The sequence below is a fragment of the Streptomyces sp. AMJ-169 genome (assembly GCF_055597585.1).
In genome coordinates, this window is the sequence record NZ_JBVLTJ010000001.1 from 804,572 (window position 1) to 862,242 (window position 57,671).

The window sequence follows — 57,671 nt, forward strand, 5'->3', positions numbered from 1 at the left end:
CTTGGACTGGGTGCCGTAGACGCCGTCGGCGGCCTGGACGTCCTTCAGGCGCAGGCTGAGGGTGACCGTCGTGCCGCTGTCCCAGTAGGACTGGGGGCGGAAGTCGAGGCGGGTGTCGCTGAACCAGTGGCCGACGATCTCCACGGCCGGGTCCGAGGTGACCGTGATCGCCTTCTCGACGGCGGCCCGGTCGGTCACCGCGTGCGTGAAGTTCACCGACACGGGCATGCCGACGCCGGAGGTCGAACCGGCCTCGGGGGTGAAGACGCCCACGAAGGTCTCGCCGGGTGCCTTCGTCGTGAACGTCGACTTCTGCACGGCGGCGCCCTCGGCCTGCGCGGTCACCGTGTACGTCGTGCTGGACCAGGGGTTGCCGGCGGACGTCCAGGTGGTCCGGGCCGTGTCGAGGGCGCCGGCGAGGGCGGTGCCGTCGGCGGCGGTGACCCGCACGGAAGTGAGGGTGCCGCCCGCGACGGTCACCTTCACCGGGGCCGAGAAGTCGGCCTGCGCGGTGCCCGCCGCCGGGGAGACGGTGATCACGGGGGCCGCCTTCGCTGCGGCCTGCGTTTTCTCGGAGGCGCTCGCCGCACCCGAACTGCATCCGGTCAGCGCGACCGCCGGCACCGCCGCCCCCAGCGCGGCCAGCACCCCGCGCCGGGACCACGCCCGCGTCTGCTGCTCGGACCGGTTCGATATGTGCTCGACGCCCACGGCACGCCTTCCTGAGTTGTCCGCCCTTTATGCCCGCATCCTGCAACCGCTTCCTGGGACGTTCCTTTGAAGCGGCGCTCAGGTTTCTGAGATTTGGGTGAGGATCAGGAGGGCCGCCACCCCAGCGCCCGCGATATCCCCCGCGCCGCCAGCCGCACCGCCGGCGTCAGCAGCGCCACCTGCGCGCTGTGCGCGGGCACGACGACCGACACGGCCGCCACCACCTCACCCCCGGCCCCCCGGATCGGCGCGGCCACCGACAACGCGTCATCGGTCACCTGACGGTCACTCACCGCCACACCCGTACGCCGGACTTCGGCGAGCAGCCGCCGCAACTGGGCCGGATCGCGCACAGTATGGGGAGTGAAACCGGCCAACCACCCACCGCAGTACGCCTCTTGCAGCTCCAGCTCCCCGTGCGCGAGCAGTACGAGTCCGACCCCGGTGGCGTGCAGCGGCCAGCGCGCGCCGACCCGGATGTGGACGCCGACGGCGGACCGCCCGCTGAGCCACTCCGTGTACACCACGTCGTGGCCGTCGCGGACGGCGAGCTGCACGTTCTGGTGCGTGGCCTCGTACAGGTCCTCCAGATACGGCAGGGCCGCCTGGCGCAGGGCGAGGCCGCGCGGGGCGAGGGCGGCGACCTCCCACAGGCGCAGGCCCACGTGGTAGACCCCGTCCGCGTCCCGCTCCAGCGCGCCCCACGTGGTGAGGGCGGTGACGAGGCGGTGCGCGGTGGTCAGGGCCAGGCCGGCCCGCCGGCTGATGTCCGTGAGCGTCAGCGCCGGATGGTCCTGGTCGAACGCGGCGAGGACGGACAACAGCCGGTCGGGCGCGGTGCGTTGCCCGGTGCTCACCCCGCGGCACCCTCCCGCGCGGGCGCCGGGGTGCCGGCGGCGGGTTCCAGGGCGTCGTGCGACGTCTCGCGCAGCCGCCACACCGTGAGCGCGGTGATTGCCGCGCCGCCGCACAGCAGCAGCGACACCGGGGTGGAGTCGCCGCCGTTGGAGGCGAGGAGGCTGCTGGCGATGAGGGGGGAGAAGCCGGCGCCGATCAGGGTCGCGCCCTGGTAGCCGAGGGAGGCGCCGGTGTAGCGGACCTTCGTGCCGAACATCTCGGTGAGCAGGGCGCCCAGCGGGCCGTACATCGTGGACTGGGCGACGCCGTGGCCGAGGGCGAGGGCGAGGATCAGCAGGCCGGGGGAGCCGGAGTCGACGAGGGCGAGGACGGGGAAGGCGAGGGCGGCGCAGGCCACCGCGCCGGCGAGGACGACCGGGCGGCGCCCGACCCGGTCCGACAGCGCGGACGCGGCGGGCAGCACGAACAGCGCGACGCAGGAGGCGACGGTGACGGCGGTGAGGACCTGCGGCCGGGTGTAGCCCTCCCCGACGGCGTAGCTGATCATGAACCCGGTCAGCAGCGACTGCGCGGTGAACGCCCCGATGCCCACGCAGGCCGCCAGCAGCACCGGCTTCGGCCGCCGCAGCAGCTCCAGCACGGGCGGTTTCGCGGCGGGTTCGGCCGGCTGGAACAGCGGGCTCTCGGCGACCCGCAGCCGCACGAAGAGGCCCACGGCGAGCAGGACGACGCTCAGCAGGAACGGCACGCGCCAGCCCCAGGTGCGGAAGTCGTCGTCGGGCAGCGTGGCGACCAGCGTGACCACACCGGCCGACATCACCGAGCCGAGCGGCGCCCCGAGCTGGGTGGCGCTCGACCACAGGCCGCGCCTGTTGCCGCCGGTGTGCTCGGCGTGCTCGACGACCATCAGGGTCGCGCCGCCCCACTCACCGCCGATGGCGATCCCCTGGACGACGCGCAGCGCGACCAGCAGGACCGGCGCCCACACGCCGATCGCGTCGTACGTGGGCAGCACGCCGATGAGGAAGCTGCCGGTGCCCATCAGGGCCATTGTCAGCAGCATCATCGACTTGCGGCCGATCCGGTCGCCGAAGTGGCCGAAGAGCAGCCCGCCGAGCGGCCGGGCGAGATAGCCGGCGGCGAACGTGCCGAACGCGGCGACCGTCCCGACGGCCGGGTCGGCGTCGGGGAAGAACAGCTCGCCGAAGACGAGGGCGGCGACGGTGCCGTAGACGAGGAAGTCGTAGAACTCCACGGCGGTGCCGAGCAGCCCGGAGAGGGCCACGCGGCGTAACTGCCGGGAATCGGCGGAAGAGGGGGACGACTGCACGATCAGCTCCCTGGGGCCGGGCGGCTGTTGGGGGAAGGTGGCCCGGACAGTCCGTGAAGTTAGGCACTTCCTGTGCTGCCGTCAATCATTCGCACAACATTCAGCCGAGTCCGTCCCCCGCGATCCGCAGCAGCAGCCCGTGCAGTGTGTCCCGCTCGGCCGGACTCAGCGGCGCCGTCAGCTCGTTGCTGACCCGCAGGCCCGCCTCGTCGGTGTCGCGCAGGAAGGCCCGGCCGGGGCCGGTCAGGACGACGATGCGGCTGCGGCGGTCCTCCGGGGAGGGCCGGCGCTCGGCGAACCCGAGCCGCTCCAGATCGTCGACCAGGCCGACGATCGCACTCGGGTCGTAGCCGAGCCGCGCGCTCAACTCCCGTTGCAGGGAGCCGTTCTCGGCACCTGCGAGATAGCGCAGCACCGCGTAGTGGCGCAGCCTTACGCCCGACTCCTGGAGGAAGGAGTTGAAGAACTGGCCGGAGCGCAGGCCCAGCCGGTACAGGAGGTAGCCCGTGTCGGCGTGCAGGCCGCGCATCCATGGCTCGTCCGCGTCGATCGGGGCGGCGTTCTGCGCTGTGCTCGTTGCTGGGTCGGGCCGGCTGGCGATGGCGGACTCCTCGGTCGCGGATGGCTGAACTCCGTACAGATTCCAGCATGGCCCAGCCGTAGGGCGACGACAACTATTGACGACAACAATTATTGCTCTTAACTTCGATCTCGCTCCCCTGCTCTCTGTGTGAAGGGACCCCCTGTGTCCAGCATCGATCTCACCGGCAAGGCCGCCGTCGTCACCGGCGCCGGCCGGGGCCTCGGCCTCGCCTACGCCCGCGCCCTCGCCGCGCACGGCGCGTCCGTCGTCGTCAACGACGTCGACGAGGAGGCCGCAGACCGGGCCGTGAAGACGATCACCGAGGACGGCGGCAAGGCCGTCGCCGAGGTCGTGCCCGTCGGCACCGCCGAGGCCGCCGACCGGCTCGTCGGACGCGCCGTCGAGGCCTTCGGGCGGCTCGACGCGCTGGTCACCAACGCCGGCATCCTGCGCGACAAGGTGCTGTGGAAGATGACCGACGACGACTTCGACGCCGTCGTCAGCACGCATCTGCGCGGTACGTTCACCTGCGCCCGCGCCGCCGCCGTGCGGATGCGCGAGCAGGGCGAGGGCGGTTCGCTGATCCTCGTCGGCTCGCCCGCCGGGCAGCGCGGGAACTTCGGGCAGACCAACTACGCGGCGGCCAAGGCGGGCATCGTCGGCTTCGCCCGGACCTGGTCGATGGAGCTGGCCCGGGCCGGGATCACCGTCAACGCGATCGTGCCCGTCGCCGCGACCGCGATGACCGAGACCATCCCCGCCTTCGCGCCCTACATCGAGGCGATGAAGCAGGGCGAGCCGCTGCCGGACTTCCTGCGCAAGGGCGAGGGCTTCGGCACGCCCGAGGACTGCGCGGCGATCGTCCCGTTCCTCGCCTCGGAGGCGGCGCGCGGGATCACCGGGCAGGCCATCGGCATCGGCGGCGACAAGGTGACCCTGTGGTCGCATCCGCAGGAGGTGCGCGCCGCGTACGCCGACGGCGGCTGGAGCCCGCAGACGCTGGCCGCCGCGTGGGCCACGTCGGTCGGCGCCGAGCCGCAGACGGTCGGCATCCCCGCGCCGAAGCTGCCGGAGGCGTGAATGGATCTTGACAAGCTGGTCGCCATCGACGTCCACACCCACGCCGAGGTCTCCTCCAAGGGCCACTCCTCCCTCGACGACGACCTCCACGACGCGTCCTCCGCCTATTTCAAGGTCGAGGGCAAGCGCAAGCCGACCTTGGAGGAGACGGCGGCCTACTACCGCGAGCGGAACATGGCCGCCGTGATCTTCACGGTCGACGCCGAGTCCGCGACCGGCACCGCGCCCGTCCCCAACGAGGAGGTCGCCGAGGCCGCCGCCGCCAACGCCGACGTCCTGATCCCCTTCGCCTCCATCGACCCCTTCCGGGGCCGCGCGGGCGTCAAGCAGGCCCGGCGGCTGGTCGAGGAGTACGGGGTCAAGGGGTTCAAGTTCCACCCCAGCGTCCAGGGCTTCTTCCCCAACGACCGCTCGGTCGCGTACGGCCTGTACGAGGTGATCGAGGAGACCGGCTGCGTCGCCCTCTTCCACACCGGGCAGACCGGCATCGGCGCGGGCGTGCCCGGCGGGGGCGGCATCCGGCTGAAGTACTCCAACCCGCTGCACGTCGACGACGTCTCCGCCGACTTCCCCGAACTGAAGATCATCCTGGCGCATCCGTCGTTCCCCTGGCAGGACGAGGCGCTCGCGGTCGCCACCCACAAGCCGGGCGTGCACATCGACCTCTCGGGCTGGTCGCCGAAGTACTTCCCGCCCCAACTGGTGCAGTACGCCAACACGTTGCTCAAGGACAAGGTCCTCTTCGGCTCCGACTTCCCCGTCCTCACCCCCGACCGCTGGCTCGCCGACTTCGCGAAACTCCCGGTCAAGGACGAGGTCCGGCCGAGAATCCTGAAGGACAACGCGGCCCGGCTGCTCGGGCTGACCCGTACGACCTGACGCCGACCACTTCCCAAGAGGGGCCGCAGATGCGCAACGAGGGACTGGGGTCGTGGCCCGCACGCCGGGCCCGCAAGACCCCGCACCGTACCGCTCTGATCCACGCCGGTACCGCCGTCACCTACGCGCTGCTCCACGACCGCGTCACCCGCCTCGCGCACGCCCTGCGCGCCCGGGGCATCCGGCGCGGCGACCGCGTCGCCTACCTCGGCCCGAACCACCCCTCCTACCTGGAGACCCTGTTCGCGGCCGGCACCCTCGGCGCGGTCTTCGTCCCGCTCAACACCCGCCTCGCGGGCCCCGAGATCGCCTACCAGCTCGCCGACTCCGGCGCCAAGGCGCTGATCTACGCCCCCGCGCACACCGGCCTGGTCGCGGGGCTGCCCGGCGACACCGACGTCCGCGTGTACGTCGAGGTCGGCGCCGAGTACGAACAGGCCCTGGCGCAGGCTCAGTTCGAGCCGGTCGACGAACCCGTAGGGCCCGACGACACCTGCGTCATCATGTACACCTCGGGCACGACGGGCCGTCCCAAGGGCGCCATGCTCACCCATGGCAACCTCATCTGGAACGCCCTCAACGTCCTCGTCGACACCGATCTCATCGCCGACGAACGCGCCCTGGTCTCCGCCCCGTTGTTCCACACGGCCGGGCTGAACATGCTGACGCTGCCGGTGCTGCTGAAGGGCGGCACGTGCGTCCTGGTCGAGTCCTTCGACCCCGACGCCACCTTCGACCTCGTGCGCGAGCACCGCATCACCTTCATGTTCGGCGTGCCCACCATGTTCGACCTGATGGCCCGTCACCCTCACTGGCCCGACGCCGACTTGTCGTCGCTGCGGCTGCTCACCTGCGGCGGCTCGCCCGTGCCGACCCCGCTCATCGCGGCCTACCAGGAGCGCGGGCTGACCTTCCTCCAGGGGTACGGGATGACCGAGGCGGCGCCCGGGACGCTCTTCCTCGACGCCGAACACGCGGTCAGCAAAGGGGGTTCGGCCGGGGTGCCGCACTTCTTCAGCGACGTCCGCGTGGTCCGGCCCGACCTCACCCCGGTCGGCCCCGGGGAGACGGGCGAGGTCGTCGTGCGCGGCCCGCACGTCATGCCCGGGTACTGGGGGCTGCCCGAGGAGAGCGCGGCCTCCTTCACCGACGGCTGGTTCCGCAGCGGGGACGCGGCGCGGGTCGACGAGGACGGGTACGTGTTCATCGTCGACCGGCTCAAGGACATGATCATCTCCGGTGGGGAGAACGTGTACCCGGCCGAGGTGGAGGACCTGCTGCTGGCCCACCCGGACGTCGCGGAGTGCGCGGTGATCGGGGTGGCCGACGAGAAGTGGGGCGAGGTGCCGCGCGCGGTCGTCGTCCCCCGCGAAGGGGCCGCTCTCGACCCCCAGGAACTGCTCGCCGGGCTCGCCGGGCGGCTCGCCAAGTACAAGATCCCGAAGTCGGTGGTGCTCGCGGACGAACTCCCGCGCACCGCCTCCGGGAAGCTGCTGAAGTCCCGGGTGCGCAAGCGCTACGGGAACTGATCAACTCTCTTGAGGAGCACGACAGTTATGGGCATCACCGTCAACGGGCTCGACGAACTCCGCAAGCTCGCCGGCACCGACCTTGGCGCGAGCGGGTGGCTGGAGATCACGCAGGAGCGCGTCAACACCTTCGCCGACGCGACCGGCGACCACCAGTGGATCCACGTCGACCCGGAGAAGGCCGCCGCCGGACCCTTCGGCGCCCCGATCGCGCACGGCTATCTCACCCTCTCCCTGTTCATCCCGCTCTACACCGAGCTGCTGGACGTCCAGGGCGTCACCACGAAGGTCAACTACGGGCTGAACAAGGTGCGTTTCCCCGCGCCGGTGACCGTCGGCTCGCGCATCCGGCTCGTCGCGCGGCTCGCGGAGGTCGAGGACATCGCGGGCGGGGTGCAGATCGTCGTGGACGGGACGATCGAGATCGAGGGCGGGGCGAAGCCGGCGGCGGCGTTGCAGAGTGTGGTGCGGTTCTACGCCTGAACCGGTTGATGGCGGGCCCCTCTGACCGGCGCGGCCGGCGGGGGCAGCGGGAGCAGTCGCCCTGGCCTAAGGGGTCAGCTCTCCCCGGCCGGCCTGACCGGCACCAGCTGGATCAGCCGGCCCGCCGCCTCCTCCGCCGCCGGCGTCAGGCGTTCGTGCACCCGCCGGAACGTCTTCTCCGCCGTGTCGGCCGGCCAGTCGGCCGGGAGGTGGCGGACCGGGAGGCGGGGGTCGCGGCGCACGACGTGCAGCCACTCCGTCTGGAGCAGCAGCCGGGTGGCCAACGCGTCGTCCGGGGGCGGGAGTTCACTCTCCCAGCGCCGCCAGCGGGAGCTGAACGCCGTGTAGCGGGCCGCGAGTCCGGACAGCTCCCAGGTCTCCTCCAGCATCGCCGGGATGTCCATGCCGGTGTCGGCGTGCGCGCGGAACACCTTCACCCGGTCGGCGAGACCGAGTTCGCCGACCAGCGCCGAGACGTCCACCTCGCCGGGCGCGATCCACAGCCCGCTGAACAGCGGACCGAACCCCGCCCACACCAACTTCGCGCGCAGGTCGTGCCGTTGGCGCTGCCAGGACTCCGGGAGGGAGAAACCGAGCAGCGTCCAGGTGCCGTCCCAGTGCCGGTTGACCGCGCCGGTGTGCCAGATCCTGCGCTCGCCGTCGCGCAGGACGGACTCCGAGTGCGAGGTGAGCCCGAAGTACATGCGCCGGCCTTCACGTTGGCGGCGCAGCAGGCCCCGGTTGACCATCCGGGTGAGCGTCGACCGCGTCGCCTGCTCGCCGACCCCGGCCCGCCCGAAGACGTCGATCACACTGCCCGAGTACACGCACACCCCGCGCCCCAGCACCTGATCGCCCAGGAAGGTGAGCATCAGGGACTGGGGGCGCGGGGACTCTTCCGTGGTCACCGGGCTACGGTACGCCCGGTGACCGGAAGGGGATCGACCCTCAGCTCACGACGTCCACGAACACCGGGTTCGCGTAGAACCACGTGTCCTTCCACGGGTCCCCGTCGCCCGGCGTGTGCGGGATCGGCCCGTGCGGGTCGACGGACGCGCCCAGGTAGCCGGTCCCGTTCCGCTTGCCGTCGCTGCCGCGCAGCCGCAGATAGAACGACTCGTCCTCCACCTGCACCGGGATCCGCAGCGTGTACGTGCCCTTGAGCCCGGAGACGTCCTTGGTGCGGACGACCTTCGTGTCCGGCGCGCGCCAGGTGTCGCGGTCGGTGACGGGGCCGCGTACGGCGCCCCGGATGACGTCGACGTGCGCCAACTGGGGCAGGACGCCGTGGGGGTTGGGGCGGGAGGCGGTGGTGACGGTGATTTCGAGGGTCAGCCGCTCGCCCTTGCGCACGCGCAGCCGGCCGCCGAGGGTGACGCCCCGGCCGTCGCCGTGCTGCCGCTTGAGGCGGACCTCAAGGCCGTCGATCAGGTGCCCGTGGTCCGCCCAGACCCGGCCCTCGCGCAGTCCCGTCATGACTGCGCGGTAGCCGTAGCGGGTCACGCCGACGTGGGTGCGGCTGAACTGGCCGGGCCAGAAGTCGCTGCCCGGCTGGGGAGTCGTGGTGTCGACCGGGTCGGGCAGCTTGCCGGTGTTGTCGAAGTTCCGCCCGGCCGGCCAGTCGCCGTTCTTCCACGTGTCGAAGACGACGCGGTGCGCGTCGGAGTTGCTGGTGACCGAGAACAGGCTGCCTTCGGCCAGCATCGAGTCCCAGAGCCCGCCGACGGTCGCGGTCGCCCAGTCGAAACCGCCGTACGTCAGATACGCCTCTTTCGGGTACCCCGCGTAGGAGTTGGCCGACGGAGCGTTCTCGTACTCGCCGCGGATCGAGTTGGCGCCCCGCCAGCCGGGGATCGCCGCGCCCTGGGCGCCGGGCGCGCCCTCCATGCCGATCATGATGTCGCGGGCGGCGTCGCGCCAGGCGCGCAGCTCGTGCGGGGAGTCGATGCCGAGCCGCAGCGGGTGGTTGGCGAGGACGAGGACGTCGTCGACGTATCCCGAACGGCGCTGCTCCGCCAGCCACTTGATGGCGTTGACGGCGTGCGCCTCGTTGCGGGCGGTGTTGGCGTTGTCCGGGGCGCCGTCGGTGTAGCCGAGGAGCTTGCCGTCGTAGGCGCTCTCGAACCGGGTCAGGACGTCGACCTCGTGGGGGCCGGGCGGGGTGAGCACCGTGCCGTGCTCGGCGGCCGGGATGTACCACTCCAGGCCCTGGAAGATCAGCTGGCGCGGGTTTTCTTTGCGGGCCTTCGCGATCTCGGCGTGCTCCAGCGGGGCGCCGTACTGGGCGTGGCCGAAGTTGGAGTGCTCGGTGAAGACCATCCAGTCCAGGCCGAACTCGGCTGCCTTGGCGGCGAGTTGGGAGAAGGTGTACTTCGCGTCGTGGCTGTACACGGAGTGCACGTGGTGGTCGCCGACGAGGTAGGCCAGGCGCGGGTCCTCGCCGCCGTGGCCGCGGCCCGGGGTGGCGGATGCGGGGGCGGCGAAGGCCGCGGGGACGGCGAACGCCGCCCCGAACAGGCCCGCGCTGCGCAGGAGTCCGCGTCTGGAGACGCCCTGCGGATCGAGTGCGGCGGGCGCGACGGCGGGGTCGGCCCAGGTGGGGAGCTGCTGCTCGGTCATCTCAAGTCTTCCTGGAAACTCAGTGGTTCATGAACGACGTGACGGGCAGCGCCCGTTCGGTGATCCGGACGTCCCCGAGGCGCGCGTGGAGGATCTGGTCGATCTTCCCGGCGTACTCGTAACCGCCCAGCAGCCAGGGGAGTCCGACCGAGGTGACGCCGGTCGAGACGGGCTTCGGGTTGCGCACGACCGGGCAGCCCTCGACGTACAGCGTCGTGTGCTTGCCGTCGTTGACGACCGCGACGTGCCACCAGGTCTCCAGAGGCGTCTGCTGGCCCCAGTTGGTGGCGATGCCCTCCTGGTTCAGCGGGCGCATCGCCCACTGCGGCTCGCGGTCGTTGGACAGCGACATGGTGGCCAGCGGCTCGTCCGGGTCGTCGCCGGTCTTGCCGGCCGCGCCGCCCGTGCCGGTGCGGCTGACGATGCCGGACCAGGCGTGGTGCGAGGGGTCCCAGTCGGCCGGGAGGCGGTAGAACGCCTCGATGGTGTAGCCGTCGCGCAGGGTGTTCTTGTTCAGCGGCGCCGAGTCCACCGTCTTCAAGTAGGCGCCCTTCAAAGGCGACTTGAAGCCCTGGAACTCCAGGCTGCCGTGGCCGGGCTGGTCGGGGTGGTGGTCGGCGGACCAGCCGAGCGCGCCGCCGCCGACGCTCACCAGCGACAGGTCGTTGCCGTGCCCCGACAGGTCCCGCACGGTCCCGCCGGACACCGCCGCGTCGAACCGCCAGTACGCGACCGTGCCGCGCACCAGCATCTCCGAGACGGGCCGCGCCGCGCGCACCGGCGCCGGGTCGAAGCCCTCGAAGCGGGCCGCGAAGTCCAGGCCGATGCTGAACCGGTCGGCGTCACCGCCGAGTTCGACCTCCTGCCGCTCGAACTCGTTGAGCCCCTTCTTCGCCCGGCCGAGGATCCAGGGCGAGACCGTCTCGACGTCGATGACACCCCGGTCCAGGTCGAAGCGGTACAGCCGGATCATCGCCGCGCCGCCGAAGTACCGGTTCTGATAGTTCGTCAGGTGCAGGTGGACGTCGTTGCCCGCGCTGTTCTTGCGCACCGCGCGCCCGGCCGGCCAGTAGTGGCCGTTGAGGGTGAGGAAGATCTGGTCGTGGTCCTTGACCAGCTGGTCCCACAGCTGCTGCCCGTAGTCCGACAACTGGTCGTCCTGGACCACGAGTTCGTGCGTGGTGAGGATGACCGGCGTCTTCGGGTGCTTGGCCAGGACGTCCTTCGCCCACGCGTAGCCCTGGTCCGACAGCCGCCAGTCCAGCGCGAGGACCAGCCACTGCCGGCCGGCCGCCGTGAAGAGGTGGAAGGTGTTGTAGCCGTCCGGAGAGGCCCCGCCGTAGGAGGACTTGCCCGCGAACCGCTTCGGCCCGAACGTGTCCAGGTAGGCGGAGGCCCCGCGCTGGTCGGTCGTCGAGGACTTCACGTCGTGGTTGCCGGCCAGCACGCTGTAGCCGACGCCCTTGCGGTCGAGGAGGCCGAACGCCTCGCCGATCGCGGCGAACTCGGCGGCGGCCCCGTTCTGGGTGAGGTCGCCGAGGTGGGACAGGAAGACGATGTTCTCGTCCTTCCCGTGCTCCAGCAGGTACTTGAGGGACGCCTCCACGGGCGTCTTGTCGATGCTGGGCCCGTCGAAGAGGTACTGGGTGTCGGGCATCACCGCGAGGGTGAAGCGCCGGCTCTTGGTGTCGGGGTGCCAGCCGGCCTTGTGGGTGGCCGCCTCGGCGGTCGCCGTCGGCAGGGTCACGCCCGCGGTGGCGGCGGCGCCGAGCAGCGCCGTCGCCCGCAGGAAGCTACGCCGTCCGGCGCCCGCCTGGGGCGCCTCTTCGTCCGGCGTGTGGGCATGCGAAGTACACACGTGTGCTCCGTCGTACTCGGATTCGGAAGGTGTCTTGAAGGGGGATCTCCCGAGGCGCCTGAACCGCCCCGGAAGGTGGCTCCCGGAAGAAAGACACCTTCCGGAAACCGGGTGCTACAGAACGGCCAGGGTCCAGCTCCAGTGGTGGACACCCGGCCCGACCAGATAGCGGTCGAACGTGTCGGGCCCGCAGGACGCGGTCCCAAGTCCCCGGTGGGCCGCGTCGAGGTGCACGACGCACCCCGCGCGCGGGACCAGTTCGTCATGGTGCGCGACGGCCGTCAGGTCGTCGGCACCGTGCCGCGTGACGGACACCTGCCGGGGCTCGTCGAGGGTGACGGTGAGCCCGGTGGCGTCCGGCGCGGACAGCGTGAAGTGCCGTACGCCGTGCCGGCCGCCGCTCTCCTGCGGGCGCAGGTAGGGCGTGAACAGGGCGTCGACCGCGACCCGGTGGTGGCCGACCGGGGCGCCCGCCGCGCGGTCCGGGTAGGACTCCCAGGGGCCCTGTCCGAACCACTCCAGCAGATCGGGTCCCGGCGCCGTCTCGAAGACCGTGCCGACCCGCGCCACGTCGTGGAACTCCGCGGGCAGCTCGGCGCTCTCCTCGATCCGTACCCCGCCCGCGACCGGCGTGAGGACCTGCCGGTGCCGTACGACGGCGGCGCCCGGACCGGTGTACTCGGCGTCGACGACGACCCGCGCGCCGTCCCGCCGCACCGACACCAGCCGGCGCTCCAGCCGGTCCAGCCCCCACTTGCGCCAGCGCTCGGCGATCCCGCCCAGCTCGTCGTTGTCGGTGGGCGCCCGCCACAGCGACAGCACGGGCGGCGCCACCAGCAGCGGGTGGACGAGGAGCCCGTCGGCGTCGACTTCGACCGTCCCTTCGGAAGCCTCGGTGACAGCGCTGCCCTCGGCCTCCCGCAGCCGCACCTGCGGTGTGCAGATCTCCGTCCCCCGCGGCGCCCAGGGCGTGTCCTCGGCCGTCGTGACCCGCAGCGTCAGCCACGCCTCGCCGCCCTCCTCGGGCAGCTCGAACGGCATCGGCACGGCCGCGGAGGCGCCCGGCGCGAGCGGCGGCAGGCAGGCCGGGGCGAGGTAGGTGCCCTCGCCGGCGAGCGCGAGCCGCCATTCGCCGGTCAGCCAGTCCGTGCCGCGGAAGTGCTGCCGGCTGGTGACCGTCAGCCCGCCCGCCTCCGACAGCTCCAGCCGCAGCGGCGCCCCGATCTCGCGGTGCTCGTACATCACCGGCTTCGGGGTGCGGTCGGGGAAGACGACGCCGTCGGCGATGAACGCCCCGTCGTGGTCGGGTTCGCCGAAGTCACCGCCGTACGCCCAGCGGTGGCCGGCGCCGGCGACCCCGTCCTCGTACAGCCCGGCGCCCCCACGCCCGGCCGGTCGTCCGTCGCTCACACGCTGGAGGATCCCGTGGTCCCAGAACTCCCAGATGAACCCGCCCTGAAGTCCCGGAGTGGACTCGATGGCGGCCCAGTGGTCGGCCAGCGTGCCGTTGCTGTTGCCCATCGCGTGCGAGTACTCGCACTGGATGAGGGGCTTGGTCTGCTCGCCGGAGAGGGCGTGCGCGACGCAGTCCTCCAGCGGCGCGTACATCGGGCAGGCGATGTCGGAGGCGAGGTCGGCGCCCGCCCAGTCGAGCTTGGCCGCGCCCTCGTACTGGATGGGCCGGGTCGGGTCGTGCCGGCGCACCCAGCCGGCCGCCGCGTCGTGGTTGGCTCCGTAGTCCGACTCGTTGCCCAGCGACCAGATGATCACCGACGGGTGGTTCTTGTCCCGCAGCACCATCCGCGAGACCCGGTCCACGAACGCGTTCAGATAGCGCGGGTCGTCGGCGATCTCGTGGGCGTGGTCGTGCGACTCGATGTCCGCCTCGTCGACGACGTAGAACCCGAGTTCGTCGGCGAGGTCGTAGAAGGCGGGGTCGTTCGGGTAGTGCGAGGTGCGCACCGCGTTGAAGTTGAACCGCTTCAGCAGCGTCAGGTCGGCGCGCAGGTCGTCGTACGACACCGTGCGGCCGGTCAGCGGGTGGAAGTCGTGGCGGTTGACGCCCCGGATGTACACGCGCTCGCCGTTGACCAGCAGGTCGCGGCCGACGATCTCGACGTCGCGGAAGCCGACCCGGTGCCGGGAGACGTCCGCGAGGGAGCCGTCCGCGCGGTGCAGGCGGACCTCCAGGTCGTACAGGGCGGGGAGTTCGGCGCTCCAGGGCTGCACGCCGGGCAGGGCCGCGTTCAGGCGGACCTCGCCGAGGAAGTCGGAGACGCGGCCGTCCTCCTGGTTCAGCCGGTCCAGCTCGGCGTCCTGGGCGAGCTGGACGCCGTCGATGTCGCCGGTGACGTACCAGCCCTCGGGCAGCGGGCCCTCGGCGTGGCGGACCAGGCAGTCGACGCGCAGCGTGCCGTTCGCGGACGCGCGCACGCCGACGTCGGCGAGGTGCAGCGGATCGGTCGCGTGCAGCAGCACCGACCGGGTGATCCCGCCGTGCCACCACTGGTCCTGGTCCTCGATGTGCGAGGCGTCCGACCACTTGACGACCGTGAGCCGCACGACGGCCCGGCCGCCGGGGCGCACCAGGTCCGTCAGGTCGAACTCGGCGGCCAGGTGGGAGTCCTTGGAGACACCGACCGGACGGCCGTCGACGTGGACGAGAAGCACGCTCTCGGCGGCGCCCACCTGGAGCGTGATCCGCTTGCCGGTCCACTCCTCGGGGACGTCGACGACGCGTTCGTACACGCCCGTCGGGTTCGCGGCCGGGACGCCCGGGGGGACCTCGGGGAACGGCATGCGGATGTTGAGGTAGACCGGGAGGTCGTCGGTGTCCTGCATGGTCCACACGCCCGGCACGGTCTGCGAGGACCAGGTCTCGCCGAGCGGCGCCTCGGGGGCGGGCAGCAGCTGGAAGCGCCACTCGCCGTCCAGGGACACGGCGTTCTCGCGGCGGTCGACGGCGCTCATGGGCAGTCGCCCGAGGGAGGTCACCTCGGGCGACTGCCACGGACGCAGTCCGGACAACGGGTCGGACAAGGTCACTTGATGGCCCCCTTCGCGAGGTCGCCGATGATCTGACGGGCGCCGATCGCGAAGACGATCAGCAGCGGGACGAGGGCGAGGAGCGCGCCGGTCATGACCGTTCCGTAGTCGGTGGTGCCGTGGGTGCCGTTGAGCTGCGACAGCGCGACCTGGAGGGTGACGTTGTCGGGGTTGGTGAGGGCGATCAGCGGCCAGGCGTAGTCGTTCCACTGGCCCATGAAGGTGAAGATGCCGAGGAAGGCGAGGCCCGGCCGGACCACCGGGAGGGCCACGTGCCAGTACTGGCGCAGGAAGTTCGCCCCGTCGATCCGGGAGGCGTCGAGGAGTTCGTCGTGGATGGCGCCCTGCATGTACTGGCGCATCCAGAAGATGCCGAAGGCGTTCGCGGCGGCCGGCACGATCAGCGACGTCATCGAACCGATCCAGCCGAGCTTCGCCATGATGACGAACTGGGGGATCGCCGACAGCTGCGCCGGCACCATGAAGATGACCATCATCATGGCGAACAGCAGCTTGCGGCCCGGGAAGTGGAACTTCGCGAACACGAACGCGGCCAGCGAGTCGAAGAACAGCACGAGGAACGTGACGCTGACCGCGACCAGCAGCGAGTTCCACATCGACCCGAAGAAGTCGATCGCCTTGAAGAGGTTGCGGACGTTCTCCAGGAAGTGCGTGCCCGGCAGCAGCTTCGGCGGATAGGAGAAGATCTCGGAGGAGGTGTGGGTCGACATGATGACGGCCCAGTAGAACGGGAACGCCGACAGCAGCAGCCCGATGACCAGTACGGCGTGCAGCGCGATCCCGCGCCTGCGGGAGCCCTTGATGGATGTCATGGCGCGTGGCTCCTAGTCTTCGCCCCGGCGCTGCACCAGACGCCAGTTGACGATCGAGAAGAGGATGACGACGAGGAAGATGCCCCACGCCACGGCGGCGCCGTAGCCGAAGTCGTTGTTGTCGAAGGTCTGCTGGAAGAAGTACAGGACCATCGTCTGGCCCGCGTGCCCCGGACCGCCCGCGTACGTCGAGTCGTTGGCCGTGGACTGGAGCAGCACCTGCGGCTCGGAGAAGGACTGAAGGCCCGTGACCGTCGAGACGACCAGCACGAACAGCAGCACCGGCCGCATCATCGGCAGCGTGATCCGGAAGAACGTCTGGAACGGGTTCGCCCCGTCCATCCGCGCCGCCTCGTACAGCTCGCCCGGGATCGTCTGGAGCCCGGCCAGGAAGATGATCGCGTTGTAGCCCGTCCACTGCCAGGTCATCAGCGTCGCGATGGCGATCTTGATGCCCCACGGTGTGTTCAGCCACGCCACCTGATCGAGCCCGACCGCCTGCAACAGGGCGTTCATCAGGCCGAAGTTGGTGGAGAACACCGAACCGAAGATGATCGCGATGGCGACCACCGACGTCACGTTCGGCAGGAAGTAGGCGAACCGGTAGATGTTCTTGAACCGCACGGCCGAGTTCAGCATCACGGCCGTGACCATCGCCAGGAAGATCATCGGGAAGGTCGCGAGCGCCCAGATGATGATCGTGGTCCCGATGGAGTGCCAGAAGTCCGTGTCCCCCAGCAGATAGCGGTACTGCGCGAGCCCCGCCCACTCCATCTTGCCGAGCCCGTCCCAGCGGTGGAACGAGACGTACAGCGAGAACCCGACCGGGATCAGCCCGAAGCACAGGAACAGCAGATAGAACGGGGAGATCGCGGCGTACAGGTGCCAGTACTTGCGCCAGCCCGTGCGCGGCCGGCTGACCGCCGCCGTGTCGAGGACGGGCGGCTTGTCCAGGGTGGTGGCCATCAGTAGCTCACCCCCAGGTGTCCCGCGATCCGGCGGCACTTGCTCATGGCGTCCTTCCATGCCTGCTCGGGGTTCTTGCCGAGGACGCCGACATTCTTGATCTCGTCCTTCAGCGGCTGGCCCAGCGCGACGTCGTACGGGCTGTTGTAGGCGACCGGGATCTTCCGCGCGGCCGGACCGAAGACGTCCATGGTCACCTGCCCGCCGAAGAACGGATCGGGCTCGGTGAGCTTCTTCATGCCGTACGACGCCGGGGTCGACGGGAACAGGCCCGCGTCCACGAACCCCTGCGCCTGGTTGTCGGCGTTCAGCAGCCAGGAGATGATCTCGAACGCCTTCTCCGGCTCCCGGCACTCCTTGGTGATCGCCAGGAACGAGCCGCCGATGTTCGAGGGCCCGCCCGGACAGTCGGCCACCCGCCACTTGCCGGACGTCTTCGGCACGCCCTGCTTGAGGTCGCTGCTCGCCCAGGACGCGTTCAGGTTGGAGGGCAGCTTGCCGTCCTCCTGCGCCGACAGGGCGTCCGGGGTGCCGCTGACGATGCTGGAGACGATCCCGCGCTTCTTCGCCTGGACGGCCAGCGCCCACGCGGTACGGACGTGGTCCTCGTCACCGATGAAGTGACGGTTCTTGTCGACGTACTGCTTGGTGCCCTGGTTCATCGCCATGGTGAACACGCTGGTGATGTCGGTCAGCAGGAAGGTGCCGGGGAGGCGCTTCTTCAGCTGCTCGCCGGCCGTGAAGAACTGCTCCCAGGTCGCGATCTCCCTGGAGACGTCCGCCGGTTCGTGGGGCAGGCCCGCCTTCTCGAAGACGGCCGGCTGGTAGTAGTGGGCGACCGGTCCGCAGTCGATGGGGAAACCGACCATCCGCCCGTCGTCGGCGATGCCCTGGTCCCACTTCCAGGACAGGTACTGGCTCTTCAGTTTGTCCGCGCCGAGGGTCCGCAGATCCACGAACTGGTCCGCGTTGGGCAGGTAGGACGCCATGTCCTCGCCCTTGAGGCCCGCGATGTCGGGGATGTGGGCCTTGCCGGCCATGGTGGTGATCAGCTTCGAGCGGTAGTAGCCGCCGATCTGGATCGCCTTGAGGTCGACCGCGGGGCCGTACCGCTTCTTGGCGTTCTTCACGACCGTGTCGCTCAGGCCGCCGTTCCAGTACCACAGGACCATGTTGCGGCCGGTCGAGCCGGCCGGTACGCCGCAGCCGGTCGCCAGGCCGCCCAGCGCACCGGCGGCCCCGGTGGCCAGGCCCGCGCGAAGCAGGCCCCTTCGTGAGAGCCGCACAGCTCTCACCGCCTTTCGGATCTGTTCTGGACTACTCGTGGAGCTTCGGAAGGTGTGGGGGAGTTCTCGAAACAGGTGGGGTCTTTAAGGCAGCCGCGCCGGCGGGGTCACCGGGGCGTGGCGCACCGGCGGGCCCGGATCGGCGGGCAGACGGTCCGTCAGAAAGCCGTAGGAGCGCCGCAGTTCGGGGTCGGTGACCGACTTCCACCACTGGTCGACGCCGTACCAGCCGGGCGCCGCGAGTGCCCCGCCGTGATGCTGGACCGACAGCCCGGCGGACAGCACCGCGAACTTCAGCCGCTCTTCCAGAGGCCAGCCGCCGAGCGAGGCGGCGACGAAGCTCGCGCCGAAGACGTCACCGGCGCCGGTCGCGTCCACCACGTCCACCGGCAGCGCCGGGACCTCGGCGTACTCGCCGGTCGTCTGGTCCACCGCGAGCGCCCCGTCGCCGCCGCGCGTGACGACCGCCACGGGCACCAGCTCGGCGAGCGTGCCGAGCGCCGCGACCGCGCTGTCGGTACGGGTGTACGCCATCGCCTCGCCCTCGTTGGGCAGGAAGGCGTGGCACAGGGCCAGCTGGTCGAGGAGTTCGCGCGACCACTGCTGGGTGGGGTCCCAGCCGACGTCGGCGTAGACGTGGGTGCCGTTCGCGGCGGCCTTGGAGATCCAGGCCCGCGGCTCGGCCTCCAGATGCACCAGCGCCGTACGCGCGTTTGGCGCCCCGTCCATGAGCGCGTCCTGCGAGTACGGCGGTTCCTGGCCGTGGGTGACCAGTGCCCGGTCGCCGCCGTGGGCGAGGGCCACGGTGACCGGGGTGGGCCAGTTCCCGGCGGTCCGGGAGAGCGAGAGGTCGACGCCCTCCTGGCCCGCGATGACCTCGTGGCACCAGGCGCCGTAGAAGTCGTCGCCGAAGACGGTCGCGAGGGAGGTCCGCAGGCCGAAGCGGGCGGTGGCTACCGCGAGGTTCGCGATACCGCCGGGGCCGCAGCCCATGCCGGCCGTCCAGACCTCCTCGCCCGGCGTCGGGGGCTTGCCGAGGCCGGTGAGGACGAGGTCGTAGAAGAGCAGGCCGGTCAGCAGTACGTCGGGCCGGTCGTCGTCCACGTCCACGGCGGGGTCCTCTCGGTCGGGGGTGCGGGGGCGCCCGGTTCACCGCGCGTTCACGTTCGGGGGGCGCCACTCGTCAAAACTCTTCACCCGGTGACCGGAATCGTGCGCTCCCGGGTGAGATCTGGTCAATACCCGAGCAGAAGTAAGCATGGATTTGATTGAAGATGACGAGTAGTGTTCACGCCGTGCTGGCAGAACGACGACATCAACTCATCCTGCGGGCCCTGCGCTCCGGAGGCGCGGCCACCGTGACCGACCTCTCCGAACAGCTCGGCGTGAGCCCGGCCACCGTCCGGCGCGACCTGGTCAAGCTGGAGGAGGACGGGCTGCTCACCCGCGTCCACGGCGGCGCGCTCGTCGAGGAGGGCGACCAGCCCTTCGCGGAGGTCGCCGAGGTCAGAGTGGCCGAGAAGGACGCCATCGCCGCGCGCGCCGCCGCCATGGTCGCCGACGGCCAGTCGGTGCTCCTCGACATCGGCACCACCGCCTTCCGCCTCGCCCGTCAGCTGCACGGCCGCCGGCTCACCGTGATCACCAGCAACCTGGTGGTCTACGAGGAGCTGGCCGACGACGAGGGGATAGAGCTGGTGCTGCTCGGCGGCATGCTGCGGCGCGAGTACCGCTCGCTGGTCGGCTTCCTCACCGAGGACAACCTGCGCCAGCTGCACGCCGACTGGCTCTTCCTCGGCACCAGCGGGGTACGCCCCGGCGGCCAGGTCATGGACACGACCGTCGTCGAGGTGCCGGTCAAGCGGGCCATGATCTCGGCGAGCGACAAGGTCGTGCTCCTCGCCGACCGGGCGAAGTTCCCCGGCACGGGCATGGCGAAGGTCTGTGGTCCCGAGGACCTGGACGTGGTGGTGACGAACGGGCCGGTCGACGCGGCGACCCGGTCCTCCCTGGAGGAGGCCGGCGTCGAGGTGGTCGTGGCGGGAAACACGGCAGGAAAGGGACAGACGTGAGACTGACGATTCTGGGCGGCGGAGGCTTCCGCGTACCCCTGGTGTACGGGGCGCTGCTGACGGACCGCGCCGAGGGCCGGGTCACCGAGGTCGTCCTGCACGACCTCGACGCCGGCCGGCTGCGGGCCGTCGTACGCGTGCTCGCCGAGCAGGCCGTGGGCTACGAGGACGCGCCGACCGTGCGCGCCACCACCGACCTCGACGAGGCGCTGCGCGGCGCCGACTTCATCTTCTCCGCGATCCGCGTCGGCGGGCTCGCGGGCCGGGCCAACGACGAAGCCGTCGCGCTCGCCGAGGACGTCCTCGGCCAGGAGACCGTCGGCGCCGGCGGGATCGCCTACGGGCTGCGCACGGTCCCCGTCGCCACCGACATCGCCCGCCGCGTCGCCCGCCTCGCCCCCGAGGCCTGGGTCATCAACTTCACCAACCCGGCGGGCCTGGTCACCGAGGCCATGTCCCGCCACCTCGGCGACCGCGTCATCGGCATCTGCGACTCCCCCGTCGGCCTCGGCCGCCGCATCGCCAAGGTGCTCGGCGCGGCCAGGCCGGGCGAGGCGTACATCGACTACGTCGGCCTCAACCACCTCGGCTGGGTCCGCGGCCTGAAGATCGCCGGCCGCGACGAACTGCCCCGGCTGCTCGCCGACCCCGCCCTGCTCGGCTCCTTCGAGGAGGGCAGGCTCTTCGGCCCCGAGTGGCTCCAGTCGCTGGGCGCGATCCCCAACGAGTACCTGCACTACTACTACTTCAACCGCGAGGCCGTGCGCGCCTACCAGCAGGCCGAGAAGACCCGCGGCGCCTTCCTCCACGACCAGCAGGCCCGCTTCTACGACGAGGTCGGCGACCCCACGACCCCCGCCCTGGACGCCTGGCACCGCACCCGTGCCGAGCGCGAGGCCACCTACATGGCCGAGAACCGCGAGGCGGCCGGCGCCGGCGAGCGCGAGGAGGAGGACCTCTCCGGCGGCTACGAGAAGGTCGCCCTCGCCCTGATGCGGGCCATCGCCCGCGACGAGCGCACGACGCTGATCCTCAACGTCCGCAACCGCTACACCCTGTCCGTGCTCGACACCGAGGCCGTCATCGAGGTGCCCTGCCTCGTCGACGCCAACGGCGCCCACCCGATCTCCGTCGCCCCGCTGCCCGGCCACGCCGTCGGCCTGGTCAGCGCGGTCAAGGCGGTCGAGCGGGAGGTCCTGGCCGCCGCCGAGTCCGGTGCGAAGGCAACGGCCGTCAAGGCGTTCGCGCTGCACCCGCTGGTCGACTCCGTGAACGTCGCCCGCCGCCTCGTCGAGGGGTACACGTCCGTCCACCCCGGCCTGGAGTACCTCAAGTAAGCTCCCGGTGGAAAGCGCTTTCCCCACGGGCTCTGCCCTCTCCTCCTCTCCCGGTATCCCTTCTCTGGAGACCCTGTCATGCACGACGAACGCCGTCGGATCGAAGAGCGCGTAGAGCGCCTCCACACCCAGCGCATCAAGCCCGCCGTCTACGCGGCGACCGTCCCCTTCGAGGTCGCGGCCTGGCAGGCACCGGGCGAGCCGGTGTCCTTCGAGGAGGCCGCCGCCGCGCCGTTCGCGCCGTTCGCGATGGGCACCCCGTGGGGCCCGCCGTGGGGCACCACCTGGTTCCGGATGAGCGCCGCCGTCCCCGCCGAGTGGGCCGGGCGCCGCGTCGAGTCCGTCATCGACCTCGGCTTCGTCGGCGACTGGCCCGGCAACCAGGCTGAGGCCCTCGTCCACACCGCCGACGGCACCCCGCTGAAGGCCGTCAACCCGCTCAACCAGTACGTCCCCGTCGCCCACCCGGCGGCCGGCGGCGAGCGGATCGACTACCTCGTCGAGGCCGCCTCCAACCCCGACATCCTCGCCGACAACTTCTCCAGGACGACCCCCCTCGGCGACATCCTCACCGCCGGCGACCAGCCGCTCTACACCTTCCGCGCCGCCGACCTCGCCGTCCTCGACGAGGAGGTCTGGCACCTCGACCTCGACGTGCAGGTCCTGCGCGAGCTGATGGTCGAACTCGGCGAGCACGAGCCGCGCCGGCACGAGATCATGCACGCCCTCGACCGCGCCATGGACGCCCTCGACCTGGACGACGTCTCCGGTTCGGCGGCTGCGGTGCGCGCGATCCTGAAGCCGGTCCTGGAGAAGCCGGCCAACGCCTCGGCGCACATCATCTCGGGCGTCGGCCACGCCCACATCGACTCCGCCTGGCTCTGGCCGATCCGCGAGACCAAGCGCAAGACGTCCCGCACCTTCTCCAACGTGACGTCGCTGGCCGACGAGTACGAGGAGTTCGTCTTCGCCTGCTCCCAGGCCCAGCAGTACGAATGGGTCCGCGACAACTACCCCAAGGTGTGGGCGCGCATCCAGGAGTCCGTGAAGAAGGGCCAGTGGGCGCCGGTCGGCGGCATGTGGGTCGAGGCCGACGGCAACCTGCCCGGCGGCGAGGCCGTCGCCCGCCAGCTCATCCACGGCAAGCGCTTCTTCATCGAGCACTTCGGCATCGAGACCAAGGGCGTCTGGCTCCCCGACTCCTTCGGCTACACCGCCGCCTACCCGCAGCTCGCCAAGCTGGCCGGCAACGAGTGGTTCCTCACCCAGAAGATCTCCTGGAACCAGACCAACACCTTCCCCCACCACACCTTCTGGTGGGAGGGCATCGACGGCACCCGCATCTTCACCCACTTCCCGCCCGTCGACACCTACAACGCCCGCTTCAGCGGCGAGGAGATGTCCCGCGCGGTCCGCCAGTACCGCGAGAAGGGCCAGGCCAACCGCTCGCTCGCGCCCTTCGGCTGGGGCGACGGCGGCGGCGGCCCCACCCGCGAGATCATGGAGCGCGCCCGGCGCCTGCGTGACCTGGAGGGCTCGGCCAAGGTCGAGATCGAGCACCCCGACGAGTTCTTCGCCAAGGCCCGCGCCGAGTACCCCGACGCCCCCGTCTGGGTCGGCGAGCTCTACCTGGAGCTGCACCGCGCCACCTACACCTCCCAGGCCCGCACCAAGCAGGGCAACCGGCGCAGCGAGCACAAGCTGCGCGAGGCGGAGCTGTGGGCGACGACGGCCGCGCTGCACGCGCCGGAGTACACCTACCCGGCCGAGAAGCTCGACCGCCTGTGGAAGACGGTCCTGCTGCACCAGTTCCACGACATCCTGCCCGGCTCCTCCATCGCCTGGGTGCACCGCGAGGCCGAGGCCGAATACGCCCGCGTGGCAACGGAGTTGGAGGAGCTGACCGCCGAGGCGATCGCCGCGCTCGGCTCCGGCGGCCTGCGCGTCTTCAACACCAGCCCCTACGACCGCGCCGAGGTCGTCCGCACCCCCGAGGGCCCCGCCTACGTCGAGGTCCCCGCCAACGGCAGCGCCCCGCTCACGGACGCCCAGCCGCCGCAGCCGGTCACGACCGAGGGCCTGACCCTCGACAACGGCCTGATCCGCGTGGTCATTTCGCAGAACGGCACCCTGGAGTCGGTCTACGACCTGCGCGCCGGCCGCGAGGTCCTCGCCGAGCCCGGCAACCTGCTGCGCCTGCACACCGACCTGCCCAACTACTGGGACGCCTGGGACATCGACAAGCACTACAAGAACCGCTACACCGACCTGCTGGACGCGGACTCGGTGACGGTCGTCGAGGCGGACCCGCTGATCGGCGCCGTGCGCGTCGAGCGGTCCTTCGGCAAGGGCTCGAAGATCGTCCAGACGGTCACCGTCCGCGCGGGCAGCCCCCGCATCGACATCGAGACCGACATCGACTGGCACGAGGCGGAGAAGATCCTCAAGGCCGCGTTCCCGGTCGACATCCGCGCCCCGCACTCCTCCGCCGAGATCGCCTACGGCCACATCCAGCGCCCCACCCACACCAACACCAGCTGGGAGGCGGCCCGCTTCGAGGTCTCGGGCCACCGCTGGGTGCACATCGGCGAACCGGGCTACGGCGTGGCGGTGCTGAACGACTCGACCTACGGCCACGACGTCTCCCGCACGGTCCGCGAGGACGGCGGCACGACCACCACGGTCCGGCTCAGCCTCGTGCGCGCCCCGCGCATCCCCGACCCCGGGGCCGACCAGGGCCGGCACACCTTCGTCTACTCCCTGCTGCCCGGCGCGAGCATCGCGGACGCCGTCGCGGAGGGGTACTCGCTCAACCTGCCGCTGCGGCTCGCCGATTCGGCGGGCACCGAGGCGCCGGTCGTCTCGGCCGACGGCGACGGCGTGACCGTCGAGGCCGTGAAGTTCGCGGACGACAGCTCCGGGGACCTCGTGGTCCGGCTCTACGAGTCGAGCGGCGGCCGCGCGGTGGGCGGCCTGCGCACGTCGGTCCCGCTGGCGGGCGCGCAGATCACGGATCTGCTCGAACGGCCGCTGGAGGATGTGGAGTTGACGGGGGACGGGGCGGTGCCGGTGGAGCTGCGGCCGTTCCAGATCCTGACGCTGCGGTTGCGGCGGGCGTAAGTGCGTTGAAGGGGGCGGGCGTTCGGGAGGACGCCCGCTCTCTGGAGGGACGGGCGCTTACGGTGCTCGTCTGTTGTGAGGGGCGGGCGCGTGAGAGTGCCCGCCTTCTGTCTGTCCAAGTCCCCGATTTCGCCGAGGAGTTCAGCCATGCCCATGCAACCCTGGTTCACCGACGCCAAGTTGGGGATCTTCGTCCACTGGGGCATCTACGCCGTGGACGGCGTCCAGGAGTCCTGGTCGTTCTACGACGACATCGTCCCCTACGACCGCTACCTCTCCCAGCTGGAGCGCTTCACCGCCGCCAACTACGACCCCCGCGCCTGGGCCGGCCTCTTCGCCCGGGCCGGCGCCAGGTACGCGGTGCTGACCAGCCGGCACCACGACGGCGTCGCCATGTGGGACACCGAGCACAAGCACCTCGGCCTGGACCGCGACCACCTCACCGGATACGCCGACGCGCTGCGCGAACAGGGCCTCAAGGTCGGCCTCTACTACTCGCACTCCGACTGGAGCCACCCCGACTACGCCAGCACCCGCAAGCCGGGCCGCCCGCCGGAGCAGGAGGACAACCGCTACTCCGAGTGCGCGGCCGAGGACGAGGACCTGGCGGCCTGGGACCGCTTCATCGCCTACCGGGACGGCCAGATACGGGAGTTGGCGCAGCGCTACCGCCCCGACCTGATGTGGTTCGACGGGGAGTGGGACCGCAGCGAGGAGCAGTGGCGCATCCCCGAACTCGCCGCGCTCATCCGGGCCCACGTCCCCGACGTCGTCTTCAACGCCCGCATGCTCAGCGAGGGCGACTACGCGACCCCCGAGCAGGGCGCGCCGATCGTCGCGCCGGACGGCCCGTGGGAGCTGTGCCTCACCATCAACGACTCGTGGGGCTACCAGCACCAGGACCACAACCACAAGTCCCTCGCCCAGCTGATCCGCTACTTCACCGAGACGATCGGCGGGGGCGGCAACCTGCTCCTCGACGTCGGCCCGATGGAGGACGGCACGATCCCCGCGCCGCAGGTCGAGCGGCTGGAGGGCTTGGGGGAGTGGATCCGCAAGCACGAGGAGGCGGTGTACGGGACCGGCCGGGGGCTGCCCGCCGGGCACCACTACGGCCCGAGCACCCTGTCCGCCGACGGCCGCACCCTCTACCTCGTCCTCTTCGACGCCCCGCGCGCGGAGATCGGGGTGCGGGGGCTCGCGACGGGCGTACGGAAGGTGCGGGTCGTCGGGGGCGCCGGCCGGGAGCTGGGGCACCGGGTCGTGGGCGGGCTGCACGACGCGGTGGGGGTGCTGTGGATCGATCGGCCGCAGGAGTCGGACCTCGATCCGTACGCGACGGTCCTGGCGGTGGAGCTGGAGGGGGAGCTGGAGCTGTACCGGGGGTCCGGGCGGGACTGAGTCTGCGGGCGCCGGACGGGGGCTGAGTCTGCGGCGGGCGCCGGATCAAGGGCATCAAGGGCGCCGGGTCAAGGGCGCCGGCCCGGGAGCGGGTCGGGATGTTATTCGGGTCGGTCGGTCGCTCCCCGTGACAGCGGCCGACCGACCCGATCCCCCGATCGCCCCGCGGATCTCTCCCGTACCCCGAACGGGCCCCCGTGAGATCCAGCGGGACTGCGGTGCTCCCCCAGGAGAGGCTTTCTTCCCCCGTGTCCCCCGTTGCTTCCCCCGTGCCTACATGGGTAAGAGCACCGGCCCCGCCCCCTGATACACCCCGGGAAGAAAAAAACTCCCCCGGATTTCAGAAATCCGGGGGAGCAAGGGTGAACGAGGGGGCGCGCGGCGGGAGTTCGGGGGTGTGAGCTGGGCTTACGCCGACGCCGCCCCGGGGCGCGGGGGTTTACGCCGACGCCGTCGCCTCCGAGGCGACCTCCGTCTGGACCGGCTCCGCCTGCTCCACCGACCCCTGCTGCTGCGGGGCCGTCAGGACCGGGAGGGGTTCCTCGACGCGGCGCGGGGGGAGGGAGACGGGGCGCAGCGGGCGGGGGCCGGAGACGACCGTGTAGTCCTGGCCGAGGAACGGCGGCTCGACGGCGCCGGGGTCCTCGCCGAGCGCCAACTGCACCGCCGCCCAAGGGGCGTTGACGCCGCACAGGGAGAGCTGGTGCAGTCCGCCGGCGGGGCGGGTGTTGACGTCCATGAGCACCGGCTCGTCGCCGAACATCCGGAACTGGATGTTGGAGAGGTAGTGCAGCCCGAAGCCCTCGGCGATCCGCCGGGCCTGCCCGATCCACCGCTCGTCGAGGGTGAACCCGCGCCGCCGCCCGTTCTTGGTGCGCCCGATGGCCATACGGACGATGTTGTCGGGCCCGGTGAGGCAGTCCACCGACACCTCGGGCTCCTCCAGCCGCGGCATGACCAGCCAGTCGACGCCCTCCCCGCTCTCCTCGGCGTCCCGCAGGATGCCGACGACCAGGTCCAGCGGCACGTAGGGGCTGGGGAACCCGCCGAGGTGCGCGAGCGAGAAGGGGGCGCGCGTGATGACGCGGAAGCCCACACCGCCCGCCCCGGACGCCGGCTTGAAGCACGCCCTGTGCCCGCCCGCCTCCAACTCCTCGACGGCGGCGATCAGTTCATCGGCATTACGGACCCGGAACCACGGCGGCACCCCGATCCCGATGGCCTGCACGGCCTCGTAGGCGACGACCTTGTCCTCGAACACGGCGACGGCCTGCGGGGTGGGCGCCAGCAGCGCCGTACCGGCGGCCTCGAAGTCGGCGCGGTGGGCGACGACCGCGGACTGGTGCAGCCGGGGGACGAAGACGTCGATGCCCCGGCGTACGCACTGGTCGAGCGCGAACTCGACGTAGGCGGCGGGGGAGAGGCCCTCGTCCGGCTCCAGGTCGGCGGTGTCGGCGGCGGCCAGCACCGGGGAGTTCGGGTCGGCGTGCGTGGCGTGGATCTCGACGGCCCGGTCGCTGGGATTTCTCCGCAGCTGATCCATGAAGAACACGTTCTCCGCGTACGTGCGGTTGAGCCAGACGCGTACGCGAGAGACCATGCGAGGCCGCCTTTCGGGGGTTCGCGGGCAGGGCGAAGCTGCCCGGCCCGGGGCAAGGGGAATGGAGGGTCACCAAACCGCCCTGCGCGAAGGGAAGTTCGAGGCGGTGGTGGTGGGGCGATCATACGGCCTGCGAAGGCTCACGCGTGCAACACACGTGTTACGGCTTTCCAGCCGATGACTGGCGAAAACCAGGAATGTCCGGTGGCCTGAAGTGTCCCCCCGGCACACCTCACACGGGCCGCCCTTGTCGGGCGCCGCCGAATGTGTTGTCGTGGTGACCTTGGAACATGTCCTGACCAGAGAGGTACGGGGGCGCGAAGTGACGTCGACGGCCGGTGGAGCCGGGCAGCTGCTGGCCATCAGCGATCTGCACATCGGATATCCCGAGAACCGGGAGATCGTGGAGAACCTCCACCCCGGCGATGAGAACGACTGGCTGCTGATCGCGGGCGACGTGTCGGAGAACGTCGCCGACATCACATGGGTGCTCAAGACCCTCGCCGGCCGGTTCAGGAAGGTCGTCTGGTCACCGGGCAACCACGAGCTGTGGACCCACCCCAGCGACCCGGTCACCCTGCGCGGCGTCGCCCGCTACGACCACCTCGTCGAGGTCTGCCGCGACCTGGGCGTCGTCACCCCCGAGGACCCCTACCCCATCTGGGAGGGCCCCGACGGACCCGTCGCCGTCGCCCCCCTCTTCCTGCTGTACGACTACTCGTTCCTGCCGCCCGGCTGCGCCACCAAAGAGGCGGGCCTGGAGTACGCGCACGGCACCGGGGTCGTCTGCAACGACGAGTTCCTGCTGCACCCCGACCCCTACCCGACCCGCGAGGCGTGGTGCCGGGCGCGGGTCGCCGAGACCGAACGCCGCCTCGCCGAGCTCCCGCCGGACCTCCCGCTGGTCCTGATGAACCACTACCCCCTCGACCGCCACCCCACCGAGGTCCTCTGGTACCCCGAGTTCGCGATGTGGTGCGGTACGACCCTCACGGCCGACTGGCACCGCCGCTACCCGCTGGCCGCCATGGTCTACGGCCATCTGCACATCCCCCGCACCACCTGGCACGAGGGCGTCCGCTTCGAGGAGGTCTCGGTGGGCTACCCCAGGGAGTGGAAGAAACGCGCGCAGGAGCCCGGCAGGCCCCGGCTGATCCTGCCGGCGCCCGCCAAGGGAGGCGACCAGTGATCGAGCGGCTGCTGCCGGACAGCGTGGTCGCGGTCGAGGCGTTCGGCGCGGACGCCGCCGACCCCGCCGCCGAGGACACGCTCTACCCGCAGGAGAAGGAACTCATCGTCCGCGCGGTGCCCAAGCGCCGGCGCGAGTTCGCCACCGTACGCACCTGCGCCCGGCGCGCCATGGACAAGCTCGGCGTGCCCCCGCAGCCGATCCTGCCCGGTGAGCGCGGCGCGCCCGGCTGGCCCGAGGGGATCGCCGGCAGCATGACGCACTGCGCCGGCTACTGCGCCGCCGTCCTCGTGCGCGCCGCCGACCTCGCCTCCGTCGGCATCGACGCGGAGCCCCACGAGGCGCTCCCCGAAGGCGTCCAGGGGGCCATCGCGCTCCCCGCCGAGGAGGAGCGCCTGGCCCGGCTGAACGCCGCCGAGCCGGGCATCCACTGGGACCGGCTGCTGTTCAGCGCCAAGGAGTCGGTCTACAAGGCCTGGTTCCCGCTCACCGGCAAGTGGCTCGACTTCTCCGGCGCCGACATCACCCTGACGCCGCGTGAACCGGGCGCCGCCGACGGCACGTTGAGCGCCCGGCTGACCGTACCCGGGCCGGTCGTCGGGGGGGTGCGGATCGGCCGGTTCGAGGGGCACTGGACGGTCGGGCAGGGGCTGCTGATCACGGCGATCGACGTACCGCACCCCTAGGGCCTGTCCGGCGGATCAGGCTGGAGGAAATAGACGGTATCTGCCCAGCTCACGCGAGCGGGGTCTGGTGCGTGCAGCTGCAAGGCGGAGGAGGGAGTTGACGCGGAGCGTCGGCGACCGACGACAACGCGGCAGATGTGCGTGCCAGGGCCCGCGACCCCAGCAAGATCCGCCGGACAGGCCCTAGTCCGGCGGGCCGGGGTTCTTCAGCGCGGGGCGCTATGGGCACCACCCCCTCAGCAGCCGGAAGAACCCCTCCTCGTTCCCCGCGAGCCCGGCGTGCGCCAGCGCCCGCTCGGCCTCGGCGAGCACCCCGGGCGGCACCGCCACCCCCGCGTCCATCGAGGCCCGCACGGTGTGCAGCAGCCGCATGTACGCCTGCACGGCGGCACGTTCACGGTCGGTCAGTACGGCAGCTGTCGGCATCGGACGCTCTCCCCAGGTCGACGACGGCTCACGCGCCGCGAGACCTCGACGGCGCACACCCCAGCTTGCCGCCCGCCACTGACAATGCCTCTCAACCCCGGTCGGCGGCGCCCCGGTTCACCTACCCGGCGGAGGTGATAACGGGCCGCTCACCCGGTGAACGTGACGCGCTCTCACGCCTCCGGGCGTCGCACGCTCTCCAGGAGCATGTCCAGCCATTCGGCGACCTTGTCGCGGTGCTGGTCGGTGGGGAGTTGGGCGGCGCGCCAGGCTATGCCGCGCACGCCGTGGTCCTGGAGGAGGCGCTCCAGGGGGTCGCTCGCGGCGGCCGCCTCGCGTTCGGCGAGCTGCTGGAGGAGGTCCTGCTCGGTGTGCTGGAGGGCGGCGCAGAGGGCTTCGGGGTCCTCGGCGGTCAGGAAGCCGGCGTGGACGCGGAAGAAGCGCTGGAGGGCGTCGCAGTGCTCCATCGTGGGGCGCCGGTCGCCGTTGATGAGCGCGCCCGCCTGCTGCCGCGACATGCCCGCGCCGTCGGCTATCTCCTGCTGCGTGTACTTGCGGCCACCGGGTTTCAGCCGGGTGCGGCGCAGCAGCCCGAGCCGCTGGAGGAAACGCTCCTGCACGTCCGGCTCGCCCGCGGCCTTGCCGCTCAGCAGCGCTTTGACGACCGGCTCGGGGACCCCGCTGGCCACCGACAGCCGGGCGGGGTCGAAGACCTGCGCGTGGGGCACGCCGAGGCGGTCGGCGAGCGCGGTGACCCGGGCGACGACGGCGGCCGGCGAAGCCGTCGCCGGGGCGCCGGGAACCTCGTGGTCGTCCGTACCGCCGGCCCTGAAGTCATCCGTCACCGAACAGGCTCCTCCGTCTCTCCGGGCCGGCCGCGCGGCCTCTTGCGCCCCGCGCCCAGGTGCCACCGACTGTCACGGTGAACTGCCGGGAGAGTAGCGGGTTTTTCGAACTCGCATCCAGGTTCCGCCACAACTGTGGCCAATTTCAGCCTTCAACGTCCGCGAAATGCCACGATAGTTGACACGGCAACTCTCGGGGAAGCAGGATCGGGGCGCCGCGAGAAGGCCGCGCATCAGGCAAGAGGGGTGACCTCCCGATGGCATATCAGGCAGGTGGGCAGCGGTCCGTACCGCGCCCCGTCCCCGAGGACCCGGAGGGCCGGGCGTATCTCCAGGACTACGCCGCGCTGCTGGAAGCGGTGTCCTTCCCGTCGGTGGTCCTCGACGGCCGCTGGGACGTCGTTCTCGCCAACAACGCTTTCCGGACGCTTTTCGGGGAGGTCGGCCCGCATCCGACGGCCATGCCCGCCGACAACTTCCTGCGCTTCGTCCTCTTCCACCCGGACGCCGCCGAGGTCCTCGGCGAGCACGAGTCGCGCTGGTGCCTGCCGATGCTCGCGCACTTCGCCGCGGCCCTGGAGCGCGACCCCCAGGACCGCGAACTCCAGTCCGTGCGCCGGGAGATCGCCGAGGACCCCATCATGGAGGCCGCCTACCGGCACGGCCTGCCGCACTGGGTCCGCACCGCCGGCGCCGAGGCGACCACCGACGACGGCTCCGTACGGCCGCTGCTGCACCCCGACCCGCGCTGGGGCGCCACCGACTGCCGGCTCGTCACCGAGGCGCCGGGCGCGCTCCAGGCGATGGGGTACACCCGGCTGACCCTGGTGCTGCGGGAGCGGCGGCGCGCGCCGCATCCCGGGCGCCGGGCGCGCGGAGTGCGGCGCGGCGCCGGACATCTGACCGTGCTGCCCGGTGGAGGGTCCGTTCCCGAAGCGTGATTCCCTTGCGAGACCCCCGCCGGGCACCGTCGTCGTTCAGGTCTTCGACGGCGCCCGGGCGGGCCGAGTGGGTCCGACGGGGTCAGTCGGGGTCAGTCGGGGGAGTCGGGGGCGCTGGGGGGCGTCAGTCGGGGGCGTTCTGTTTCGCGGCGCGCACCTGCTCGTACACCCGGGTCCGCAGCTGGGCGAAGCGCGGCTCCACGCGGGTGTGCACCTGGTCGCGCTCCTGCGGCAGGTCGACGGCCAGCTCCTCGCGGACCACGGTCGGGGAGGCCGACAGGACGACGACCCGCTGGCCGAGGTAGACGGCCTCGTCGATGTCGTGCGTCACGAACAGGACCGTCATCCCGCGCTCCTGCCACAGCCGCCGCACCAAGTCCTCCAGATCCGCCCGCGTCTGCGCGTCGACGGCCGCGAACGGCTCGTCCATCAGCAGGACTTGGGGCTCGTACGCCAGCGCCCGCGCGATCGCCACCCGCTGCTGCATGCCGCCCGACAGCTGCCACGGATAGGCGCGCGCGGAGTCCGGCAGGCCGACGGCGGCGAGCGCGTCCGCGACCAGCTCCCGGCGCCGCTCCTTCGCCAACCCCTTCTGCTTCAGCGGCAGTCCGACGTTCTCGGCGACCCGCAGCCAGGGGAAGAGACTGCGGCCGTACTCCTGGAACACGAACGCCATCCCGGGCGGCGGACCCGTAACTTGCCTTCCCGCGAGCAGGACTTCACCGCCGCTGGGGTCGAGCAGCCCGCCGATGCACTTGAGCAGCGTCGTCTTGCCGCACCCCGACGGGCCCACGACACAGACGAGTTCGCCCTCGCCGACCGTGAACGTCAGCTCCCGCAGCGCCTCGACCGGCCGCTCGGCGCCCGCGTAGACCTTGCGCAGACCGCGTACGTCGAGCATGGGGCTCCTGTTCGGGGGGAGTTGGGGGTGCTGGGGTTCTTTGACGGGGTTCACCGGGGGCTCGGGGTGCGCGGGAGGCTCGGGCGCCGCCGCACGCGTACGGTTCACCGGCGCCGCCGGTCCGCCGCGCGGCGGCCGTGGTGCCAGCCGAGCACCCGCCGCTCGACCGCCTGGAACAGCACCGACAGCGCGAACCCGAGCAGACCGAGGACGAGGATGCCGGTCCACATGCCGGGGATCGCGAACCCGCGCTGGAACTGCACGATCGTGAACCCGATGCCGTCGCTCGCCGCGAACATCTCGCTGATGACCATGAGGATGATCCCCACGGACAGCGCCTGCCGCAGCCCCGCGAAGATCTGCGGCCCGGCCGACGGCAGCACGAGATGCCGCAGCCGCGCGAGCCCCGTGACGCCGTAGACCCGCGCGGTCTCGGCCGCCACCGGGTCCACCGCGCGCACCCCCTCCACGGTGTTGAGCAGCACCGGCCACACGCAGCCGGCAGCGATGACCACGACCTTCATGGTGGTCCCGATCCCCGCGAACAGCATGATCACCGGTACGAGGACCGGCGGCGGCACCGCCCGCAGGAACTCCAGCACCGGCTCGCAGAAGGCGCGCACCCGGCGGTACGAGCCGATGACGGTACCGGCGGCCACGCCTGCGACGGCCGCCAGCGCGTACCCGCCGGCCAGCCGCAGCACACTCGGGACGACGTCCGCCCGCAGCCGCTCCGGGGTCCAGACGTCGGGGAACGTCCGGAGGATGGTGCGCAGCGGGGGCCAGTAGACGTCGGTCGAGCCGGAGGAGGCGAGCCACCAGAGGGCGAGGAGGGTGAGGGGGAGGGCGAGGGCGGTGAAGAGGCGCTTCAGCAGGGGGAGTTGGGGGAAGCAGCGCTTCTTGGGGCCCGTCCCCGAGGGGCGCTTCCGCACAGGGAGGTTCGTCGCGGGGCGCTTCACGCCGGTACCTCCGCCCGTATCGACTGATGCCAGCGCAGCGCCCGCCGTTCCACCGCCCGCGCCCCCGTGTTGACCAGCAGCCCGAGCAGCCCGGTCACCACGATCAGCGCGTACATGTCCGGCACGGCCTGCGAGGTCTGCGCGACGGCGATGCGCGCGCCCAACCCCGGTGCCCCGATGACGAGTTCGGCGGTGACGGTGAGGATCAGGGCGACGGCCGCCGCGAGCCGCACCCCGGTCATGACGTACGGCAGCGCCGTCGGCCACAGCACGTGCCGCACCCGCGCCCAGGCGCCGAGCCCGTAGGAGCGGGCGGTCTCCTCCGCGACGGGGTCGACGTCCTGGACGCCGTACAGCACCTGCACGAGGACCTGCCAGAACGCGGCGTACACCACCAGCAGGAGGACGGAGCGCAGTTCGGTGCCGTAGAGGAGGACGGCCAGCGGGATGAGGGCGACGGAGGGGATGGGGCGCAGGAACTCGACGGTGGACGCGGTGAGTTCGCGGGCGTGGGGGACGGTCGCCAGGGCGAGGCCGGCGAGGATCCCGGCGGTCACCGCGAGGGCGAGGCCGAGGGCCCAGCCGGTGAGGGTGTCGCCGAGGGCCGACCAGAAGGCGGGGTCGGTGAGTTCGGTGCCGAGCGCTTTGAGAATGCGGTAAGTCGGCGGGAAATAGGCCTCGTCGACGAGACCGAGACGCGGCACCGCCTCTCCCGCGGCGAGGAAGACCAGGAGCCCGGCGGCGCCGAGGGCGGCGTTCTCTCCTCTCACGGCAGCAGCTTGTCCAGATCGGGCGCGGACTTGAACAGCCCGTCCTGAGCACCGAGCTTCTCCAGCGCCTCGATCGACGAACGGTTCGGCTGCGCGGGCCACTTGGGCAGCGTGACCTTCGCGAGCACGGCCGCCGGGATCTTCGTGTACGTCGTGACGACCTGCCGCACCTCGTCCGGGTGGGCGTCGGCGTAGGCGAGGGACTCGGCGGTCGCGGCGTGGAACTTCCGTACGGTGTCCGGGTGTTGTTGCTCGTACTGGGTCGAGGAGAAGTACATCGCGACGGTGAGATCCGGGGCGACGTCGACCATGGGGGAGGCGATCTCGACGGCGCCCTGGGCGAGGACGGTCGCGAGCGCCGGTTCGACGACCATCGCGGCGTCGACCCGCCCGGCGTCCAGCGCGGCCGGCATCTGGTCGAACGCCAGCTCCACGAAGTCGACTTGGTCCGGATCGCCGCCCGCCCCCCGCACCGACTCCCGTACGGCCGTCTCGTTGATGTTCTTCAGCGTGTTGATGGCGACCTTCTTGCCGCCGAGCTGCTTCGCGGAGCCGATCGGGCTGCCCTTCTTCACCACCAGCGCCCCGAAGTCCTTGCCCCGCACGCCCGTTGAGGCGTTGCCGTTCGAAACGGCCTTCACGGGGACGCCGTTGGACTGGGCGATCATCAGCGAGGTCACGTTGCTGAAGCCGAACTGGAACTGGCCGCTGACCACACCGGGCACGATCGCGGCGCCGCCCTGCGCGGTCGTGATCGACAGTTTCAGACCCTGCTTGGCGTAGAACCCCTGCTGCACACCGAGGTAGATGGGGGCGACGTCGACGATCGGGATCAGCCCGAGCTTGACGGTCGTCGTACCGTCCTTCGCCGAACTCCCGCCGGAAGAGCTGGAGTCGTCCGACGAGCCGCAGGCCGCCGCGGCGAGGAGCAGGGTGCCGGCGGCGAGACCGGCGAGCAGTGGACGCATGGGGCAACTCCTGAGTGGGGGTGGGGAGTTCCGACAGTCTGTGGGGAGGCTGTGCGTGGCGGACACGTTCTTGCCGAATCGCGTACAGCGGGACGGTAGAGGGGCGGGTGCCGCGGGTCAACGGTCCCGACCACGCCATGAGCCGCCGCTACAGGTCCAGCACCAGCCGCTGCCCCCGGCACCGCGACACGCAGATCAGCATCGTGTCCCCGGCCGCCCGCTCCGCCTCCGACAGCACCGAGTCCCGGTGGTCGGGCGTCCCCTCGACGACGTCGGTCTCGCACGTCCCGCAGGTCCCCTCGGTGCAGGAGTACAGCACCTCGACCCCGGCGGCCCGCACCGCGTCGAGCACCGAGACGTCCGGCGCGACGGTCAGCGTACGGCCGCTGCGCTCCAGGACGACCTCGAACTCCCGCTCCTCGCCCGCCTTTTGGACCTTCGGCCGGAACCGCTCCACCCGCAGCACGGCCGGCGGACAGCGCTCCTCCACCGCGTCGAGCAGCGCCCCCGGGCCGCAGCAGTACACGAGGGTGCCGTCAGGGATCGAGTCCAGGACCGCGCCGAGGTCCAGCAGCCCGCTCTCGTCCTGCGGAGCGACGGTCACCCGCTCGCCGTAGCGCGCCAACTCCCCGGTGAACGCCATCGATCGACGCGTCCGGCCGCCGTACAGCAACGTCCATTCGGCGCCCGCCGCCTCGGCCGCCGCGAGCATCGGCAGCAGCGGGGTGATGCCGATGCCGCCCGCGACGAACCGGTAGCGGGGCGCGGGTTCGAGCCGGAAGTTGTTGCGCGGGCCGCGTACCCGGAGCTTGTCGCCGACGCCCAACTTCTCGTGCGCGTAGGCGGATCCGCCCCGCCCGTCCGGCTCGCGCAGCACGGCGATCCGCCAGCCGGAACGGTCTTCGGGGTCACCACAGAGGGAGTACTGGCGCTCGAGTCCGGGACTGAGAAGGACGTCGAGGTGCGCGCCCGGTTCCCAGGACGGGAGTCGGTCGCCGAGGGGATGCCGGAGGGTGAGGGAGACGACGCCGTCGGCGGACAACTCCTTCTCGGCGACGACGAGTTCGGCTTCGTACAGGCTCATGCGGGTTGCTCCGGAAGCTGGTGCGGGGGTCGGTTCGGCGGCCGGTGTCCTTCGGGATGCCCCAGCATCCACTCCCACATCTCCACCGGGTCCTGCGCGGAGTGCTCGGCGCCGCAGTGGCAGGTGCCGTACAGCACGTCGGTGCCCGGCAGCCAGGCGATGCGGTAGACCTCGCCGGTCGGCGCGCTCACAGCACCCGCTCCACCGGCTTGTCGCCCTCCTCGATCAGCCGGGCGAGGATACGGCGCGCGGCGAGCCCGCCGGTGTCGATGTTGATGCTCAGCTCCTGATAGCCGTCGCGCTCCGAACCGAGCGTGCGCTGAAGGAGGTTGAGCGCGTCGACGTCCTGCATGACGACCGTGTGGTTGTTGCCCCGCAGGAACTCCGTGACCTCCTCGTCGTCGGTCGCCCAGTCCCGCGAGACCATCCAGAAGTCGTAGACCTTGCCGTCGCCGGACGGGGTGATGGCGTACGTGATCTCGGTGTGGAAGCCGTTCGGGTCACTGCCGTCGGCCTCCGGCAGCACGCCGACCGGCGCGATCCGGCTGTGCAGCAGATACAGGCACGGCGCGTGGTACTCGATGTCCTGCCAGCGCGTGATCCGCCCGCTGATCCCGGTCGAACGGGCGTAGAACGGCGGGCACTCGGCGTCGTCCATGTGCCGGCTGACCCGCACGATCCCCGCGCCCTCGTCGACCTCCGTCGTGATCGGCGTCTCCGCGACCTCCGGCGTGCCGATGTACCCGCCGTGCAGATACGTCTCGTGCGAGAGGTCCAGCAGATTGTCGACGAGCAGCCCGTAGTCGGCGTCGATCGGCTCCATCCCGCGTACGGTCACCCAGCCCGGGGAGTCGAGATGCCGGGCGCGCGGTATCGCCGCCGCGTCGGCGAGCGCCGGGTCCCCGATCCACACCCACACCAGCGTGTCCTGCTCGACCACCGGGTACGACAGGACACGCGCCGTGCGCGGCACGCGTTTCTGGCCGGGGACGTACACGCAGGCGCCGGTGGTGTCGTAGGTGAAGCCGTGGTAGCCGCAGACGATCCGGTCGCCGTCCAGGCCGCTCTCCGAGAGGGGGAAGCGCCGGTGCACGCAGCGGTCGTGCAGGGCGACGGGGGTGCCGTCGGCCTCGGTGCGGTAGACGACGATCGGCTCGCCGAGCACCGTGCGGCCGAGGAGTTCGCGGCCCACCTCGTGGCTGTAGGCGATCACGTACCACTGGTTCCTGGCGAAGGCGGTCGTGTGCGGCATCGTTGCGGCTCCCGTCTGGTCGGCCGGTTCTGGTCGGCTGTTGCGCCATCGTCGGGAAGCGGGCCGGGGCGGGGCAACGCGACTTCCGTCTCGCGGAAGAGCGGCTGGTGGGGCGGGGGCGGTGGCCGGTGGGGCGGTTCCGGCGGCCGGTGGGGCGGTCTCGGCGGCCGGTGGGGCGGGGCGCGCGGGCGGCAACTTCGGTATGCGGGTCAAGATCGGCTAATGGCCGGAAAAGGCGTGCACGTTCGGTCAATTCATGGGGAGAGATGGGGTGCCGGGCCTTTGTCGTGGGCCCTCGGTGCGGGGCTCGCCGGTATGGCCGGTGGTCGCCCGCTGGCCGGAAAAAATCGGCGGGGTTACGAGGGTTGACTCGTTCGGGTGAAGGCCTTCGAACGGGCTGGAGGCCGCCCCGGAGAGTTCATATAAGCTCCATCCGTTCCGTGATTATTGCCCGGCCATTCCCATTGCCCCCTCCCCGAGAAAGGGATTACAGAGCCATGCCTCCAGTCGTCCCCCCGTTTCTGATCGGCCTCATCGCCGCCCCGCTCGCCAAGCGCATCGTCACCCCGCTGCTGAAAGGGGTCCTGAAGACCTCGGTGGGCCTCGTCATGGAGGTCAAGCGCGCCGCCCACGAGGCGAGCGAGGGGCTGCACGACCTGGCGGCCGAGGTGACCGCCGAGGTCGTGGCCGCGCAGCTGGCCGCGAGCGGCGGCGCGCCGGCCCAGGCCGCGGTCCCCGCGAGCGGGGCGGGCAGCGCGGCCAAGTCGGCCGCCGCCAAGCCCCGGCCGGCCGGCGGCAAAACGCAGTAGGAACCGGAGCGCTCTTCCGTAAGTCAGGCAGCACGACACCCCCTGGACAGGAGGTGCCGAGAACATGGGAACCTTCTGGACATGGCACTACTGAGAATTCGGTCGAATGTGCCGGGGCGGCAGCGGTGGAGCGTTCCGGAAACCTTAGGGAAACCGGAGCTTTCCGACGCGCTCGCACGTGTTCTTCAGGAAATCGACGGCATTAAATCGGTGCGGGTCAATTCCGTCACCGGAAGCGTTCTCGTCCTGCATGGAAAGGGATGGGGGAGCGCGGAGGTCGGGGCGCTGCTGCGGCGGTCGATGCTTGCGCTTTCCGGCAGGGCGGAGAAGGAGGCCACCCGGGAACTCGCTGGGGAAGTCACTAGGGAAGCCTCTGGGTCTGGTTCTGGGGAGGTTTCTGGGGAAGCCGCCCGGCACTCCTCCTCCGTACGCGCCCTCCTGGACATCGCCGGCGAGCACAAACCCCGGCTGGCCCTGGCGACCGGTCTCTCCGCGGTCTGCCAACTCGCCGAAGTGGCCTGCGGGTTGTTCCTCGGCTGGACCGCGCTCGTGCTGATCAAGGGCTCCTGCCCGCCGCTCGTCGCGCTCGGCATCACCGGCGCCTCCGCCCAGCTGTGGACCCTCGCGGGCGCCGCCGCCGTGGCCTGCGCCGCCGTCGGCGGGCTGTCGTATGCCGCGCACCGCGAGTGGCGCGGGCTCGGGCAGGCGGTGCAGCAGGACTGGCGCAACTCCACCTACGCCCACGTACAGCGCCTGGAAATGGGCCAGTTGGAGGGGGAGCGGACCACGCGGATCGCCGGGGTGCTCACCGACGAGGTCGCCCAACTCGGCGGGTTCTTCTCGACCTGCGCCAACGACGTCGTACAACTCGGCACCAGCTTCCTCATCTTGGTGCCCGCGTTCCTGCTGCTCGCGCCGCAGATCGCGTGGATCGCGTTCCTGCCGATGCCGATCGTGGCGTGGCTGTCGTTCCACTACCAGGACCGGGTCGCCGCCGACTACGCCGTCTCCAGCGAGCACCGCGCCGAGCTGCACAGCCAGTTGGTGAACAGCCTCCAGGCCGGCGCCACCGTCAAGAGCTTCTGCACCGAGGACCACGAGGCCGCGCGGCTCGACGAGTTGGGCGAGCGGTACCGGCTCAGCAACCAGCGCACCGACCGGGGCACCGTACGGCACGGCGAGACCGTCCGCGCCACCACCACCGCCGCCATGATCGGCATGCTGCTGCTCGGCGGCCGGGCCGTCCTCGACGGCAGCCTGCCCTTCGAGGTCTACAGCCCCCTCATCGGCCTGCCCCAGCAGGTCCTGGTCCGCCTCACCCGCCTCGGCACCGTCGCCGACCAGTACCAGCGCACCCTCACCGCCTACGACCGGGTCCGCCATCTGCACGCCCTGCCCACCGAACCCGTGGGCGAGGAACGGCCGTTGGACCCCGCGACCGTACGCGGTGCCATCCGGCTGAAGGACGTCACCTTCGCCTACTCCGGCCGCCCGCCCGTCCTGGAGAAGCTCTCCCTCGACATCGCGCCCGGCCGCGTCACCGGCATCGTCGGCGCCACCGGCTCCGGCAAGACCACCGTCGCCAAACTCCTGATGCGCTTCCAGGACGCGGCCTCGGGGGACGTGACTCTCGACGGCCAGGACATCCGCGACCTCGACCGCCGCGACCTGCGCCGCTCCATCGGCTTCGTCGCCCAGGACCCCTTCCTCTTCGACGGCACCATCGCCGACAACATCCGCTACGGCAGCTTCGGCGCGAGCGACGAAGAGGTCGAGCGCGCCGCCCGCACCGCCGAGGCGCACCCCTTCGTCGCCGCCCTCCCCGACCGCTACGCCACCCGCATCGGTGAGCGCGGCGCCGCCCTCTCCGGCGGCCAGAAACAGCGCATCGCCCTGGCCCGCGCCATCCTCAAGGACTCACCCGTCGTCATCCTCGACGAGGCGACGTCCGCCGTCGACAACGAGACCGAGGCCGCGATCCAGCGCGCGCTGCGCGGGTTCGCCGAGGGCCGCACCCTCATCGTCATCGCCCACCGTCTCTCCACCATCCGCTCCGCCGACCACATCCACGTCCTCGACAAGGGCGGGGTGGTCGCCGAGCAGGGCACGCACGCCGAACTCCTCGGCAGGGGCGGTCTCTACGCCTCGCTGTGGCAGCTTCAGGCGGGCGAACAGGGCGCGGCTTAGCCCGACTTGGCCTTGTCCCCGGCTCGGGCTCATCCCCAGCTCGGGCCTGTCTCGGGCTCGGCCTTGTCTCGGGGTGCCGCGTCCCGCTCCGGCACCTCGCAGGGGAAACCGTTCCCCTTCTCTCCTTCCGCGCCCCGCCGTGCGTGCGCGCTCACCCTTTTTCCGGAGGTATCCCCATGGTTTCCCGCGACGGAGCCGCTCTCCCCCTGACGGCGGCCCAGCGCGAGATCTGGCTGGCCGAACAGCGCACTCCCGGTGTGCTTCCGGTCTACCGGATCGGCGAGTACCTGGAGATCCATGGGCCTGTCGAACCGGAGGTGTTCGGGCGGGCGTTGGGGCTTGCGGTGGCCGAGAACGAGGCGCAGCGGGTCGGGTTCGTGGATGGAGCGGGCTTTGCGGATGGAGTCGGCTTCGCGGATGGAGTTGGCTTCGCGGGCGGAGTTGGCTTCGCGGGCGGAGCCGCTTTCGTGGGCGGAGCGGACGGCCCGTTCCAGATCCTGCGGGACACCGCCGAACTCCGCCTGCATCACCTCGACTTGAGCGCCGAACCCGACCCGCACGCCGCCGCCGTCGCCTGGATGCACACCGATCGGCTGCGCCCCCTCGACCTGGCCCGCGACCCGCTCGCCTCGCACGCCCTCATCCGCCTCGCCGACGACCGCTGGCTCTGGTACCACGCCTACCACCACCTCGTCAGCGACGGCATCGCCCTCACCCTCGTCGCCGACCGCGTAGCGACCCTCTACACCGCCCTCAAGTCCAGTACGGAAACGGGAAGTTCCCCCTTCCCGGCGCTGCGCGACGGAGTCGCCCGCGACCTCGACTACCGCGCCTCCGCCGACTTCACGGCCGACCGCGGCCACTGGACCGAACGCCTCGCCGGCCTGCCCGACCCCGTACGGCTCACCGCGCCCGGCACCGACCCGCGCACCCCGACGCGGGGCGTCCGGGTGCCGGTGCGGGGCGAGTTGGGGCGCACGGCCGCCGGTGCCCGCGCCTCCCGCACGGTCATCGCCGCGACCGCCCTGTACCTGCACCGCCTGACCGGCGCGGACGACATCGTCCTGGGCCTCCCCGTGACGGGCCGCACCCGCGCCGACCGCGTCCTCACGGCTTTCCCGGGCCTGGTCTCCAACGTCGTCCCGCTGCGGCTGCGGGTACGCTCCGGCTGGACCTGGTCCGACCTCCTCGACGAGACCGACCGCGAGGTGTGGGCCGCGCTGCGCCATCAGCGCTACCGGGGCGAGGACGTCCACCGCGACCTCGGGCTGCCCGGGGTACCGGGTTCGGCCTGGTCCGCCGTCGTCAACATCCGCGAATTCTCACGGCACTTGACGTTCGCCGGGGCCCGCGCGACCGTCCACGAGATCTCCGAGAGCGCGCCCGGCGACCTCGCGGTGTGGGTGGTCGACAGCAGGGACGGGCGGGGGCCGAGGGTTTCGCTGCACGCGGAGGAGGGGGCGTGGAGGGAGGCCGAACACGCCGCGCACGCGGGGGCGTTGGCGGGGCTGATGGGCAACTTGGCGGGGGCGGAGGGGAGTCGGCGGCTGGGGAGTGTGCCGTGGGGGGACGGGGGTGGGGGTGCGGCTCGGGCTAAGGGGAGGCCGAGTGCGGGGGACGCCGCTCACGTGCGGACGCCGGCGGGTGGTCATGGCGCTGAGGGCACGGCTCGCGCGAGCGCGGAGGCGGACGGTCACGGTGCCGGGGACGCCGTCCACGCGCATGCCGGTTACGAGGCCCCGGACGCCGCTGGTTCCGATGCCCCGTACGCCGCCGGTTACGGTGCCCCGGACGCCGAACTCCCCGACCTGGCCGCCCTGTTCGAGCGCCAAGCGGCCCGAACTCCGGACACGGATGCCGTCGTGGCCCCGGACGCGACCCTCACCTACGCCCGACTGGACGCCCGCGCCGACCACATCGCCCGCCTCCTCACGGAACACGGCGCCGGCCCCGAACGCCTCGTCGCGCTCGCCCTGCCCCGCACGTCGGACTTGGTCGCGGCGGTCCTCGCGGCACTGAAGACGGGCGCGGGGTACGTCCCCCTGGACCCCGCCCACCCGACGGCCCGCCTCGCCGAACTCCTCGACGACACACGGCCGGTGGCCGTACTGACGGACGCGGCGACGCGGGGGAGGGTGCCGGCGGGGGTGCCGGTGATCGTGCTGGACGAGACGGGAGCCGGGGCCGGGGCGAGCAGCACTGTGCCGCCCGGTGACCCGGGCTCGGGGCGAGCCGCCGACCCGAGCCGCACCGCGCCGCTCGGCGACACGCCGCCCCGGCAGCCCGCGCCGTCCGCCGCCGACGGCCACCCCGCCACCTCGCCCAACTCCCTTTCGCCCAGCGCCTCCAGGCCCCCCATCAACCCCCACCACCCCGCCTACCTCATCCACACCTCCGGCTCCACCGGCCGCCCCAAGGGCGTGCTCGCCACCCACGGCGGCCTCCTCAACCTCGTTCGCCACCAACGCGCCACCCTCTACCCCGCCGACGGCCCCCGCCTGCGCGTCCCGCTCACCACCTCCGTCGCCTTCGACGCCTCCTGGGACCAGCTCGGCTGCCTCTTCGCCGGCCACACCCTGCACGTCCTGGACCGCGCCACCTGGGCCGACCCGACCGCCTTCGTCGCCCACCTGCGCACCCACCGCCTCGACCTCGTCAACGCCACCCCGACCTACCTGCGCGCCCTCGTCGACCACGGCCTGCTCGACCCGGCCCACCACCGCCCGGCCGTCGTCATCGCAGGCGGCGAGGCGGTCCCCGACCGCCTCTGGGACGAACTGCGGGCCGCGGACGGCGTACGCTGCCTCAACTTCTACGGCCCGACGGAGTGCACGGTCGACGCCGTCACCACCGAGATCACCACCCCGCGCCCCACTCTCGGCCACCCGCTCCCGGGCCTGCGCGCCCACATCCTGGACAGCGCCCTGCAACCGCTCCCGGACGGAGTCGCGGGCGAACTGTACCTGTCCGGCGCCGGGTTGGCCCGCGGCTATCTCAACCGCCCCGCCCTGACGGCGGAACGCTTCGTCGCCGCCCCCGACGGCACCCGCATGTACCGCACGGGCGACCTGGCCCGCCGCACACCGGACGGCGAGCTGGAGTTCGCGGGCCGGGCCGACGCACAGCTCAAGGTGCGCGGCTTCCGCATCGAACCCGGCGAGATCGAACGGCACTTGACGGACCGTCATGATGTCAGGGAAGCGGTCGTGGCCCTCAGGGACGAACGCCTCGTCGCGTACGTTGTTCCCGCGCCCGGCGCCGCCGACCCGCGTCCGGAGGAACTGCGGGAGCACCTGCGGGAGTTGCTGCCGGAACACATGGTCCCGGCCGCCTATGTGATCCTCCCGGCGCTCCCGCTGACGCCGACCGGAAAACTGGACCGCGCCGCCCTGCCCGAGCCCGCCCCGACGACCGCCCCCGCGACGCCGGCCCGCGCCCCGCGCACCGCACGCGAGGAACTGCTGTGCGGCCTCTTCGCGGAGCTCCTGGGCGCCGAACGGGTGGGCGTGGACGGCGACTTTTTCGCCCTGGGCGGTCATTCACTGCTGGCGATGCGGCTGTTGACGCGGGTACGGAGCGTGCTCGGCGTCGAGCTGCGGCTCGCGGAACTCTTCGACGCGCCGACTCCGGCGGGGCTGGCGGCGGTTGTCGAGGCGGCGTCGGCTGAAGCGGCGCCGGACGCGGAGGGAGTTGAGCCCGGCCCCGATCGCCGCGCCCACCCCGCCGGCCGCCCCGCCCTCACCCCCTACCCCCGCCCCCACTCCATCCCCCTCTCCTCCGCCCAGCGCCGCCTCTGGTTCCTCCAGCGCATGGAAGGCACCGGCGCCACCTACCACATCCCCCTCACCCTCCGCCTGACCGGCGCCCTCGACCGCACCGCCCTCCAGCGCGCCCTCGCCGACGTCACCGCCCGCCACGAAAGCCTCCGCACGGTCTTCCCCGACGAACGCGGAGTCCCCTGCCAGCACGTCCTCCAGGACGCCGCCCCCCACCTCCCGGTGACACCTGTCAGCGCGGCCGAACTCCCCGCCCGCCTCCTCACCGCCGCCCGCGCCCCCTTCGACCTGGCCACCGAACTCCCCTTCCGCGCCGAGCTGTTCACTCTCGCGGAGGACGAACACGTCCTGCTCCTGGTCCTGCACCACATCGTCGGCGACGGCTGGTCCGTGGGCGCCCTCGCCCGCGACGTGACCCGCGCCTACGCCGCCCGGCGCGCCGCCCGCGCCCCCGAGTGGCCCGAACTCCCGGTGCAGTACGCCGACTACACGCTCTGGCAGCAGGACCTGCTCGGCGACCCGGCCGACCCGGACAGCCTCTCGGCCCGCCAACTCGCCTACTGGACACGGCAGCTGGCCGGACTCCCGGACCAGCTGAGGCTGCCGTTCGACCGCCCGAGGCCCGCCGCGACGACCTACCGGGGCGAACAGCTGCGTCTGCGCGTGGACGCCGAACTCCACCAGGGCCTCAGGGACTTGGCGCGCCGCAACGGCACGACCCTCTTCATGGTCCTCCAGGCCTCCCTCGCCGCCCTCCTCGGCCGCCTCGGCGCCGGGCACGACATCCCCGTCGGCACCCCGGTCGCCGGCCGCGCCGACGAAGCCGCCGACGACCTGATCGGCTTCTTCGTCAACACCCTTGTCCTGCGTACCGACTTGACCGGTGACCCGACGTTCGCCGCACTCCTCGCCCGGGTCCGCGAGACCGCCCTGTCGGCCTACGCCCACCAGGACGTGCCGTTCGAGCACCTGGTCGAAGCCCTCAACCCCACCCGCACCCTCGCCCACCACCCCCTCTTCCAGACCATGCTGGCCCTCCAGAACGCCCCCCTCGACGCGTTCGACCTGCCCGGCCTGCACGCCACCGCCGACCTGATCCCCACCCGCACCGCCAAGTGCGACCTCACCTTCAACCTCACCGAACGCACCGACGCCCAGGGCGACTTGGCCGGCATCGAAGGCGCCGTCGAGTACAGCACCGACCTCTTCGACCCCGGCACCGTCGAGGCCATCGCCGCCCGCTGGCTGCGCGTCCTGCGCGCGGTCGTCGCCGACGACGCCGTACGGCTGAGCGCCATCGAGATCCTCTCGGACACCGAACGCGCGGCCCTGCTCCCGGCCCCCGCGCCGGCCGAACCGCTCTCCGGGCACATCGTGGCGCGGTTCGAGGCCCAGGTCCGTACGGCCCCCGACGCGATCGCCGTCACCGCAGGGGACGAACAGCTGTCGTACGCCGCCCTCAACTCCCGTGCGAACCAAGTAGCTCACTGGCTCATCGGGCGCGGAGTCGGTGCCGAGGACCTGGTGGCGCTGGCACTGCCCCGGTCGGCGGACCTCGTCGTCGCGATCCTCGGTGTGCTCAAGGCCGGGGCGGCCTATCTGCCGGTGGACCCGGGATACCCGGCCCAGCGGCGGGAGTTCATGGTCTCCGATGCCCAACCGGTGCTGATGCTGGATGACTTGGAGGTGGTCGGCCGCGATCTGCCTGAGACTGACCCAGGGTTGGAGATCTCGCCGTCGCATCCGGCGTACGTGATCTACACGTCCGGTTCCACCGGTCGCCCCAAGGGAGTTGTGGTCCCGCACGGGAACGTCGTCCGCCTGTTCTCGGCGACGGACCACTGGTTCGGGTTCGGTCCGGACGACGTATGGACGCTGTTCCATTCCTACGCGTTCGACTTCTCCGTCTGGGAGTTGTGGGGGCCGCTGCTGCATGGCGGCCGGCTGGTGGTGGTGCCGTTCGAGGTGTCCCGTTCGCCGGAAGCCTTCGCACAACTGCTCGTCGAGGAGCGGGTGACGGTCCTGAACCAAACCCCGTCCGCCTTCTACCAGTTGGACGCGGGCCTCAAGGGGCACGCGCTGCGTACGGTCATCTTTGGCGGTGAAGCGCTGGAGCCCGCCCGGCTCGCGGAGTGGTACGCCCAACAGGCGGACGACGCCCCGGTGTTGGTGAACATGTATGGCATCACCGAGACGACCGTGCACGTCACCCACATGCCCCTCACTGCCGCCTCGGTGCGGGAGCCGTCGAGTGTCATCGGCAGCGCGATCCCCGACCTGCGGGTGTACGTCCTCGACGAGTCGCTGCGCCCGGTCGCGCCAGGTGTCGCGGGCGAGTTGTACGTCGCCGGAGCCGGTCTCGCGCGCGGATATCTGAAGCAGCCGGGGCTGACCGCGTCCCGTTTCGCCGCCGATCCGTACGGGCCGCCGGGGACGCGGATGTACCGCTCGGGGGACGTCGTGCGGTGGAACGCGCGCGGCACGCTGGAGTTCGTCGGGCGGGCCGACGACCAGGTCAAGGTCCGCGGTTTCCGGATCGAGCTGGGCGAGATCGAGGCGGCGCTGGCCGGGCATCCGGAGGTCGCTCAGGTGGCCGTCGTGGCGCGGCAGGACCGGGCCGACGACACGCGGCTCGTCGCGTACGTCGTCCCCGCGCCGGGGCGGCTCGCCCAATCCGCCGAGCTGCGGCGGCACTTGAGGGAACGGCTGCCCGAGTACATGGTCCCGGCGGCGTTCGTCGCGCTGGACGTGCTGCCGCTGACGGCCAACGGGAAGCTGGACCGGCGGGCGCTGCCCGAGCCGCAGGTCGGCGCGGTCGGCTCCGGGCGGGCGCCGCGCACCCCGCAGGAGCAGATCCTGTGCGAGCTGTTCGCGGAGATCCTGGGCGTCGCCGAGGCCGGTGTGGACGACAGCTTCTTCGACCTGGGCGGTCACTCGCTGCTCGCGACGCGGCTCGTGGCCCGCGTCCGGGCCACGCTGGGCGTGGAGTTGGAGCTGCGCGCCCTGTTCGAGGCGGCGACCCCGGCCGGGCTCGCGGCGAGCCTCGCGGCGGCGGGACAGGCCCGGCTCGCGCTCACCGCGCAGCCGGACCGCCCTGAACTGGTCCCGCTGTCCTTCGCCCAGCGCCGCCTGTGGTTCCTGCACCAGCTGGAAGGCGCGAGCGCCAACTACAACATCCCGCTCGCCTGGCGGCTTTCCGGACCGCTGAACCGAACGGCCCTGGAAACAGCGCTCGTTGACGTCGTCGTCCGCCACGAGAGCCTGCGCACGGTGTTCCCGCAGACCGACGGCGTGCCCCACCAGCGCGTCCAGCCGGCCGCCGAGGCCCGCATGCCGCTGCACAGGACGCGGGTCACGGAGGCGCGGCTCCACGACACCCTCACCGAGGCGCTGCGGTACGACTTCGACCTGGCCGTCGAACCGCCGCTGTACGCCGAGCTGTTCGAGCTGGAGACCGGCGGACACGTCCTGCTGCTGGTGATCCACCACATCGCGGGCGACGGCTGGTCCCTCGGCCCGCTCGCGCAGAACCTCGCCGACGCCTACGCGGCCCGCTGCCGGGGCGAGGAGCCGGTGTGGGCCGAACTCCCCGTCCAGTACGCCGACTACACCCTCTGGCAGCACCGCCTGCTCGGCGACGCCGACGACCCCACGAGCCTCTTCGCCCGCCAAGCCGCCTACTGGACCCGCCAGTTGGCCGACCTGCCCGAACAGATCCAGCTGCCCACCGACCGGCCGCGCCCGCCCGTCGCCTCCCACGAAGGCGGCTTCGTACGCGTCCGCCTCGACGCCCAACTCCACCACGACCTGCGCGAGTTGGCCCGCACCCACGGCACCAGCCTCTTCATGGTCCTGCACGCCGGACTCGCCGGCACCCTCAGCAAGCTGGGCGCGGGCGACGACATCCCCGTCGGCAGCCTCATCGCAGGCCGCACCGACCAGGCCCTCGACGACCTCATCGGCTATTTCGTCAACACCCTTGTCCTGCGCGCCGACACGTCAGGCGACCCCACCTTCGCCGAACTCCTCCGCCGCGTCCGCGACGTCGCCCTGGCCGCCTACGCCCACCAGGACCTGCCCTTCGAATACCTGGTGGAAGCGCTCAACCCGGCCCGCTCCCTCTCCCATCACCCCCTGTTCCAGGTGATGTTGGTCCTCCAGAACGCGCCCGCCGTCGACTTCGCCCCGCCCGGCCTGACCGCCGAGGGCGTCCAGCTCACCACCACCACCTCCAAGCTCGACCTGATCTTCTCCATGTCCGAACGGCACACCGCCGACGGCGACCCCGAAGGCATCGACGGCTTCGTCGAGTTCGCGGGCGACCTGTACGACACGGCGACCGTCGCATCGATGCTCGCCCGCTGGGAACGCGTCCTGCGCGCCGCCGTCGCCGACACCGAGACCTGCCTCAGCGACATCGACATCCTCTCCGCCCCGGAACGAACCGCCTTGCTGCCCACCCCGGTTGAGCACAAGACGCCCCCAACGGACATCGTGTCGCTCTTCGAGACACAGGCCCGCGAACACCCGGACGCGATCGCCGTGACGGCGGGCGGGAAACACCTGTCGTACGCCGCCCTCAACGCCCGCGCCAACCGGCTGGCCCACTGGCTGATCCGGCGCGGTGTCGGCCCGGAGGACTTCGTCGCCCTCGCCCTGCCACGCTCCGCCGACCTGGTCGTCGCCGTGCTCGGCGTACTGAAGGCCGGGGCCGCGTATGTGCCGCTCGACCCCGACTACCCTGCCGCGCGCCGGGAGTTCATGGTCGCGGACGCCCAACTGGTGCTGGTGCTGGATGACTTGGGGGTTGTCGGCTCCGATCTGCCGGAGACCGACCCGGGTCTGGAGATCTCGCCGTCGTATCCCGCGTATGTGATCTACACGTCCGGTTCGACGGGTCGGCCCAAGGGAGTTGTGGTCCCGCACGCGAATGTGGTCCGCCTGTTCGCGGCGACCGACGCCTGGTTCGGGTTCGGCCGGGACGATGTATGGACGCTGTTCCACTCGTACGCGTTCGACTTCTCCGTCTGGGAGTTGTGGGGGCCGCTGCTGCACGGCGGTCGGCTGGTGGTGGTGCCGTTCGAGGTGTCCCGTTCTCCGGAAGCTTTCGCGCGCCTTCTTGTTGAGGAGCGGGTGACGGTTCTGAACCAAACCCCGTCCGCCTTCTACCAGTTGGACGCGGGCCTCAAGGGCCATGCGCTGCGTACGGTCATTTTCGGTGGCGAGGCGTTGGAGCCGGCCCGGCTCGCGGAGTGGTACGCCCAACAGGCGGACGACGCCCCGGTGTTGGTGAACATGTACGGCATCACCGAGACGACCGTGCACGTCACCCACATGCCCCTCACCGCCGCCTCGGTCCACGAGCCGTCGAGCGTCATCGGTACCCCGATCCCCGACCTGCGGACGTACGTCCTAGACAGCGGGATGCGGCTCGTACCGCCGGGCGTGGTGGGGGAGTTGTACGTCGCCGGGGCCGGTCTCGCGCGCGGATATCTGAAGCAGCCGGGGCTGACCGCGTCCCGTTTCGTCGCCGATCCCTACGGGCTGCCGGGGGCGCGGATGTACCGCACCGGCGACCTGGTCCGGCGGCGGCCCGACGGGACGCTGGAGTACGCGGGGCGGGCCGACGACCAGGTCAAGGTCCGTGGTTTCCGGATCGAGTTGGGCGAGATCGAGGCCGTACTGGCGGGGCATCCGGAGGTCGGCCAGGTGGCCGTCGTCGCCCGGCGGGACCGCGCCGACGACACGCGGCTGGTCGCCTACGTCGTGTCGGGGGCCGAACCCGACGCGCTGCGGCGGCACTTGAGGGAGCGGCTGCCGGAGTACATGGTGCCGGCGGCGTTCGTCGCGCTGGACGCGTTGCCGCTGACCGTGAACGGCAAGCTGGACCGCGCCGCGCTGCCCGCGCCCGACCTGACCCCGGCCGCCGCCGGACGCGCCCCGCGCACCCCGCGCGAGCAGGTGCTGTGCGAGCTGTTCGCGGACGTGCTCGGCGTCGAACGGGTCGGCGTGGACGACGACTTCTTCGACCTGGGCGGTCACTCGCTGCTCGCGACGCGGCTCGTGGCCCGCGTCCGGGCCGCGCTCGGCGTGGAGTTGGAGCTGCGCGCCCTCTTCGAGTCGCCGTCGGTCGCGGGCCTCGCCGCCGGGCTCGGCACCGCGAGCGAGGCGCGCCCGGCGCTCGTCGCGGGCGCCCGCCCCGAGCGGCTGCCGCTGTCGTCGGCGCAGCGCCGCCTGTGGTTCCTGCACCAACTGGACGGCGGCAGCGGGGCGTACCACATCCCGCTGGCCTGGCGGCTCTCCGGCCCGCTGGACCGTACGGCCCTCGCGGCGGCGCTCGCGGATCTCGCCGCCCGGCACGAGAGCCTGCGGACGGTGTTCCCGGACGTGGACGGGGTGCCGTACCAGAAGGTGCTGGACGCGCACCGGCCGGCGCTGCCGGTCGTGAAGAGCGACGAGGCCGGTTACGCGGCGCTGCTCGACGCGTCCCTGGACCGCCCCTTCGACCTCGCCACTCAACCGCCCTTGCGCGCCGAGCTGTTCGAGCTCTCTCGTGGTGAATTCGACGACCATGTCCTACTGGTGACGGTCCATCACATCGCGGGCGACGGCTGGTCCCTCGGCCCGATCTCCCGCGACCTGGCCACCGCCTACGCGGCCCGCCGTACCGGCCGGGCCCCCGACTGGTCCCAACTCCCCGTCCAGTACGCCGACTACACCCTCTGGCAGGACCAACTCCTCGGCGCGGCCGACGACTCGGACAGCCTCTTCGCCCGCCAGTCCGCCTACTGGACGAAGACCCTCGCCGGCCTGCCCGAGCAGATCCAGCTGCCCACCGACCGCCCCCGCCCGGCCGTGCCCACCTTCCAAGGGGGCCATCTCCCCGTCGAGTTGGACGCGCGGCTGCACGCCGGTCTGCTCGACCTCGGCCGCCGCAGCGGAGCCAGCCTCTTCATGGTGCTCCAGGCCGGGCTCGCGGCCCTGCTGAAGAAGATGGGCGCGGGCGACGACATCCCCGTCGGCAGCCTCATCGCGGGCCGCACCGACCAGGCGCTGGACGACCTCGTCGGGTTCTTCGTCAACACCCTTGTCCTGCGCGCCGATACGTCGGGCGACCCGACGTTCGCCGAACTCCTCGGCCGGGTCCGCGAGACGGCCCTGTCCGCCTACGCCCACCAGGAGCTGCCGTTCGAGCACCTGGTGGAAGCCCTCAACCCCACCCGCTCCCTCTCCCGCCAGCCCCTCTTCCAAGTCCTCCTCGCCCTCCAGAACGTGCCGCGCGGGAGCTTCCGACTCCCGGACGTCCAGGCCGAGATCGTGCCCGTCCACGCGCCCACCGCCATGTTCGACCTCTCCTTCCACCTCTTGGAGCACGAGGCGGACGGCGTGCGCGGCTACATCGAGTTCGCGACCGATCTGTTCGACGAGACGACCGTACGGCGCCTCCTCGAACGGTGGGTGCGGCTGCTCGAAGACGCCGTCGCCGAGCCGTCGCGTCCGCTGAGCCGGTTCGACGTACTCCTGGACGACGAACGGGAGTTGGCGCCGATGCCGGCCGAGCGGAAGTTCGTCCCGCTCCCCGCCCTGTTCGCCCGCCAGAAGCCCGAACTCCCGGCCGTCCTCTTCGGCGACACCACCCTCACCTACGGTCAACTCGCCGCCCGCGCCAACCGGCTCGCTCACTCCCTGATCGACCGGGGCGTCGGCCCCGAGGACGTCGTGGCGATCGCGCTGCCCCGCTGCGCGGAGGCCGTCGTGGCCGTGCTCGCCGTCCTCAAGACGGGCGCCGCCTACCTGCCGGTCGACCCCGAATACCCGGCCGCCCGGCAGGAGTTCATGCTCACCGACGCCCGCCCGGCGCTGGTGCTGGCCGACCCGGCCGACACCGACCCGGGCCCCGGCTACCCGGACACCGACCCGAAGGTCAGGCACCGGCCGCAGCACCCGGCGTACGTCATCTACACCTCCGGCTCGACCGGCCGCCCGAAGGCGATCGTCATGCCCGCCGGAGCCCTCGGCAACCTCCTCGACTGGCACCACCGCACCCTCGGCGGCGCCCCCGGCACCCGGGTCGCGCAGTTCACGGCGGCCGGTTTCGACGTCGCCGTACAGGAGACCCTCTCCGCGCTGCTCTACGGCAAGACCCTGGTCGTGCCCACCGACCCCGAGCGGCGCAGCGCCGAACTCTTCGTGGACTGGCTGGAGTCGCACGCCGTCGAGGAGCTGTACGCGCCCACGCTGATGCTGGAGGCGGTCGCGCAGGCCGCCGAGGAACAGGGCAGGACGCTGCCCGCGCTGCGTACGATCGTGCAGGCCGGCGAGGCGATGCGGGTCGGTCCCGCTCTGCGCGCCTTCCGCGACCGGCAGTTGGGGCGGCGGCTGCACAACCACTACGGGCCGGCCGAGACCCATGTCGTCACCGGCTACCCGCTGCCCGCCGACGCAGCCCACCCCGTGCCGATCGGCCGCCCGGTCGACCATGTCCGCGCCCACGTCCTGGACGCCTCCCTGCGCCGCGTCCCGCCGGGCGTGCGGGGCGAGTTGTACCTGTCCGGCGCCTGCCTGGCCCGCGGCTACCTCGACCGGCCGGCCCTGACCGGCGAACGGTTCGTCGCCGACCCGTACGGACCGCCCGGCGCCCGCATGTACCGCACCGGCGACCTCGCGCGCCAACGCGCCGACAGCGAGCTGGAGTTCATGGGCCGCGCCGACCAGCAGGCCAAGGTGCGCGGCTTCCGGATCGAGCCCGGCGAGGTCGAGTCCGCCCTCACCGCGTGCCCCGGAGTGACCCGGGCGGCGGTCCTGGTCCGGGACGACCGCCTCATCGCGTACGTCGTCCCCGCCGACGTCCCCACCGCCCCGATCCTCGCCCAACTCCGCGACCGGCTCCCGGACTTCATGGTCCCCTCCGCCGTACTCACCCTGGCCGCGCTCCCGTTGACCCCGAACGGCAAGCTGGACCGCGCCGCCCTGCCCGCCCCCGCGCCGCAGCAGTCCGGCCGGGCCCCGCGCAGCGCGCGCGAACAGCTGCTGTGCGACCTCTTCGCGGAAGTCCTCGGCGTCGCCCAAGCCGGCGCGGACGACGACTTCTTCGCCCTCGGCGGCCACTCCCTGCTCGCCACCCGCCTCATCTCCCGCATCCGCGTCACCCTCGGCGTCGAACCGGAGCTGCGCGCCCTCTTCGAGGCCCCGACCCCGGCCGCCCTCGCCGCCCGCCTGGGCGACGCGGACACCGCCCGCCCCGCGCTCACCCGCCAACTCCGGCCCGATGTACTGCCGTTGTCGTTCGCGCAGCGCCGCCTGTGGTTCCTGCACCGCATGGAGGGCCCCAGCGCGACCTACAACATGCCGCTCGCGCTGCGCCTCACCGGACCGCTCGACCGCGCAGCCCTCGAAGCCGCGCTCACGGACGTCGTCGACCGGCACGAGAGCCTGCGGACGGTCTTCCCCGAAGTGGACGGCGTCCCGCGCCAGCGGGTGCTCGACGGCCTTCCCACGACGCTCACCGTCACCGACACCGACGACACCCGCCTGCCCGCCCTGCTCACCGAGGCCGCCGCGCACGGCTTCGACCTCGCGACTGAAATCCCCCTGCACGCCCAGCTGTTCACCCTCGCGCCCGACGACCACGTCCTGCTGATCCTGCTGCACCACATCGCGGGCGACGGCTGGTCCCTGCGCCCGCTCTCCCAGGACCTCGCGACCGCCTACGCCGCCCGCACGGCCGGCCACGCGCCGCAGTGGGCCGAACTCCCCGTCCAGTACGCCGACTACACCCTCTGGCAGCACCAACTCCTCGGCTCAGCCGACGACTCCGGCAGCCTCTTCACCGGCCAGACCGACTACTGGCGCACCGCCCTCGCCGGCCTCCCCGAACACCTCACCCTGCCCACCGACCGCCCCCGCCCGCCCGGCGGCACCCGCCGCGGCGGCCTGCTGACGGCCACCGTCGACGCCGAACTCCACGCCAAATTCCATGAGTTGGCGCGCCGCAATGGCGCGAGCCTGTTCATGGTGCTCCAGGCCGGTCTCGCCGCGCTGTTCACGCGGCTGGGCGCGGGGACGGACATTCCGGTGGGCAGCCCGGTCGCGGGCCGCACCGACCAGGCGCTGGACGACTTGGTCGGGTTCTTCGTCAACACCCTTGTCCTGCGCACCGATACGGCGGGCGACCCGAGCTTCACCGAACTCCTCACCCGGGTCCGCGAGACGGCCCTGTCCGCCTACGACCACCAGGACGTGCCCTTCGAGCACCTGGTCGAAGCCCTCAACCCGGCCCGCTCCCTCGCCCATCACCCCTTGTTCCAGGTCCTGTTGGCGCTCCAGAACGCCCCCGAGAGCGACTTCGCGCTGCCCGGCCTGGACACCGCCCCGGTCCCGGTCGGCACCGGCACCGCCCGCCTCGACCTGGCCGTCGCCGTCACCGAACGCCGCCACCCCGACGGCACCGCGGCAGGACTCGACACGGTCGTCGAGTACAGCGCCGACCTGTTCGACGAGGACACCGTACGGGCCCTCCTCGCCCGCTGGCAGCGCCTGTTGGCCGACGCCGTCACCGACCCGGCCCGCCCGATCGGCCGACTCGACATCCTCGGCACCGCCGAACGCCGCACCCTCCTGCACGACCGCAGCACCACCGCCGGGCCCGCCCCCGAAGCCGTCTTCACGGACCTGTTCGCCCGACAGGCGGCCCGCCGCCCGGCCGCGCCCGCCGTCGTCTGCGCCGGCACGGTCCTCTCCTACGGCGAACTCGACGCCCGCGCCAACCAGTTCGCGCACTCCTTGATCCAACAGGGAGTAGGGACTGAGGACTTGGTGGCGCTGAAGCTGCGCCGCTCGGCCGAACTGACCGTCGCGATCCTCGGCGTGCTCAAGGCGGGCGCCGCCTATCTGCCCGTGGACCCGGACTACCCCGAGTCCCGCATCGCGCACATGCTCGCCGACGCCCGCCCCGCGCTGGTCGTCGACGACCCTGACGCCGTTCACGTCACCGGCTTCAGCGCCACGGCCCCCGCCGTCCCCGTGCTGCCCCAGCATCCGGCGTACGTCATCTACACCTCGGGCTCGACCGGCCGCCCCAAGGGCGTCGTCGTCACCCACGCGGGCGTGCCCAGCATGGTCGCCGCACAGGCCGAACGGCTCCAACTGGCCGACGACAGCAGGGTCTTGCAGTTCACCTCGACCGGCTTCGACGCCTCCTTCTGGGACCTGTGCGCCGCCCTCCTCACCGGCGCCTCCCTGGTCCTCGCCCCCGCCGACACCCCGCTCCCCGCCCTCACCGACCCCGCCTTGGGCATCACCCACGTGACGGTTCCCCCGTCCGTACTCGTCGCCCTGGAAGGGGAGTTGACCGCCACGACCCTGGTCGTCGCGGGCGAGGCGTGCGCGCCGGAGCTGGTGGCGAAGTGGGCGCCGGGTCGGCGGATGATCAACGCGTACGGTCCGACGGAGACGACCGTCTGCGCCACCATGAGCACCTCGCTCACCCCGACCGGCCAACTCCCGCCGATCGGGCGGCCGATCACGGGTGCCCGGGTGTACGTCCTGGACGCCGGGCTTCAGCCGGTGCCGCCCGGCGTGCCGGGTGAACTCTATGTAGCGGGCGCGGGGTTGGCGCGCGGCTACCTCAACAGGCCGTCCCTGACGGCGGATCGGTTCGTGGCCGACCCGTACGGCGAGCCCGGTACCCGCATGTACCGCACCGGCGACCTCGTGCGCTGGACGCCGTCCGGTGAGCTGGAGTTCGCCGGCCGCGCCGACGAGCAGGTCAAGGTGCGCGGCTTCCGCGTCGAACCCGCCGAGATCGAAGCCCAGTTGGCCGAGCACCCGAGCGTCACGCACACCGTGGTCGCGGTGCGCCGGGACCGGCTCGTCGGCTACGTCGTCCCCGCGCCCGGCGCCGAACCGGCCCCGGCCGAACTGCGGGCGTACCTCAAGGAGCGGCTGCCGGAGCACATGGTGCCCAGCGCGTTCGTCACGCTGGCCGCGCTGCCGCTGACGCCCAACGGCAAGCTGGACCGGGCCGCGCTGCCCACCCCGGAGTTCACCGCCCACGGCAGGGCGCCGCGCACCCCGCGCGAACAGCTGCTCGCCGGGCTGTTCGCCGAAGTGCTGGGCGTGCCCCAAGTCGGCGCCGACGACGGGTTCTTCGACCTCGGCGGCCACTCCCTGCTCGCCACCCGCCTCGCCTCGCGCATCCGCGCCGCCCTCGGCGTCGAACTGCCGCTGCGCACTCTCTTCGAGACGCCGACCGTCGCCGGACTCGCCGCCGCGACGGACACCGCAGGGGCGGCCCGCCCGGTGCTGACCCGCCAACAGCGCCCGGAATCCCTGCCGTTGTCGTTCGCACAGCGCCGCCTGTGGTTCCTGCACCAGATGGAGGGCGCCGAGGCCACCTACAACATCCCGCTCGCGCTGCGCCTCACCGGCCGGCTCGACGAGGACGCCCTGGACGCGGCCCTCGCCGACGTCGTCGACCGGCACGAGACCCTGCGCACGGTCTTCCCGGAAGGCCCCGACGGCGTCCCCGCCCAGCACGTCCTGCACGGAGTCCACCCCCGCCTGCGCGTCACCCGCGCCGACGAACACCACCTCGCCGCCCTGCTCATCCAGGCCGCCCGCGCCGGCTTCGACCTCACTGCCGAACTCCCCCTGAAAGCCGAGCTGTTCGCGCTCGCGCCCGACGACCACGTCCTCCTCCTCGTCATGCACCACATCGCGGGTGACGGCTGGTCCACCGGACCGCTCTCCCGCGACCTCGCCGAGGCCTACGCCGCCCACCGCACCGGCCGCAAACCCGAATGGGCCGAACTCCCCGCCCAGTACGCCGACTACACCCTCTGGCAACGCGCCCTGCTCGGCGCCGAGTCCGACCCGGACAGCGCCTTCGGCACGCAACTCGCCTACTGGAAGCACCAGTTGGTGGACCTCCCCGAACAGCTGACCCTGCCCGCCGACCGACCGCGCCCCGCCGTCGCCGGATACGACGGCGCCCATCTCCTCGTCGACCTCGACCCCGAACTCCACGCCAGGCTCAATGAGTTGGCGCGCCGCAATGGCGCGAGCCTGTTCATGGTGCTCCAGGCGGGTCTTGCCGCGTTGTTCACGCGGCTGGGTGCGGGGACGGACATCCCGGTGGGTAGTCCGGTCGCGGGCCGTACGGATCAGGCGCTGGACGACTTGGTGGGGTTCTTCGTCAACACCCTTGTGCTGCGCACCGATACGTCCGGCGACCCGAGCTTCACCGAACTCCTCGCCCGGGTCCGCGAGACGGCCCTGTCCGCCTACG

36 protein-coding genes (2 of these 36 running past the window's edge) are annotated in these 57,671 nt (G+C 71.9%); 14 read left to right on the forward strand and 22 right to left on the reverse strand.

The window, feature by feature from the left end; all coding sequences use genetic code 11:
* The 4 genes from ACYUD3_RS03400 to ACYUD3_RS03415 all read right to left on the reverse strand — a co-directional run.
* Positions 1 to 711, reverse strand: the 5' portion of a protein-coding gene (locus ACYUD3_RS03400) for a L,D-transpeptidase (RefSeq protein WP_470963197.1). It extends 513 nt beyond the left edge of the window; the window shows 711 of its 1,224 coding nt (coding positions 1–711); the start codon lies at positions 709 to 711; its stop codon lies off the left edge, out of view.
* 104 nt (positions 712 to 815) lie between these two features.
* The gene (locus ACYUD3_RS03405; protein WP_470963200.1) at positions 816 to 1,568 is read right to left on the reverse strand and encodes an IclR family transcriptional regulator; all 753 of its coding nucleotides are present in this window, start codon (positions 1,566 to 1,568) and stop codon (positions 816 to 818) included.
* Positions 1,565 to 2,899, reverse strand: coding sequence for an MFS transporter (locus ACYUD3_RS03410; RefSeq protein WP_470963203.1), 1,335 nt, complete (start codon positions 2,897 to 2,899; stop codon positions 1,565 to 1,567). The genes ACYUD3_RS03405 and ACYUD3_RS03410 overlap by 4 nt, the downstream gene beginning before the upstream one ends.
* Before the next feature lie 100 nt (positions 2,900 to 2,999).
* Entirely contained in the window at positions 3,000 to 3,428 is a 429-nt protein-coding gene (locus tag ACYUD3_RS03415; protein WP_470963206.1) for a MarR family winged helix-turn-helix transcriptional regulator, read from the reverse strand.
* 216 nt (positions 3,429 to 3,644) lie between these two features.
* Between ACYUD3_RS03415 and ACYUD3_RS03420 the strand changes: the two genes are divergently transcribed.
* Genes ACYUD3_RS03420 through ACYUD3_RS03435 form a run of 4 tightly spaced genes read left to right on the forward strand, consistent with a single transcriptional unit; the run spans position 3,645 to position 7,453 of the window.
* The gene (locus ACYUD3_RS03420; RefSeq protein WP_470963209.1) at positions 3,645 to 4,562 is read left to right on the forward strand and encodes an SDR family NAD(P)-dependent oxidoreductase; all 918 of its coding nucleotides are present in this window, start codon (positions 3,645 to 3,647) and stop codon (positions 4,560 to 4,562) included.
* Positions 4,563 to 5,441, forward strand: a complete 879-nt coding sequence (locus ACYUD3_RS03425; RefSeq protein ID WP_470963212.1) for an amidohydrolase family protein — start codon at positions 4,563 to 4,565, stop codon at positions 5,439 to 5,441. It abuts the gene before it with no gap.
* Between the two features lie 29 nt (positions 5,442 to 5,470).
* Positions 5,471 to 6,970 (forward strand): acyl-CoA synthetase, encoded by a 1,500-nt coding sequence (locus ACYUD3_RS03430; RefSeq protein WP_470963215.1) that lies wholly within the window; start codon positions 5,471 to 5,473, stop codon positions 6,968 to 6,970.
* 27 nt (positions 6,971 to 6,997) lie between these two features.
* Entirely contained in the window at positions 6,998 to 7,453 is a 456-nt protein-coding gene (locus ACYUD3_RS03435; protein WP_470963218.1) for a MaoC family dehydratase, read from the forward strand.
* 74 nt (positions 7,454 to 7,527) lie between these two features.
* Here ACYUD3_RS03435 and ACYUD3_RS03440 read toward each other — a convergent pair whose 3' ends face one another.
* The 8 genes from ACYUD3_RS03440 to ACYUD3_RS03475 form a co-directional block, all read right to left on the reverse strand.
* Positions 7,528 to 8,361, reverse strand: a complete 834-nt coding sequence (locus tag ACYUD3_RS03440) for a PaaX family transcriptional regulator (protein ID WP_470963221.1) — start codon at positions 8,359 to 8,361, stop codon at positions 7,528 to 7,530.
* Between the two features lie 40 nt (positions 8,362 to 8,401).
* Positions 8,402 to 10,072, reverse strand: coding sequence for a PHP domain-containing protein (locus tag ACYUD3_RS03445; RefSeq protein ID WP_470963223.1), 1,671 nt, complete (start codon positions 10,070 to 10,072; stop codon positions 8,402 to 8,404).
* 19 nt (positions 10,073 to 10,091) lie between these two features.
* Positions 10,092 to 11,930, reverse strand: a complete 1,839-nt coding sequence (locus tag ACYUD3_RS03450) for a LamG-like jellyroll fold domain-containing protein (RefSeq protein ID WP_470963226.1) — start codon at positions 11,928 to 11,930, stop codon at positions 10,092 to 10,094.
* Between the two features lie 114 nt (positions 11,931 to 12,044).
* Positions 12,045 to 14,969 carry a glycoside hydrolase family 2 TIM barrel-domain containing protein gene (locus ACYUD3_RS03455; protein WP_470963947.1) on the reverse strand — a complete coding sequence of 975 codons (2,925 nt, stop codon included), beginning with the start codon at positions 14,967 to 14,969 and terminating at the stop codon, positions 12,045 to 12,047.
* A gap of 2 nt (positions 14,970 to 14,971) precedes the next feature.
* The gene (locus ACYUD3_RS03460) at positions 14,972 to 15,808 is read right to left on the reverse strand and encodes a carbohydrate ABC transporter permease (RefSeq protein WP_470963229.1); all 837 of its coding nucleotides are present in this window, start codon (positions 15,806 to 15,808) and stop codon (positions 14,972 to 14,974) included.
* 12 nt (positions 15,809 to 15,820) lie between these two features.
* Complete coding sequence (locus ACYUD3_RS03465) at positions 15,821 to 16,774, reverse strand: carbohydrate ABC transporter permease (RefSeq protein WP_470963232.1); 954 nt, start codon at positions 16,772 to 16,774, stop codon at positions 15,821 to 15,823.
* The gene (locus ACYUD3_RS03470; RefSeq protein ID WP_470963235.1) at positions 16,774 to 18,060 is read right to left on the reverse strand and encodes an ABC transporter substrate-binding protein; all 1,287 of its coding nucleotides are present in this window, start codon (positions 18,058 to 18,060) and stop codon (positions 16,774 to 16,776) included. Before ACYUD3_RS03470 ends, ACYUD3_RS03465 begins: the two co-directional genes overlap by 1 nt.
* Before the next feature lie 84 nt (positions 18,061 to 18,144).
* Positions 18,145 to 19,164 (reverse strand): carbohydrate kinase family protein, encoded by a 1,020-nt coding sequence (locus ACYUD3_RS03475; RefSeq protein WP_470963950.1) that lies wholly within the window; start codon positions 19,162 to 19,164, stop codon positions 18,145 to 18,147.
* Positions 19,165 to 19,355: 191 nt separating this feature from the next.
* Between ACYUD3_RS03475 and ACYUD3_RS03480 the strand changes: the two genes are divergently transcribed.
* From ACYUD3_RS03480 to ACYUD3_RS03495, 4 genes are all read left to right on the forward strand, one after another.
* Positions 19,356 to 20,132, forward strand: a complete 777-nt coding sequence (locus tag ACYUD3_RS03480; protein ID WP_470963953.1) for a DeoR/GlpR family DNA-binding transcription regulator — start codon at positions 19,356 to 19,358, stop codon at positions 20,130 to 20,132.
* The gene (locus tag ACYUD3_RS03485) at positions 20,129 to 21,469 is read left to right on the forward strand and encodes a 6-phospho-beta-glucosidase (protein WP_470963238.1); all 1,341 of its coding nucleotides are present in this window, start codon (positions 20,129 to 20,131) and stop codon (positions 21,467 to 21,469) included. The genes ACYUD3_RS03480 and ACYUD3_RS03485 overlap by 4 nt, the downstream gene beginning before the upstream one ends.
* A gap of 78 nt (positions 21,470 to 21,547) precedes the next feature.
* Entirely contained in the window at positions 21,548 to 24,589 is a 3,042-nt protein-coding gene (locus ACYUD3_RS03490) for an alpha-mannosidase (protein ID WP_470963241.1), read from the forward strand.
* Positions 24,590 to 24,736: 147 nt separating this feature from the next.
* Positions 24,737 to 25,990, forward strand: a complete 1,254-nt coding sequence (locus ACYUD3_RS03495; protein ID WP_470963244.1) for an alpha-L-fucosidase — start codon at positions 24,737 to 24,739, stop codon at positions 25,988 to 25,990.
* Positions 25,991 to 26,429: 439 nt separating this feature from the next.
* On the opposite strand, the gene ACYUD3_RS03500 is transcribed toward ACYUD3_RS03495, so the two are convergent.
* A complete protein-coding gene (locus tag ACYUD3_RS03500) occupies positions 26,430 to 27,590 on the reverse strand; it encodes an ATP-grasp domain-containing protein (protein ID WP_470963247.1) in 1,161 nt (386 codons plus the stop codon).
* Positions 27,591 to 27,912: 322 nt separating this feature from the next.
* Here ACYUD3_RS03500 and ACYUD3_RS03505 point away from each other — a divergent pair, with 322 nt between their 5' ends.
* Both ACYUD3_RS03505 and ACYUD3_RS03510 read left to right on the forward strand, forming a co-directional pair.
* Positions 27,913 to 28,779 carry a metallophosphoesterase family protein gene (locus ACYUD3_RS03505; RefSeq protein WP_470963956.1) on the forward strand — a complete coding sequence of 289 codons (867 nt, stop codon included), beginning with the start codon at positions 27,913 to 27,915 and terminating at the stop codon, positions 28,777 to 28,779.
* Entirely contained in the window at positions 28,776 to 29,465 is a 690-nt protein-coding gene (locus tag ACYUD3_RS03510) for a 4'-phosphopantetheinyl transferase family protein (RefSeq protein ID WP_470963250.1), read from the forward strand. Before ACYUD3_RS03505 ends, ACYUD3_RS03510 begins: the two co-directional genes overlap by 4 nt.
* 219 nt (positions 29,466 to 29,684) lie before the next feature.
* Here the strand turns inward: ACYUD3_RS03510 and ACYUD3_RS03515 are convergent, their stop codons facing one another.
* On the reverse strand, positions 29,685 to 29,891 hold the full coding sequence (locus ACYUD3_RS03515; protein ID WP_470963253.1) for a hypothetical protein: 207 nt from the start codon (positions 29,889 to 29,891) through the stop codon (positions 29,685 to 29,687).
* 173 nt (positions 29,892 to 30,064) lie between these two features.
* Entirely contained in the window at positions 30,065 to 30,736 is a 672-nt protein-coding gene (locus ACYUD3_RS03520; RefSeq protein WP_470963256.1) for a helix-turn-helix domain-containing protein, read from the reverse strand.
* 257 nt (positions 30,737 to 30,993) lie between these two features.
* Here ACYUD3_RS03520 and ACYUD3_RS03525 point away from each other — a divergent pair, with 257 nt between their 5' ends.
* On the forward strand, positions 30,994 to 31,677 hold the full coding sequence (locus ACYUD3_RS03525) for an MmyB family transcriptional regulator (RefSeq protein ID WP_470963259.1): 684 nt from the start codon (positions 30,994 to 30,996) through the stop codon (positions 31,675 to 31,677).
* A 124-nt stretch (positions 31,678 to 31,801) separates the two neighbouring features.
* Here the strand turns inward: ACYUD3_RS03525 and ACYUD3_RS03530 are convergent, their stop codons facing one another.
* The 7 genes from ACYUD3_RS03530 to ACYUD3_RS03560 form a co-directional block, all read right to left on the reverse strand.
* Positions 31,802 to 32,578, reverse strand: coding sequence for an ABC transporter ATP-binding protein (locus ACYUD3_RS03530; protein WP_470963266.1), 777 nt, complete (start codon positions 32,576 to 32,578; stop codon positions 31,802 to 31,804).
* A 104-nt stretch (positions 32,579 to 32,682) separates the two neighbouring features.
* On the reverse strand, positions 32,683 to 33,453 hold the full coding sequence (locus tag ACYUD3_RS03535; RefSeq protein ID WP_470963959.1) for an ABC transporter permease: 771 nt from the start codon (positions 33,451 to 33,453) through the stop codon (positions 32,683 to 32,685).
* An 80-nt stretch (positions 33,454 to 33,533) separates the two neighbouring features.
* Entirely contained in the window at positions 33,534 to 34,307 is a 774-nt protein-coding gene (locus ACYUD3_RS03540) for an ABC transporter permease (protein ID WP_470963269.1), read from the reverse strand.
* Complete coding sequence (locus ACYUD3_RS03545) at positions 34,304 to 35,275, reverse strand: ABC transporter substrate-binding protein (protein WP_470963272.1); 972 nt, start codon at positions 35,273 to 35,275, stop codon at positions 34,304 to 34,306. Before ACYUD3_RS03545 ends, ACYUD3_RS03540 begins: the two co-directional genes overlap by 4 nt.
* Before the next feature lie 148 nt (positions 35,276 to 35,423).
* Entirely contained in the window at positions 35,424 to 36,359 is a 936-nt protein-coding gene (locus ACYUD3_RS03550; protein ID WP_470963275.1) for a PDR/VanB family oxidoreductase, read from the reverse strand.
* Positions 36,356 to 36,550 (reverse strand): hypothetical protein, encoded by a 195-nt coding sequence (locus ACYUD3_RS03555; RefSeq protein ID WP_470963278.1) that lies wholly within the window; start codon positions 36,548 to 36,550, stop codon positions 36,356 to 36,358. The genes ACYUD3_RS03550 and ACYUD3_RS03555 overlap by 4 nt, the downstream gene beginning before the upstream one ends.
* A complete protein-coding gene (locus ACYUD3_RS03560; RefSeq protein WP_470963281.1) occupies positions 36,547 to 37,611 on the reverse strand; it encodes an aromatic ring-hydroxylating dioxygenase subunit alpha in 1,065 nt (354 codons plus the stop codon). The genes ACYUD3_RS03555 and ACYUD3_RS03560 overlap by 4 nt, the downstream gene beginning before the upstream one ends.
* 497 nt (positions 37,612 to 38,108) lie before the next feature.
* Here ACYUD3_RS03560 and ACYUD3_RS03565 point away from each other — a divergent pair, with 497 nt between their 5' ends.
* From ACYUD3_RS03565 to ACYUD3_RS03575, 3 genes are all read left to right on the forward strand, one after another.
* Positions 38,109 to 38,420 carry a DUF5132 domain-containing protein gene (locus tag ACYUD3_RS03565; protein ID WP_470963284.1) on the forward strand — a complete coding sequence of 104 codons (312 nt, stop codon included), beginning with the start codon at positions 38,109 to 38,111 and terminating at the stop codon, positions 38,418 to 38,420.
* Between the two features lie 81 nt (positions 38,421 to 38,501).
* Positions 38,502 to 40,607, forward strand: coding sequence for an ABC transporter ATP-binding protein (locus ACYUD3_RS03570; protein ID WP_470963287.1), 2,106 nt, complete (start codon positions 38,502 to 38,504; stop codon positions 40,605 to 40,607).
* Between the two features lie 176 nt (positions 40,608 to 40,783).
* Positions 40,784 to 57,671, forward strand: the 5' portion of a protein-coding gene (locus ACYUD3_RS03575) for a non-ribosomal peptide synthase/polyketide synthase (RefSeq protein ID WP_470963290.1). 7,223 nt of this gene lie beyond the right edge of the window; 16,888 of the gene's 24,111 nt are visible here — the first part of the coding sequence; the start codon lies at positions 40,784 to 40,786; its stop codon lies off the right edge, out of view.

Bases quoted from the DNA above. Each gene is read 5' to 3' on its own strand.
- ACYUD3_RS03415 (WP_470963206.1), bottom strand. From the start codon at position 3,428: ATGCGCGGCCTGCACGCCGACACGGGCTACCTCCTGTACCGGCTGGGC.
- ACYUD3_RS03425 (WP_470963212.1), top strand. From the start codon at position 4,563: ATGGATCTTGACAAGCTGGTCGCCATCGACGTCCACACCCACGCCGAG.
- ACYUD3_RS03430 (WP_470963215.1), top strand. From the start codon at position 5,471: ATGCGCAACGAGGGACTGGGGTCGTGGCCCGCACGCCGGGCCCGCAAG.
- ACYUD3_RS03435 (WP_470963218.1), top strand. From the start codon at position 6,998: ATGGGCATCACCGTCAACGGGCTCGACGAACTCCGCAAGCTCGCCGGC.
- ACYUD3_RS03445 (WP_470963223.1), bottom strand. From the start codon at position 10,072: ATGACCGAGCAGCAGCTCCCCACCTGGGCCGACCCCGCCGTCGCGCCC.
- ACYUD3_RS03460 (WP_470963229.1), bottom strand. From the start codon at position 15,808: ATGACATCCATCAAGGGCTCCCGCAGGCGCGGGATCGCGCTGCACGCC.
- ACYUD3_RS03465 (WP_470963232.1), bottom strand. From the start codon at position 16,774: ATGGCCACCACCCTGGACAAGCCGCCCGTCCTCGACACGGCGGCGGTC.
- ACYUD3_RS03490 (WP_470963241.1), top strand. From the start codon at position 21,548: ATGCACGACGAACGCCGTCGGATCGAAGAGCGCGTAGAGCGCCTCCAC.
- ACYUD3_RS03495 (WP_470963244.1), top strand. From the start codon at position 24,737: ATGCCCATGCAACCCTGGTTCACCGACGCCAAGTTGGGGATCTTCGTC.
- ACYUD3_RS03500 (WP_470963247.1), bottom strand. From the start codon at position 27,590: ATGGTCTCTCGCGTACGCGTCTGGCTCAACCGCACGTACGCGGAGAAC.
- ACYUD3_RS03515 (WP_470963253.1), bottom strand. From the start codon at position 29,891: ATGCCGACAGCTGCCGTACTGACCGACCGTGAACGTGCCGCCGTGCAG.
- ACYUD3_RS03525 (WP_470963259.1), top strand. From the start codon at position 30,994: ATGGCATATCAGGCAGGTGGGCAGCGGTCCGTACCGCGCCCCGTCCCC.
- ACYUD3_RS03530 (WP_470963266.1), bottom strand. From the start codon at position 32,578: ATGCTCGACGTACGCGGTCTGCGCAAGGTCTACGCGGGCGCCGAGCGG.
- ACYUD3_RS03545 (WP_470963272.1), bottom strand. From the start codon at position 35,275: ATGCGTCCACTGCTCGCCGGTCTCGCCGCCGGCACCCTGCTCCTCGCC.
- ACYUD3_RS03550 (WP_470963275.1), bottom strand. From the start codon at position 36,359: ATGAGCCTGTACGAAGCCGAACTCGTCGTCGCCGAGAAGGAGTTGTCC.
- ACYUD3_RS03560 (WP_470963281.1), bottom strand. From the start codon at position 37,611: ATGCCGCACACGACCGCCTTCGCCAGGAACCAGTGGTACGTGATCGCC.
- ACYUD3_RS03565 (WP_470963284.1), top strand. From the start codon at position 38,109: ATGCCTCCAGTCGTCCCCCCGTTTCTGATCGGCCTCATCGCCGCCCCG.
- ACYUD3_RS03570 (WP_470963287.1), top strand. From the start codon at position 38,502: ATGGCACTACTGAGAATTCGGTCGAATGTGCCGGGGCGGCAGCGGTGG.